The sequence below is a fragment of the Providencia sp. PROV150 genome, assembly GCF_028481025.1.
Taxonomy (GTDB): Bacteria; Pseudomonadota; Gammaproteobacteria; order Enterobacterales; family Enterobacteriaceae; genus Providencia; species Providencia hangzhouensis.
Genome location: NZ_JAMPPJ010000032.1, coordinates 1 through 53,789 on the forward strand (window position 1 = coordinate 1; position 53,789 = coordinate 53,789).

General features: G+C 40.6%; 47 protein-coding genes and 1 tRNA gene. 30 read left to right on the plus strand and 18 right to left on the minus strand.

Features of this window, described 5'->3' with window-relative positions:
* The 4 genes from PSE83_RS18950 to PSE83_RS18965 form a co-directional block, all read left to right on the plus strand.
* On the plus strand, window positions 1-706 hold a 706-nt coding region (locus tag PSE83_RS18950; protein ID WP_272661026.1), incomplete at its 5' end, for a VENN motif pre-toxin domain-containing protein.
* The gene (locus PSE83_RS18955; RefSeq protein WP_272661027.1) at window positions 703-1,080 is read left to right on the plus strand and encodes a contact-dependent growth inhibition system immunity protein; all 378 of its coding nucleotides are present in this window, start codon (window positions 703-705) and stop codon (window positions 1,078-1,080) included. The genes PSE83_RS18950 and PSE83_RS18955, both read left to right, overlap by 4 nt.
* A 102-nt stretch (window positions 1,081-1,182) precedes the next feature.
* On the plus strand, window positions 1,183-2,046 hold the full coding sequence (locus tag PSE83_RS18960) for a hypothetical protein (RefSeq protein WP_272661028.1): 864 nt from the start codon (window positions 1,183-1,185) through the stop codon (window positions 2,044-2,046).
* Entirely contained in the window at window positions 2,046-2,495 is a 450-nt protein-coding gene (locus tag PSE83_RS18965) for a hypothetical protein (RefSeq protein ID WP_272661029.1), read from the plus strand. Before PSE83_RS18960 ends, PSE83_RS18965 begins: the two co-directional genes overlap by 1 nt.
* Before the next feature lie 42 nt (window positions 2,496-2,537).
* Here PSE83_RS18965 and PSE83_RS20440 read toward each other — a convergent pair whose 3' ends face one another.
* Window positions 2,538-2,618: a hypothetical protein gene (locus tag PSE83_RS20440; protein ID WP_336431864.1), complete on the minus strand. Its 81-nt coding sequence runs from the start codon at window positions 2,616-2,618 to the stop codon at window positions 2,538-2,540.
* A gap of 578 nt (window positions 2,619-3,196) precedes the next feature.
* On the opposite strand from PSE83_RS20440, the gene PSE83_RS18970 reads away from it, so the two are divergent.
* From PSE83_RS18970 to PSE83_RS18985, 5 genes are read left to right on the plus strand one after another with little or no spacing between them, the layout of a single operon-like run.
* Entirely contained in the window at window positions 3,197-4,468 is a 1,272-nt protein-coding gene (locus PSE83_RS18970; protein ID WP_336298223.1) for a class I SAM-dependent DNA methyltransferase, read from the plus strand.
* 21 nt (window positions 4,469-4,489) lie between these two features.
* Entirely contained in the window at window positions 4,490-4,735 is a 246-nt protein-coding gene (locus PSE83_RS20385; RefSeq protein WP_336298224.1) for a hypothetical protein, read from the plus strand.
* Window positions 4,732-6,369 (plus strand): restriction endonuclease subunit S, encoded by a 1,638-nt coding sequence (locus PSE83_RS18975; RefSeq protein ID WP_172766716.1) that lies wholly within the window; start codon window positions 4,732-4,734, stop codon window positions 6,367-6,369. The genes PSE83_RS20385 and PSE83_RS18975 overlap by 4 nt, the downstream gene beginning before the upstream one ends.
* 9 nt (window positions 6,370-6,378) lie before the next feature.
* A complete protein-coding gene (locus PSE83_RS18980; protein WP_272661030.1) occupies window positions 6,379-8,025 on the plus strand; it encodes an AAA family ATPase in 1,647 nt (548 codons plus the stop codon).
* Complete coding sequence (locus PSE83_RS18985; RefSeq protein WP_172766714.1) at window positions 8,022-8,864, plus strand: hypothetical protein; 843 nt, start codon at window positions 8,022-8,024, stop codon at window positions 8,862-8,864. Before PSE83_RS18980 ends, PSE83_RS18985 begins: the two co-directional genes overlap by 4 nt.
* A 199-nt stretch (window positions 8,865-9,063) precedes the next feature.
* On the opposite strand, the gene PSE83_RS18990 is transcribed toward PSE83_RS18985, so the two are convergent.
* Window positions 9,064-10,269, minus strand: a complete 1,206-nt coding sequence (locus PSE83_RS18990; protein ID WP_172766713.1) for a tyrosine-type recombinase/integrase — start codon at window positions 10,267-10,269, stop codon at window positions 9,064-9,066.
* Between the two features lie 209 nt (window positions 10,270-10,478).
* Window positions 10,479-10,573 (minus strand) — tRNA-Sec (locus tag PSE83_RS18995).
* A 309-nt stretch (window positions 10,574-10,882) separates the two neighbouring features.
* On the opposite strand from PSE83_RS18995, the gene prlC reads away from it, so the two are divergent.
* Both prlC and rsmJ read left to right on the plus strand, forming a co-directional pair.
* Window positions 10,883-12,925 (plus strand): oligopeptidase A, encoded by a 2,043-nt coding sequence (gene prlC / locus PSE83_RS19000; RefSeq protein WP_004263141.1) that lies wholly within the window; start codon window positions 10,883-10,885, stop codon window positions 12,923-12,925.
* Window positions 12,918-13,688 (plus strand): 16S rRNA (guanine(1516)-N(2))-methyltransferase RsmJ, encoded by a 771-nt coding sequence (rsmJ, locus tag PSE83_RS19005; protein ID WP_094962881.1) that lies wholly within the window; start codon window positions 12,918-12,920, stop codon window positions 13,686-13,688. The genes prlC and rsmJ overlap by 8 nt, the downstream gene beginning before the upstream one ends.
* A gap of 83 nt (window positions 13,689-13,771) precedes the next feature.
* Here rsmJ and gdhA read toward each other — a convergent pair whose 3' ends face one another.
* A complete protein-coding gene (gene gdhA, locus PSE83_RS19010) occupies window positions 13,772-15,106 on the minus strand; it encodes an NADP-specific glutamate dehydrogenase (protein ID WP_004263145.1) in 1,335 nt (444 codons plus the stop codon).
* 266 nt (window positions 15,107-15,372) lie between these two features.
* Window positions 15,373-15,807 (minus strand): universal stress protein UspA, encoded by a 435-nt coding sequence (gene uspA / locus PSE83_RS19015; RefSeq protein ID WP_004263149.1) that lies wholly within the window; start codon window positions 15,805-15,807, stop codon window positions 15,373-15,375.
* 450 nt (window positions 15,808-16,257) lie between these two features.
* On the opposite strand from uspA, the gene uspB reads away from it, so the two are divergent.
* Complete coding sequence (gene uspB, locus PSE83_RS19020) at window positions 16,258-16,593, plus strand: universal stress protein UspB (protein ID WP_004263154.1); 336 nt, start codon at window positions 16,258-16,260, stop codon at window positions 16,591-16,593.
* A gap of 132 nt (window positions 16,594-16,725) precedes the next feature.
* Here the strand turns inward: uspB and pitA are convergent, their stop codons facing one another.
* Window positions 16,726-18,216: an inorganic phosphate transporter PitA gene (gene pitA, locus PSE83_RS19025; protein ID WP_004263157.1), complete on the minus strand. Its 1,491-nt coding sequence runs from the start codon at window positions 18,214-18,216 to the stop codon at window positions 16,726-16,728.
* A gap of 375 nt (window positions 18,217-18,591) precedes the next feature.
* Here pitA and PSE83_RS19030 point away from each other — a divergent pair, with 375 nt between their 5' ends.
* Window positions 18,592-19,800, plus strand: coding sequence for an NAD(P)/FAD-dependent oxidoreductase (locus tag PSE83_RS19030; RefSeq protein WP_004263160.1), 1,209 nt, complete (start codon window positions 18,592-18,594; stop codon window positions 19,798-19,800).
* 478 nt (window positions 19,801-20,278) lie between these two features.
* Window positions 20,279-20,977 (plus strand): pirin family protein, encoded by a 699-nt coding sequence (locus PSE83_RS19035; protein ID WP_165880629.1) that lies wholly within the window; start codon window positions 20,279-20,281, stop codon window positions 20,975-20,977.
* A 67-nt stretch (window positions 20,978-21,044) separates the two neighbouring features.
* On the opposite strand, the gene pckA is transcribed toward PSE83_RS19035, so the two are convergent.
* The 4 genes from pckA to PSE83_RS19055 form a co-directional block, all read right to left on the minus strand.
* A complete protein-coding gene (gene pckA, locus PSE83_RS19040) occupies window positions 21,045-22,664 on the minus strand; it encodes a phosphoenolpyruvate carboxykinase (ATP) (protein WP_004263163.1) in 1,620 nt (539 codons plus the stop codon).
* Window positions 22,665-22,867: 203 nt separating this feature from the next.
* Complete coding sequence (hslO, locus tag PSE83_RS19045) at window positions 22,868-23,740, minus strand: Hsp33 family molecular chaperone HslO (RefSeq protein ID WP_004263166.1); 873 nt, start codon at window positions 23,738-23,740, stop codon at window positions 22,868-22,870.
* Window positions 23,741-23,779: 39 nt separating this feature from the next.
* Window positions 23,780-24,190: a ribosome-associated heat shock protein Hsp15 gene (gene hslR, locus PSE83_RS19050; protein WP_004263168.1), complete on the minus strand. Its 411-nt coding sequence runs from the start codon at window positions 24,188-24,190 to the stop codon at window positions 23,780-23,782.
* A 65-nt stretch (window positions 24,191-24,255) separates the two neighbouring features.
* Window positions 24,256-26,349, minus strand: coding sequence for an IgaA/UmoB family intracellular growth attenuator (locus PSE83_RS19055; RefSeq protein ID WP_004263171.1), 2,094 nt, complete (start codon window positions 26,347-26,349; stop codon window positions 24,256-24,258).
* Window positions 26,350-26,674: 325 nt separating this feature from the next.
* On the opposite strand from PSE83_RS19055, the gene nudE reads away from it, so the two are divergent.
* Window positions 26,675-27,226: an ADP compounds hydrolase NudE gene (nudE, locus tag PSE83_RS19060; RefSeq protein ID WP_004263174.1), complete on the plus strand. Its 552-nt coding sequence runs from the start codon at window positions 26,675-26,677 to the stop codon at window positions 27,224-27,226.
* Window positions 27,227-27,382: 156 nt separating this feature from the next.
* Here the strand turns inward: nudE and mrcA are convergent, their stop codons facing one another.
* Entirely contained in the window at window positions 27,383-29,899 is a 2,517-nt protein-coding gene (gene mrcA, locus PSE83_RS19065) for a peptidoglycan glycosyltransferase/peptidoglycan DD-transpeptidase MrcA (RefSeq protein WP_036958619.1), read from the minus strand.
* Window positions 29,900-30,015: 116 nt separating this feature from the next.
* On the opposite strand from mrcA, the gene PSE83_RS19070 reads away from it, so the two are divergent.
* From PSE83_RS19070 to trpS, 11 genes are all read left to right on the plus strand, one after another.
* Window positions 30,016-30,846 (plus strand): hypothetical protein, encoded by an 831-nt coding sequence (locus tag PSE83_RS19070; protein WP_036958620.1) that lies wholly within the window; start codon window positions 30,016-30,018, stop codon window positions 30,844-30,846.
* Between the two features lie 3 nt (window positions 30,847-30,849).
* Window positions 30,850-31,395: a PilN domain-containing protein gene (locus PSE83_RS19075; protein ID WP_004263186.1), complete on the plus strand. Its 546-nt coding sequence runs from the start codon at window positions 30,850-30,852 to the stop codon at window positions 31,393-31,395.
* Window positions 31,388-31,936 (plus strand): hypothetical protein, encoded by a 549-nt coding sequence (locus PSE83_RS19080; protein ID WP_196724696.1) that lies wholly within the window; start codon window positions 31,388-31,390, stop codon window positions 31,934-31,936. The genes PSE83_RS19075 and PSE83_RS19080 overlap by 8 nt, the downstream gene beginning before the upstream one ends.
* Window positions 31,929-32,993 carry a transporter gene (locus PSE83_RS19085; RefSeq protein ID WP_226617283.1) on the plus strand — a complete coding sequence of 355 codons (1,065 nt, stop codon included), beginning with the start codon at window positions 31,929-31,931 and terminating at the stop codon, window positions 32,991-32,993. The genes PSE83_RS19080 and PSE83_RS19085 overlap by 8 nt, the downstream gene beginning before the upstream one ends.
* 507 nt (window positions 32,994-33,500) lie before the next feature.
* A complete protein-coding gene (gene aroK / locus PSE83_RS19090; protein ID WP_004263200.1) occupies window positions 33,501-34,022 on the plus strand; it encodes a shikimate kinase AroK in 522 nt (173 codons plus the stop codon).
* 45 nt (window positions 34,023-34,067) lie between these two features.
* Window positions 34,068-35,156: a 3-dehydroquinate synthase gene (gene aroB, locus PSE83_RS19095; protein WP_004263201.1), complete on the plus strand. Its 1,089-nt coding sequence runs from the start codon at window positions 34,068-34,070 to the stop codon at window positions 35,154-35,156.
* Window positions 35,157-35,417: 261 nt separating this feature from the next.
* Window positions 35,418-36,323, plus strand: coding sequence for an SPOR domain-containing protein (locus tag PSE83_RS19100; RefSeq protein ID WP_004263203.1), 906 nt, complete (start codon window positions 35,418-35,420; stop codon window positions 36,321-36,323).
* 82 nt (window positions 36,324-36,405) lie between these two features.
* Window positions 36,406-37,308 carry an adenine-specific DNA-methyltransferase gene (gene dam / locus PSE83_RS19105; protein WP_004263205.1) on the plus strand — a complete coding sequence of 301 codons (903 nt, stop codon included), beginning with the start codon at window positions 36,406-36,408 and terminating at the stop codon, window positions 37,306-37,308.
* 15 nt (window positions 37,309-37,323) lie between these two features.
* A complete protein-coding gene (gene rpe / locus PSE83_RS19110; RefSeq protein ID WP_004263207.1) occupies window positions 37,324-37,998 on the plus strand; it encodes a ribulose-phosphate 3-epimerase in 675 nt (224 codons plus the stop codon).
* Entirely contained in the window at window positions 37,995-38,687 is a 693-nt protein-coding gene (locus PSE83_RS19115) for a phosphoglycolate phosphatase (protein WP_272574800.1), read from the plus strand. The genes rpe and PSE83_RS19115 overlap by 4 nt, the downstream gene beginning before the upstream one ends.
* A gap of 16 nt (window positions 38,688-38,703) precedes the next feature.
* A complete protein-coding gene (gene trpS, locus PSE83_RS19120) occupies window positions 38,704-39,744 on the plus strand; it encodes a tryptophan--tRNA ligase (protein WP_206277631.1) in 1,041 nt (346 codons plus the stop codon).
* A gap of 95 nt (window positions 39,745-39,839) precedes the next feature.
* On the opposite strand, the gene PSE83_RS19125 is transcribed toward trpS, so the two are convergent.
* Window positions 39,840-40,517 carry a hydrolase gene (locus PSE83_RS19125; protein ID WP_004906617.1) on the minus strand — a complete coding sequence of 226 codons (678 nt, stop codon included), beginning with the start codon at window positions 40,515-40,517 and terminating at the stop codon, window positions 39,840-39,842.
* Between the two features lie 270 nt (window positions 40,518-40,787).
* Here PSE83_RS19125 and PSE83_RS19130 point away from each other — a divergent pair, with 270 nt between their 5' ends.
* The gene (locus PSE83_RS19130; protein ID WP_136135277.1) at window positions 40,788-41,663 is read left to right on the plus strand and encodes a pirin family protein; all 876 of its coding nucleotides are present in this window, start codon (window positions 40,788-40,790) and stop codon (window positions 41,661-41,663) included.
* Between the two features lie 44 nt (window positions 41,664-41,707).
* Here PSE83_RS19130 and PSE83_RS19135 read toward each other — a convergent pair whose 3' ends face one another.
* From PSE83_RS19135 to sodA, 5 genes are all read right to left on the minus strand, one after another.
* Window positions 41,708-42,613, minus strand: coding sequence for a LysR substrate-binding domain-containing protein (locus PSE83_RS19135; RefSeq protein ID WP_004263222.1), 906 nt, complete (start codon window positions 42,611-42,613; stop codon window positions 41,708-41,710).
* A gap of 284 nt (window positions 42,614-42,897) precedes the next feature.
* The gene (gene yiiM / locus PSE83_RS19140; RefSeq protein WP_004263226.1) at window positions 42,898-43,575 is read right to left on the minus strand and encodes a 6-hydroxyaminopurine reductase; all 678 of its coding nucleotides are present in this window, start codon (window positions 43,573-43,575) and stop codon (window positions 42,898-42,900) included.
* Between the two features lie 55 nt (window positions 43,576-43,630).
* The gene (locus PSE83_RS19145) at window positions 43,631-45,049 is read right to left on the minus strand and encodes a J domain-containing protein (RefSeq protein WP_096863474.1); all 1,419 of its coding nucleotides are present in this window, start codon (window positions 45,047-45,049) and stop codon (window positions 43,631-43,633) included.
* Window positions 45,049-46,755: an Hsp70 family protein gene (locus PSE83_RS19150; RefSeq protein WP_272661031.1), complete on the minus strand. Its 1,707-nt coding sequence runs from the start codon at window positions 46,753-46,755 to the stop codon at window positions 45,049-45,051. The genes PSE83_RS19145 and PSE83_RS19150 overlap by 1 nt, the downstream gene beginning before the upstream one ends.
* A 194-nt stretch (window positions 46,756-46,949) precedes the next feature.
* The gene (gene sodA, locus PSE83_RS19155; RefSeq protein WP_004906628.1) at window positions 46,950-47,576 is read right to left on the minus strand and encodes a superoxide dismutase [Mn]; all 627 of its coding nucleotides are present in this window, start codon (window positions 47,574-47,576) and stop codon (window positions 46,950-46,952) included.
* Window positions 47,577-47,993: 417 nt separating this feature from the next.
* Here sodA and acs point away from each other — a divergent pair, with 417 nt between their 5' ends.
* From acs to actP, 3 genes are all read left to right on the plus strand, one after another.
* Window positions 47,994-49,949 carry an acetate--CoA ligase gene (acs, locus tag PSE83_RS19160; protein ID WP_004263242.1) on the plus strand — a complete coding sequence of 652 codons (1,956 nt, stop codon included), beginning with the start codon at window positions 47,994-47,996 and terminating at the stop codon, window positions 49,947-49,949.
* A gap of 195 nt (window positions 49,950-50,144) precedes the next feature.
* The gene (locus tag PSE83_RS19165) at window positions 50,145-50,456 is read left to right on the plus strand and encodes a DUF485 domain-containing protein (protein WP_004263244.1); all 312 of its coding nucleotides are present in this window, start codon (window positions 50,145-50,147) and stop codon (window positions 50,454-50,456) included.
* A complete protein-coding gene (gene actP / locus PSE83_RS19170; RefSeq protein WP_004263246.1) occupies window positions 50,453-52,102 on the plus strand; it encodes a cation/acetate symporter ActP in 1,650 nt (549 codons plus the stop codon). The genes PSE83_RS19165 and actP overlap by 4 nt, the downstream gene beginning before the upstream one ends.
* A 264-nt stretch (window positions 52,103-52,366) precedes the next feature.
* On the opposite strand, the gene PSE83_RS19175 is transcribed toward actP, so the two are convergent.
* Window positions 52,367-52,795 (minus strand): hypothetical protein, encoded by a 429-nt coding sequence (locus PSE83_RS19175; RefSeq protein WP_036958622.1) that lies wholly within the window; start codon window positions 52,793-52,795, stop codon window positions 52,367-52,369.
* Window positions 52,796-53,789 lie beyond the last annotated feature (994 nt).

Here is a 53,789-nt window from a genome sequence, read left to right on the forward strand (position 1 = left end):
TTCAGGATTAGCGGGTGGTCTTACTACCGGCGATGTGGCGGGTGCGATTACTGGCTCGCAAGCAGCGAAGAATGCAGTAGATAATAACTTTGTTATTCCTGCACCTGTTGTACCGCCAGCCGTAGGCGGCACAACTAATGATGTCAAAGCTGAAGCCGATAAGAATATTGCTAAAGGCGTTGAAGATGGTTTAAGTAGCATTGGTGATGGACTCGGTGGAATATTTGATTGTTCTTTTGGGATGAGTTGCTCAAATGATATCGATCAGGCAGGTAAAGATCCTAATGTCGGAAAAAATTTAACGTCGGAAGAGAAAGAATCACTTGGTGGCAGTGTAAGCGGTGCATCGAATGGTTTTGAGCCAGACGATGAAAATAAGTCAAAAGAACCTCAAAAAAATACGCAAGTACAAAAACTTAATCAGAAGCAAGAAAGTGCTGTCCGTAAAATTGATAATGCAATAGAAAAAGCGATGAAAGACCATGACATTATGGGAACGCTTAAAGATATGGATGGAAATCCAGTAGCTAAACCAAATGGTGGATATTGGGATCATATGCAAGAAATGAATAATACACTTAGAGGGCTGCGTAATAACGCTGAGACTCTGAAAAATATTAATAATCCTGAAGCTCAAGCCGCATATAATAGAGCTATACAGGCAATAGATAAGATAGAGTCATCTATTAAGGGCTATGGTATATGATTACGTTTAGAAAACTACTTGCAAATTCAATAGATAAAAGTGAAAAGCATACATCACCTTTAGATGATTGGTTTTATCGAGTTCTTGATATACCAATATCTAATCTATCAACTGAAGATATCTGTCGAGCAATTAGGCAAAAATTATTTTTAGAAACAATTTTGCCTAATGCACGCAATATATTAAAAAGCGCTCCACTTGCTGGTGAGTACTATGACGGTGAATTAATAGCAGCTATCGCATCACTCTCATCTACAGATATTGCTCAACACATAGAAATTATTAAAGAAATTAAAAAAATTTTAACGTCATTAGATATTTCTGAGCTATCAAAAGATTTACAGCAAGATGTTCTAAAAATAATGGGCTATTAACCATTAATGCTTAAATAATTTTACTCCTCAGCCAACCGGATAATCAACTGTCCGGCTTGGCGAGTGAGGGTAAAGTGGTTTCCTATTGTTGAGAATAACTCAATGGCACTTGGTGGAAACCTTGGGTTCTTATTTGCTGATATCCCAGATTGTGATGCGAGCTGTAAAGCAGACATAACTAAAGGCATTAATAATGGTAATTTAGTTGTGTCTGGAGCATCGATGGGCGTCGTTGCAGCTGGCTACTCATTAGTTATAGCACCAGAAATGATAGCAACTGTTCGAGCTGCTTTAACAGGCTGTCAAGCAGCACCTGTAATATGCTTAAATGAAGTGGGTATATTTACAGCAGAGGTAGTAACACCGGGAGGAACTGGTGCCGGCGGTGCATTGATTATTGGTAAAACAGCACAAGAAGTCTCGACAGTTAAACAAGTAATACAGTCAGAAGCCAAGGCTGGTAAGATTAACTTGAATCAGTTGACGAGTGCGGAGTCAACAGTAATAAACTCAGGTAAAGATATCCTTAAATTACCTAATGGAAAACAAGGGATAGTCATACAGAATGCATTAGAACCTCATGAATACCAGCAAGCATTAGATATTGTTAAATATAAGGGCGGTAATTTTAAAGGAGTTGAAAAAGAAAATTTCCAAGGAATAGATGGATGGCTAGATGGTGTTCCGGTCCAATTAAAATTAGTAGAAGGGCAGAGCATCAACGCTGTTAGGCGCAATATTGTGAGTGGTGCCAAAGATATGCAAAAAGCTGGCTATCAAGGGGATCTATATGTGGATGCATCTAAAACAGGTGTAAGCATGAAAGAAATGATTGACCACTTTAAATCTGGCTCTCCAGTTAGCAATATCACAAAAGAAGGCACGGTAAATAATATTTACATTAAAACCCAAGATGGCTGGCTTAATGTTACAAGTGGCTCAATTAGTACCAATGGAGGAAAATAATGTCTAACGAAATTTTATTTCCAATTAAAAAGCTTCCTCAATTTGAAGATATCCTCAATAGTATCGTCGATGGGTTTAATGACTTTTCTTTGTCTACAAAACAATTAACTATAGGTATATCAGCTAAAAAAGGACTAAATTTACTTGATAAGTTTATCTATATACACGACCACCAATATGATTATTTTTGTTGGATAAGTTTTAACTTTATTGAAGAAAATCTACGTGATATAGATGATATAGAGTACCCATACATGGTAAGTGTCTCCACAAGAGGTGAGAGCAACTTAAAGTTTTCAGTTTTAATTTTGTATATAATATCTAGCTCATTGAATTCAAGAGTAATTTATGATGATGCTTATTTAATCCAACCTAAAGAGCCTTATCCATCTTCTGAATTAAAACTATTTGTTGAGCGTTACATTCAAGATCTTTACTCTATTAATTAATGAGACGATCCCAGTTATCTGCTGGGATCGTCCTTAAATATCTTACTCGTTCTCAACCAGCTGGATAATCAACTGTCCGGCTTGGTGGGAGAGGTTGTAGTGACTCCCCACCTCAAATCCCATCTCTTTCAGCCACTTATCGCTTAAAGTGAGTTGTAGCTGGGGTTGGGTTTACCGTGGTTAGGGGCGTAACCCACTGTATATTGTCTGGTTTTACCCCCCCTTCTTCTTTAGTTGTCTAGCTTTTTGCCTTACAACTGCGCACTAATGCCAATCGTCGAAAAGCAAAAGGCGGCTTTGATGTCAATGTCAAAGAGCACACTCAGCTTGATGGTGCGGTGATCCTGCATCACACCCAATACCAGATAGGCTCATTGACAAGCTAATAGCTAGATACCAAGAAGTAAAAAATGATCCTAATGCAGATTTTTATCATCTAACTGAATCATTTGAAAATTTCTCTCGAGCTTATGAGGTTTAACTGTTGAGAATGACTCATTGTCTCAAGCAGGGAAAGTGGCTTGGTGGTTAGTTCGCCCAAGCACTATTGGGACTCCAGTTACGACTATGGTGTCCACTTCCCCTAAAATGAGACAGCAACCCAGAAAGCGGCAATAGTCTGTTTAATGAGTATCTTTTTATAGTGTGTTTGGCGTAAAATTACCAATATTAGAACATATTTAAACCTGAGTTAACGAAAAATGAAGCAAGAGACAATTATTCAAAAAATTTGGAGTTTATGTAACATATTGAGAGGTGATGGAATCACCTATTACCAGTATGTATCTGAACTTAGCTATCTGTTGTTTCTTAAAATCGCTCAGGAAAATGGTTCAGAAAAACTGATACCTAAAGGCTATCGATGGGTTGATCTAGAATCTCATACAGAGGAAGGATTATTAGGTTTTTACCAGGAAATGCTCACACACTTGGGTGCGCATGTTGAAAATGAAGTCATAAGAGAAATTTACGCCTTTCCTACAACAGTGTTCTCCCATTCCGAAAATTTAAAAGCTGTTGTAGAAGGTATTTCAAAAATAGAATGGCACCAAGTAGGAAAAGATGGATTTGGTGACCTCTACAGCGGCCTCATTGATAAAAGCGCTCAGGATACTCGTTCGGCGGCTGGACAATACTTTACGCCACGCTCTTTAGTTAACACAATAGTGAGATTAATACAGCCTAATCTTGGAGATTTAATTCAAGACCCCGCGACAGGAAGTGGTGGATTCTTAGTTTCTGCTGATAGCTATATTCGCACCAAGTATTCACGAGAAAAATATCAAGTTAATCCTCCTCAGTATCAAGGGGTAGAAATAGAGAAAAATACTCGCCGAATTTGCTTAATGAATATCTTTTTGCATAATTTGGATGCAAACATTATTTATGGTGATGCGCTTACTGATGATGTAACAGGATTGGACGAAGCGGATGTAATCTTGGCTAACCCTCCTTTTGGCAATAAGGCTGGAGGGCAACGTCCTTTGCGTAATGATATTCCATACCCCAATACAAATAAGCAACTCGCTTTCTTGCAGCATATTTATTTGGGGCTTAAGGCTGGCGGTCGGGCTGCTGTAGTGTTGCCAGATAACGTATTGTTTGAGTCTGGTATCGGTACGGATGTACGCCGTGACTTAATGAATAAATGTAATCTACATACTATTTTGCGCCTACCTTCCGGTATCTTTTACGCTCCGGGTGTTAAAACTAACGTATTATTCTTAACCAAAGGCTCCACCAAAGACAAACATCAGCAAGAGAACTGTACTAAGAACATCTGGGTATATGATCTTCGCACCAATATGCCTAATTTTGGTAAGCGCACGCCCTTTGGTAATTCCGAGATTGGCTTTTCACCAGAAGATTTTGGTACAGATCCGCACCTTGGCGCATTCGAGAAAGTGTTTGGTGAAAAACCTGATGGAACCAGTAAACGTACTGAAGGTGAATACAGCTTTGGTGCGCAATAGATTGAAATAGATAAAGAGGCAGTGGAAGAAAATCAGGATATTGATGAACAGCTTGCCCATTCTCGCTGGCGCTGCTTTAGCCGAGAATGGATTGCAAACACCAAAGGCGACTCACTGAATATCTCGTGGCTGAAAGACAATAACAGCATCGATACGACTGATTTGCCTGAGCCAGATGTACTGGCACGCGAAGCAAAAAGTGAATTAGAAGCCGCGTTGTGTGAACTGGACGAACTATTAGCTGTGTTGGAAGGGGTAATTAAGTGACTTCAACTAATACATGCAATTGGATAGAGTTAAGAATTGGAGATATCGCAGATGTTATTTCAGGAGGGACCCCAAAGACTAGTAATCCGGAAAACTTTAAAGAATCCGGTACAGGGATTGCTTGGCTAACACCCGCGGATCTTAGCGGTTACACTGAAAAATATATTAGTTTTGGTGCTAGAGATCTAAGTAGACAAGGGTATAACTCGTGTTCTGCAAAAATATTACCTAAAGGGAGCTTGTTGTTTAGTAGCCGAGCACCGATTGGATATGTAGCTATCGCACAACATGAGATCTCAACCAATCAAGGGTTTAAGAATTTCGTTTTTCCCTATGGAGTTAATTCAGATTATGCCTACCACTACCTTAAGAGTATCAAAGATATCGCTGAAAGCATGGGCACAGGTACAACCTTTAAGGAAATTTCAGGCGCTATTGCAAAAAGGTTACCCTTCGTACTTCCTCCTTTAGCAGAACAAAAAATCATTGCTGACAAACTCGACATACTGATTGCACAAGTTGACGCCATCAAAGCCCGCCTCGAGCGCATCCCCGAAATCCTAAAAACATTTCGCCAATTAGTCCTCACTACCGCCGTAAGTGGAAAATTAACAGAAGATTGGAGAGGATTATATAAACAAAATATTGACATGTGGCAAAATGGGATCCTCGGTGATTTTGTTGAAAATCCGACTTATGGCTCATCAACTAAGTCTCAACCCGAAGGCCTCGTACCCGTTTTAAGGATGGGTAATTTACAAGATGGTTGTCTCGATTGGACAAACTTGGCATATACTTCTGACCCAAAAGAGATTGAAAAGTATAAGCTTTCAGCTGGTGATGTACTTTTCAATCGTACAAATAGCCCAGAGTTAGTTGGTAAAACCTCAATTTTTCGAGGTGAAAGGGAAGCTATATATGCTGGCTATTTAATCAGAATTAAATGCAAAGAAAATTTAAACCCTGAGTTTTTGAATTACCTATTAAATAGTCCGGCTGCAAAGGAATATTATTATCGAGTCAAATCTGACGGCGTAAGTCAGTCAAATATCAACGCTCAAAAACTAAAAGCATATGCAATCAGAGTTCCAACAATGATAGAACAAAGCGAAATCGTCCGCCGTATCGAAGAGCTCTTCGCGTTTTCAGATATCATCAAACAAAAAGCCAATATCGCATTAGATCGAGTAAAGAACCTCACTCCATCCATTATGTCCAAAGCCTTTAGCGGAGAGTTGACTGCAGACTGGAGGACTGCCAATCCAGAGTTACTAACTGGTGATAATAGCGCCGAAGCCCTATTGAGAAAAATTAACTCAGAACGAGAGACTATCAAACAGCAGCCTAAGACAAAATTTACCACCGTAAAAAAAAATACAGGTAGCCGTATGAGCAAAAAAATAATCAAAGTAGTTGATGCGTTGAAAAAAGCCGGTAAGCCTCTTAGCGGACAGCAATTGTTAGAGGCTGCGGGCTACCCAAGCGACAGTAGCACCGATCAACTGGAATTGTTCTTTTTAGATGTTCGTAATGCTCTTATAATCGAAAAGTCTATCATAAAGCTTGAACGTGGTGACGACAGCCAAGATTGGTTCGACTTGGCTAAGCCACCAGTAAATAAAGCGGAGAATTAAGGACAGCCCATGAAAGTCGATAGATTGCATATTCGCTCACGCTTTAAAAATCTTGAAAACGTGAAAGTGGATTTTGATGAAAGTCACCTGATGACAGTGGTGGTAGGCCGTAATGGTTCTGGTAAATCAAACGTTCTTGAAGCTTTGGTAACTATATTTCGCAATCTTGATCTGGGCGAAGCACCACCTTTTTCTTACGAGCTGATTTATCGACTTGGTGAACGCCATAAGCCCAATCAGCTCAGTGAGCGATGGCTGGAAATAACCATTGATGCCGATCCAGAGCGTGGCACATTGGCAAAACAATATAAAGTATGTGTGCGCGATCTTTTAAGTGAAGACACACCAAGGGATGTGTTTAATGAACGGCCTTCAGGTATAGCCATTCCGTTTTCAAAAGTTAAGCGTGATAAAAGCGGTAAAGCACCATACCTACCTAATTATGTTTTTGCATATTACTCAGGTCCCAGTGATCGTCTTGAAGACCATTTTAAAAAACACCGTACGGATTTCTATCGTAAGTTACTAGAAGATAAATTGGATCTAAAAGGTGATATTCGGCCATTATTCTACGCTAAACCTCACCACAGCCAATTCGTATTACTTGCCTTTTTCTTATCAGAACATGACAGCGCAGAAAAAATATTTTTGCGAGAGCACTTAGGTATTGAAGGATTAGACAGTATTCATTTTGTAATGCGCCAACCTGGGTGGGCTAAACAGAAAGGAGAATTGTTTTGGGGAGCACGCGGCGTTGTTCGTCGCTTTCTGGATGAACTGATACAACACACATTATCACCGATAAAAGTGAGTCGCCCAGAAGATACCTCGTTAACCGGCAATAGTATTCGAAATGAGTTCTTCCATCTATTTTTACCTGATGTAAAAGCACTGCGTGAATTCGCCAAAGCTCTCAGTGCCGACGAATTGTTTAAAATGCTCGAAAGTACCCTACTATCAGAAATTATCTCTGAAGTCAGCATACGGGTGAAAGTATCCAGCAGCATAGAACCTCTCACTTTCCGAGAACTCAGTGAAGGTGAACAACAACTACTGACTGTATTGGGTCTGCTCAAATTTACTGGCGGTAAAGATTCCTTGTTTTTGCTCGACGAACCTGACACTCACCTTAATCCCTCTTGGGCCATTAAATATCTTAAATTTCTACGTGAATTTGTACCTAATCACGATACTAGTCACTTGCTGATGGTCACACACCATCCTTTAGCTATTGCCGAGCTGAAGAAACAGCAAGTACAAGTCATGTGGCGTGATGATGAACATAATGTCCACTCGCAAGAGCCTTACATAGATCCTCGTGGTGCAGGCTTTATGTCTACACTTACTGAAGTTTTTGGTCTAAATACAACCCTGGATCTCGAGACCCAAAAATTATTGGATGATCGGAACGAACTATCTCACATCGAAAATCGAACGAAAGCTCAGAACAACCAACTAGATCTTCTAAATGATGAGTTAAATAGACTTGGGTTTTCATTTGAAAACAGGGATCCATTATACAGTGATTTTCTCTTAGCATGGCAAGACCTAAAATACAGTGATAGACCACCATTAACGCCTGATAAAGCAGCTCAGAGACGAGCAGCTATGAAAAAAGTAATTGAGGTGCTTCAAGCTAAGAAGGTTAGCGAATGATTTTTATCAAACGAGACGCCACGCTTATTCCAGCAAAGGTATTTGACGTTGCTCAACGCGCGCAAAATGCTCTAGAACAATTACCCGTGGAACAGCGGAAAGACTTCCTCAAAAAAAAGTCTCATATATGGAGAGGCTTTTCAAAATATCTTGCTAAAATGTCTTATGGAAAGTGCTGGTACTCTGAAGCTAAAGATGCAGGTGCAAATTTCGATGTAGATCATTTCAGGCCTAAATCAGAGGCAAGAAGAACAGAAAATTTAGTCGATACAGAAGGTTATACATGGTTAGCATTTGATTGGAAAAATTTCAGACTTTCCGCTCAGAATTGTAACCGTTTGAACACGGATGAATCTGGTTACACCGTTGGCAAAGGCAGTTGGTTTCCTCTATTAGATGGTAGCCCTAAAGCAAACTGGGGGAATCGTTGTATCGATGATGAAAGAGTAACTCTGCTAGACCCCACTGTCCAAGCAGATCTCACCTATATAGATTATGACGATAACGGTAGATTTACTTCGAGCAGACACTGTGTTGGACAAGCCGCATTAAGAATTCAGCAGTCTGGTATTATTTATGGTCTTAATTTTGAGAAAATGCGTGAAGCACGATTTCAAGTGATGAAAGAAGCAAAAGAACTTCTCGAAACTATCCAGCAAAGTGTTGAAGACTTAGATCCATTGGGTGATGAAGCACCAATGAGAACAATCGAACGCCAAATAGAACAACTCAAAACTAAAACACGAGCCGATGCACCATTCAGCCGTGCAGTGAGATCACAGCTTATAAAACTTGGTGCAGAGGATTACTTAATTGACCGAAGTTTGGATACGGTTTGAGTATCTTTCTGAGCTGAGCATTTAGAGCCCTAACTGATATAGAAACTGTAATAATAGTGACATATCAGGAAGCGTAGTAGTAAAAGTGCCTAGAAGAGAGAAGCCCATTCCGTAATTATTTATATAGAAAGTATCTGATTTAGAAAATTTATGGTGACATGAATAATAGCCACTTAGGCGTAAACATGGCCAAATATCACTAAAAATTCACACTCACCACATTCCCCAAACTCCCCTCCAACTCATCTATATAATCCGCATACCACTGCATCATTTCCCTGCGTCCATCCATATACTGAGCATGGTTATACGTACCACGGATCGCGTTCTTATCGATATGCGCGAGCTGGGTTTCAATCCATGCTGAATTAAATCCTTTCTCATGCAGAATTGTGCTCATCGTGTGGCGGAAGCCATGTCCTGTTAGCCTGCCTTTATATCCCAATAACTCAATAACCTGATTTACGCTTTCCTTACTGATTGGCTTTCTATGGTCATTACGGCCTATAAAAACGAGCTCATAATGCCCTGATAGTGGCTTGAGTGAATTAAACAGCTCGATCACCTGCTTTGATAATGGCACTACATGCGGTCGCTTCATTTTCATTACTTCAGCAGGTATCTCCCAAATTCCTTTTTCTAAATCAAGATCCTGCCAACGAGCAAAACGGAGCTCTTGTGTTCTAACCGCTGTTAGCAAAATAATTTTAGTCGCTGTTTTGGTTATCACACTGCCCGTATAACCTGCTAAATCTTTTAGAAAATAAGGCAGCTCTTCAGCAGTTAAAAACGGAAAGTGTTGTTTCTTCGGAGGAGTTAATGCAGATGCAAGATCGGGGGCGGGGTTATATTCCGCTCGACCGGTAATAATTGCATAGCGAAAGACCTCACCGCAGCGCTGGCGGACTTTACGCATCTTCTCTAAGGCTCCGCGCTTCTCCATCTTACGCAAGGTTTCAAGTAGTTCTAAGGGCTTAATCTCTGCTATCGGACGCTTACCAATATAAGAAAAGATATCCTTTTCAAAGGTATCAATAATTTCATCACGATAACGTAGTGACCAGCGATCCGCTTTAGAGGCATGCCATTCACGAGCGACTGCTTCAAAGGTACTTTCTGAAGCTAAGTGCTTTTCTAATCGCGCTAATTGCTTTTGTTCACTTGGATCTTTATTTTGAGCTAACAATTTCTTCGCATCATCACGTTGGTTTCTTGCTTCAGCTAATGTCACTTGAGGGTAGACACCAATGGAAAGCATTTTTTCTTTGCCTGCAAAGCGATACTTCATTCTCCAATATTTAGAACCATTGCGATTAACGATCAGATATAACCCACCTGAATCAGAAAGTTTGTAGGGCTTATCTAGCGGCTTTGCCGTTTTAATTTTTATATCACTCAGAGCCATAACAAAACCTCCGTAAGCCCTATCTGTTACAAAGAAAATGAGAATTTGGGGGTGCAAGATATACCATACCTAAATGCACCCCCGATTAACACCCCCAACTGGGGGTTGATGTGGAGTAACTCCAGTTGAACTGAGTTGACTATAAATTGCTTTTATATATTGAATTTAAAGGATTTAATTGACTTCAGTGGAGGTGCATTGAACTTGAGTGGCGGAAGATCACAGGAGTCGAACCTGCCCGGGACTGCTGGCAGCCCCAACTGGATTTGAAATCCAGCCGCCTCACCGGAGACGACGATCTTCCTCTATAGATTGGAAAGTGATTATAGACTGAATTCATTATTTTCCAAAGCATTGAAACTACAACTATTGCCTTTATTGATAAAAACCAACAAAAACCCCATTTATTGATAAGCGTTAATAAGAAAAAACGTTAGATTGATATTGAGGTTTGTACATCTGCCCCCATATACTTTCTTATATTCGCAATGGCGTGCTGGTTCTATCACCCATAACATTTATCCTATTTGGGTATAAGTTCGCCATTTAACTTTTATTGTCAACACAGTAAGCCTTGGCCTACGAGCACAAGCCTGCAATCACAGGATGTTTTATGACAAATTCATTATTAGCCGATTCCGCACTACCCCGTTTTTCTACTATAGAGCCTGCGGATATTTTTCCCGCGGTCCAACACGTACTCAATGAATATCGCCAAACAGTAGAAAACCTGTTGAGTGCAACAGATCAATACACTTGGGACAACCTGTGCCAACCTTTAGAAGAAGCCAGTGATAAGCTGTCTCGTGTTTGGTCGCCAGTGAGTCATTTACACTCCGTGAAAAACAGCCCAGAACTGCGCGAAGAGTATGAAAAATGTTTACCATTACTGTCTGAATTCAGTACCTGGATGGGGCAGCATGAGCCTTTGTATCAAGCATATAAATCATTAAAAGAAGGGGCTGAATTTAATTCCCTTAGCCAAGCTCAACGTAAGTCTATCGAAAATACCTTACGCGATTTTGAGTTATCCGGCATTGGCTTACCTGCTGAAAAACAGCAACGTTATGGTGAAATTGTGGCACGTTTGTCGGAGATAGCGTCTAAATTTAGCAATAACGTGCTTGATGCAACTATGGGTTGGACCAAACTGATTAAAGATGAAAAAGAATTAGCGGGTATGCCAGAAAGCGCTATTGCTGCAGCAAAAGCCATGGCTGAATCAAAAGGTGAAGAAGGCTACTTACTCACTCTCGATATGCCAAGCTATTTACCTGTTATGACCTATGCTGATAACGCAGAATTACGTCGTGAGATGAGCCATGCATATAGCACCCGTGCGTCTGACCAAGGCCCAAATGCGGGTAAATGGGATAACAGCGAATTAATCGATGAACTGATGGCTTTACGCCACGAGCTAGCGCAATTATTAGGTTTTAAAAACTACGCAGAAAAATCCCTAGCGACCAAAATGGCCGAATCGCCAGAACAAGTGCTGAATTTCCTCAATGATTTAGCTGACCGTGCTCATCAGCAAGGGGAAAATGAACTGGCTGAACTGACGGCTTTTGCTAAAGAACATTATGGTGTCGATACGCTTGAATCTTGGGATTTAGCCTATTACAGCGAAAAACAAAAACAGCATAAATTCTCATTAAATGATGAACAATTGCGCCCATATTTCCCTGAACAACGCGTCCTGAATGGCTTGTTCGAAGTTGTTCATCGCATTTATGGTTTAACTGCCAAAGAACGCAATGATGTAGAAACATGGCATAAAGATGTGCGTTTCTTTGAACTCTATGATGAAACCAATACCTTACGCGGCAGCTTCTACCTAGACCTCTATGCTCGCGAACATAAACGCGGTGGAGCTTGGATGGACGATTGTGTTGGCCGTATGGTGCATAAAGACGGCTCATTACAAAATCCTGTAGCCTATTTAACCTGTAACTTCAATAAACCACTTGGCGATAAACCCGCACTGTTTACTCATAATGAAGTCACTACCTTATTCCACGAATTTGGTCACGGCTTACATCATATGTTAACGCAAATTGATGTTGCAGATGTCGCAGGGATTAACGGTGTACCATGGGATGCTGTCGAGTTACCAAGTCAGTTTATGGAAAACTGGTGCTGGGAGCCTGAAGCCCTCGAATTTATTTCCGGCCATTATGAGACAGGCGAGCCATTACCAACAGAAATGCTCAATAGTATGTTAGCGGCGAAGAACTACCAATCAGCTATGTTTGTTCTACGCCAGTTAGAGTTTGGCCTGTTTGATTTCACCTTACATGCTGAGTATGACCCAGCCAAAGGTGCGCAAGTCATGCCAACGCTATATGCGATTAAAGATAAAGTCGCTGTGGTTCCTTCACCAAAATGGTCGCGCTTTCCACATGCTTTTAGCCATATTTTCGCAGGTGGCTATGCAGCTGGCTATTACAGCTACTTATGGGCAGATGTGCTTGCGGCAGATGCATACTCACGTTTCAGTGAAGAAGGCATCTTTAACCGTCAAACAGGTCAGTCTTTCCTCGACAATATCTTAAGTCGTGGTGGCTCAGAAGAGCCAATGGCGCTGTTTGAACGCTTCCGTGGTCGCAAACCAGAATTAGATGCCATGTTGAAGAGCTATGGTATTCATGGCTAATCGTATTGAGATCCAATTGATCTGCGAAGAGGGTGCCGATCCCGGCACTCTTTCTCAACTTTCTGAAAAATGGCAACTTTCTCATACCCCTGATGCCATTATGGCGGTTGTACTTACGCCTGAAAACTTACAACTGCGCAAACTAGATGAGCCTAAATTAGGTGGGATTTTTGTTGATTTCGTCTCTGGGGCGATGGCCCATCGTCGCAAATTTGGTGGAGGTCGCGGTGAAGCTGTTGCCAAAGCCGTCGGGATCAAAAAAGATTATCTTCCCGATGTCATTGATGCCACTGCTGGCCTAGGGCGTGATGCCTTTGTTCTAGCCGCTCTCGGTTGCCATGTCCGTATGTTGGAGCGCCACCCTGTGGTTGCTGCTCTATTGGATGATGGTTTACAACGAGGCTACCAAGATGCAGAAATTGGCCCATGGTTACAAGAGCGAATGTCATTGATTCATGCATCCAGTATTACAGCACTGAGTGAGATAACCCATGCCCCTGATGTTATCTATCTTGATCCGATGTACCCTCATCGGCAAAAAAGTGCTTTAGTGAAGAAAGAAATGCGAGTATTTCAGTCATTAGTGGGAGCAGATGATGATGCAGATTCATTATTAGCCCCTGCGATTGCTTTGGCTAAACGTAGAGTGGTTGTTAAGCGCCCTGACTACGCGGAGCCCCTTGCGGGACAAAAAGCGCCATCAGCAGTTACCACTAAAAACCATCGGTTTGATATCTATCCATGCATTAAAAATAGCGAATAAACGTAACGGCGAAGGGCGTATGTACAGGTGAATTTATCAGTATGATACAGCCGCCCTTTCGCGTACGTTTTGAGGTCAGAAGATTACAACACACCCTGCCCAAGCATTGCATCTGCGACTTTTACGAAGCCCGCGATGTTAGCGCCTTGAACATAGTTAGTTTGTTTCTCTTCACCACCGAACTCCACACAGTGCTGGTGAATATCCAACATGATGTGATGCAGACGGGCGTCAACTTTCTCTGCTTTCCAACCTAGACGAGCCGCATTTTGAGCCATCTCAAGACCTGAGGTTGCCACACCACCTGCGTTAGCCGCTTTACCTGGCGCAAACAGCACTCCTGCTTCAAGGAACAGCTCAGTTGCAGGAATAGTCGTTGGCATATTAGCCCCTTCAGCGACCGCTTTAACGCCATTTTTGATTAACACTTTTGCTGCATCAACATCCAGCTCATTTTGTGTTGCACATGGCAGAGCGATATCGACAGGAACATTCCATGGTTGCTGACCCGCTAAGTAAGTTAAGCCAAACTCTTTTGCATATTCTTCAATACGACCATAGTTGTTTTTGATTTCTTCCAAACGTGCGAGTTTTTCTGTTGTAAAGCCGTCTTCATCAACTACAGTACCGCTTGAATCGGAAGCTGTAACCACTTTGGCACCTAGCTCCATGCATTTTTCAATGGTGTACTGCGCAACGTTACCAGAACCAGAAACCGCGACACGCATCCCTTCAAAGCCTAGGCCATGACGTTTTAGCATCGCATTTGTGAAGTAAACCAAACCGTAACCAGTTGCTTCAGGGCGAATTAAACTACCACCAAAAGATAAGCCTTTACCGGTAAATACACAAGAAGTGTCATTAGACAGCTTTTTCATCATACCTGTCATAAAGCCCACTTCACGGCCACCAACACCAATATCTCCTGCTGGGACGTCAGTATTTGAACCAATATGGCGATAGAGTTCTGTCATCAATGCTTGGCAGAAACGCATCACTTCACCATGACTTTTACCTTTAGGATCAAAGTCAGAACCACCTTTACCACCACCCATAGGCAATGTGGTCAAAGCATTTTTCAGTGTTTGTTCGAAGCCTAAGAATTTCAGGATAGATAAATTCACAGATGGGTGAAAACGCATACCACCTTTGAATGGGCCGATTGCAGAGCTAAATTGCACACGCCATGCACGGTTAACTTGAACTTTACCTTGGTCATCTACCCAACACACTCGAAATTGAATTACACGCTCAGGTTCAACAAAACGTTCAAGTAATGCTTGGTCACGATACTTAGCATTTTGCTCTAAAAACGGCCAAAGGGAAGTGAATACTTCACGCACGGCTTGTAGAAATTCAGGTTGAGAAGGGTCTCTTTTTTGGACAGACTCCAAGAACGAAGATAGTGATTGTGTCATCTATGTCTTCCTTTTTAACATGTAGTTGTTGTGATGTGCCTCACTCTTTCTTATCATTATTTTTAGGAAATGTGAGGTTGATTTGTGTTTGCCTATTGAATATATCATTAGTTTGTATTCTAAATTCAAGGTTTTTTTTCACTCTATAGCAAAATAAATTGCTTGACCTGCCAATAACTCCCTCAAAATACATATTTTGAAACAAAAAAAACGCCTGCATAAGCAAGCGTTTTCAGTGAATAATATTTCAAATTAAGTGATATGGATTATTCTTCATCGTCATTTAGTGGCACAATCAACATATCCACATGAACAGTATTGATTAACTGGCGAGCAGATGACATCAGCTTGCTCCAGAAATCTTGGTGATGCCCACAGACCACTAAATCCATATTGTATTTCTTAATCGCGTCCACAAGTACTTGGCCTAGGTCGCCACTACCACTGAGCGTTTCTTGGATTTCATAACCTGCGCCCGCAGACAAATCCTTCAGAGCATTACGTGTTTCATCAGTAATACGTTGCTGCATGTCACCAAGATTGACATCAATAAGACCGGTATAGAGGTCTGAATAGTTAACATCAACATGGATCATAGATACTTTGGCCCCGTAAGGTTTTGCCATAGAGACAGCCTTATCCAGTAATACTTTACTTTCAGGTGATAAATCTACCGCAACGAGAATATGTTTGTAAGCCATAAGTAAACTCCTTCCGAATGCTGATTATCTGGTGGTTATGCCTTCACCACATCTTTATGAATACTATACCTGCTAATTGTGATTATTAAGTGTTGCTTTGATCACATCTAAGCAGATTAACCTTAAAATCATCACTTCATATAACATTTTATAAAACAATAACATCATTCATTCAATATTAATATATTGCCCTAAAAAATTCGAGTTATGGCGACTCTTTAGTTTAGAAATGCAACAAAGTTGCACAGCAAACTGTGATAATAAAGTTCAGTAACTCAGATTTATTTTCTTCAATAGAAACAAGAGGTCATCACAAATTTGCGCTAACTGCACTTTTTTTAAACAGTAATTTATCCTACAATAAAATAACTGAGTATAAGTACAATTTTTCTGCTGTATTTCCTTTGCGACAATTGCTGTGAGCTTGAGCTAGGTTCTAAGGAGAGGATTATGTTCAGTATGATTGCATTGTTTTGGGCATTATGCATTTTGTGCATCTTAAATATGATGCGGTACTTTTCTTCCGTTCGTGTTTTATTGTCTATTCTAAGGGATTCAGATCCCCTGCTTTATCAATCCGTTGATGGTAATGGTTTTTTTACTACACACGGCCAACTGAACAAACAACTGCGGTTAGTTCGATACATAAATAATAAACAATATCTGGAACATTACGACCCAGAAGTTATTTTGCGTTGTGAGCGGATCCGTAAGCAATTCATGATGATAAGCAGACTCAGTATTCTTGTTGTCGTGAGCTTAGCCTATTTATTGATAACCGGTTAATTGTGATTAGTAACTTGCTAGCGAGAAAATAGTGATGACCTTCCGATCATCACTATTTTATATATGTAGATTACTGTGTTCATGTAACTGTTAAAGGCTCCATACTCATGTATGAAGCCAAAATTAGTGCGACTAGATAAACAACAGCGATAGCCAGTACAAACCGCCCGATAACACAATGGACACCGGTAAAGTCAATAACCATGCTAATGCAATGCTTTTAATGGTTTTTGTTTGTACACCACCACCATCGACAACCATCGTCCCCGCAACCGCAGAAGATAAAACCTGCGTTGTTGAAACTGGCATACCAGTATAACTTGCCACGCCGATAGAAACTGCTGCAGTCACCTGGGCAGATACACCTTGCGCATAAGTCATGCCTTTCTTACCAATTTTCTCACCAATGGTCACAGCAACACGCTGCCAACCAAACATGGTGCCTAATGATAATGCTAAAGCAACCGCAATAATGATCCACAGTGGCGCATATTCAACGGTATACAGTAAATCATTACTGAGCTTTTTCAGTAAGCTGGCATCTTTCGAACTGGTTTCTGGCAATTTCGCAACCGCATTCGCAGTATCAGAGATACACATCAGCAAACGGCGTGCGTGGTTACGTTGGTCTGGCGTCAGCTCTTCATAGCTTTGAATGCCATCAAGCATCTTTTGCGCTTGATTTAAAATAGCGCTAGTACGCGTGCTATCACAATGGAATTCACCGCCAGGCTCATCACTACTTTCTGCAACGGCCGGGGCATTTTCTATTGCATGGTTTAACGCTGGTTTATGTGTTTCATAGTATTGTTGCAGGTGGACAACCGCATCATGTGTTTTTGCGATGTCATAACCGTTAGAATTCATATTCATAACGAAACCTGCTGGAGCAACACCAATTAACACCAGCATGATAAGACCGATGCCTTTCTGGCCATCGTTCGCACCATGGGAGAAACTCACCCCAACTGCTGACAAAATCAATGCAGTACGGGTCCAGAATGGTGGCTTACGCTTACCATCTTTTTTCTCACGTTCCGCTGGTGTTAAGTGAATACGACGACGTTTCTTTGTGCCACTCCAATAACGGCGCAAAAAGAAAATCATCAAACCGGCAATCACGAAACCGATAGCGGGAGACAAAATTAATGACATGAAAATACTGATCATTTTCGGTATATTCAAGGCATCAACAACAGACGAATCAGTCACAATCGCGTTGGTTAAACCCACCCCGATTATTGCCCCGATCAGTGTGTGTGAACTGGAAGCTGGGATACCGAAGTACCAAGTTCCAAGGTTCCAAATAATTGCAGCCAAGAGCAATGAAAAAACCATTGCAAGGCCGTGAGCTGAGCTCACATTAAGCAAGAGGTCTGTTGGTAAGAGATGGACAATGGCATATGCAACGCTCAACCCTCCCAGCAAGACACCAAAAAAGTTAAAAACCCCTGCCATGACAACTGCGAACTGAGCCCGCATTGCTCTGGTATAAATAACCGTTGCTACCGCGTTAGCGGTGTCATGGAAGCCATTTATAGCCTCATAGATCAGCACAAATAACAGTGCCAGAACTAATAATAGACCTGTATGAAATTCTAAACCTGTAAAAAGATGTAGCATAGACGTTAAGCCATTATATGTTGGACATGAACGCGGCGCATTATCAGTGACAAACGCTGGCGGTGGAAGCAAAATCTAACCTTTTTTTGATTTAACTACCCATCAAAAAAGCACCTCATAGCAATTACCCCATATTTTTCAATACATTAAAGCAATCAAACTTATTCTGAATTTTTGAAACTTTTTAACGATATTTCCAGAAAATAATCGTTGTTTGCTTTTTTTAGACGAATTTTTCTAATTATAATACGTCCTGTATAGTTTTCATCAGTTCTTCCTCAAAGCTTTACATTACAATCCCGGTGAGATGACGTAAAATATCCCGGTTATCAATGTAATTACGCTTAAAATCAAACATATATAGAGACACTTATTGTGAAAAATTTCGACGTTATTATTTTAGGTGCTGGTGCAGCGGGTTTATTCTGTGCCTCACACTCTGGCAAACGCGGTTTGAAGACGCTAGTGGTTGATAACGGGAAAAAATTAGGCAGAAAAATATTGATGTCCGGTGGCGGGCGCTGCAATTTCACTAATATGTATGCAGAACACAGCAATTACATTTCAACAAACCCACACTTTTGTAAGTCAGCACTTGCTCGCTATACACAGTGGGATTTTATTGCCTTAGTGGCCAAATATAATATTCCCTATCATGAAAAAACCTTAGGGCAGCTTTTTTGTGATAATAGTGCACAAGATATCGTCAATATGCTGCAAAGTGAGTGTAATCTACCGAATATCACTATCAAGTTACGCAGTGAGGTGACTGCCGTTGACAAAGCAGATGATGGTTTTTTAGTCACGATCAACGGCTCTCAAGTAAGTACCCTCTCACTTGTCATTGCAACAGGCGGCCTATCTATGCCAGGTTTAGGTGCGACCCCTTTTGGCTATCGTCTTGCGGAACAGTTTGGGCATACTATTATTCCAACACGAGCAGCACTGGTGCCCTTCACCTTACATAAACCCCTTTTAGAAACCTTACAGGTACTTTCAGGTATCTCTGTCCCTGCAACGGTAACAGCGGCAAGCGGCACCGTATTTAAAGAAAATATTTTATTTACCCATCGAGGGCTTTCTGGTCCAGCTATTTTACAAATATCCAGCTACTGGAACCCTGGCGAGTACGTGAGTATTAACTTACTTCCAGATATCTCCATCAATGATTTTATCGTTTCAGAGAGACAACAGCACCCAAATCAATCATTGAAAAATACCTTAGCTAAATTATTACCAAAACGGCTAATTGAGGTATTACAAGCCCAAGGACAAATCCCTGAGTGTGCTCTAAAACAGCTTAATCATCCTCAAATTGAAGCGTTACACACCACCTTACACCAATGGCGGGTGCAACCTAATGGAACGGAAGGTTACCGTACCGCCGAAGTGACATTGGGTGGCGTTGATACTCACGAAATATCATCTAAAACCATGCAATCACTTAAAGTACCAGACCTGTATTTTATTGGTGAAGTGATGGATGTGACCGGCTGGCTCGGAGGTTACAATTTCCAATGGGCATGGAGCTCCGCGGCTGCATGCGCGGAAAGCTTACCTCTCCCTTTTGTAAAAAACGACTAAAAAGCACTCGGCCTTAACCAGACTCTTAACAGGATTGCTCTGTTAAAGTTATCGGCCTTTATTTATGACCAAATAATCTTAATCCATTGAAAAATAATGGTTAATATTTAATTTCATATAAATCATATAATTGCAGTTTTAATTATAAGATATATTATTTTGGTTAAAAATAATGCTTTACAAACGATAGTGATAACTATTATCATTATCATCACTTCCTTAACAGGGTTACTTAGTCACCCTTTGCAGGGAGTACGACATTGCTCACATTGCTTCCAGTGTTTACTTTAGCCAGCCTTGCGCTGGCTATTTTTTTATTCACACCACATTCTCTGCAATCACCTTGTATCTTATTCAAATTTTTTGGATCCTATGGTTAATGGGAGCTACTTTTCTCTGTGTATAAATTGGTTAAACTGTCATCAATACATTTAGAGCGAGTTCAACCAAGGTTGAAATCCGTACAGGAGAGAACACGATGATCTATTTACGCAAAGCGAACGAACGTGGTCATGCAAACCATGGATGGCTCGACAGTTGGCATACTTTTTCATTCTCTAGCTACTATGATGAGCAATTTATGGGCTTTTCTGCGCTGAGAGTGATTAACGAAGACTTTATTGCTTCTGGCCAAGGGTTTGGAACACATCCCCATAAAGATATGGAAATATTAACCTACGTGCTCAATGGTACTGTGGAACATAAAGACAGCATGGGCAATATGGAGCAAATCCCTGCGGGTGAATTTCAAATAATGAGTGCGGGTACGGGTATTCGTCACTCTGAGTACAACCCAAGTAATGAAGAAGAGCTACATCTGTACCAAATTTGGATCATTCCTGAAAGAACAGGCATTGAGCCACGTTATGAGCAAAAACGATTCGACTCCAAAGACGGCAAGCAATTGGTGCTATCACCGGATGCACGTGATGGCTCATTAAAAATTTATCAAGATATGGAACTGTGGCGCTGGGCATTACCTGCTAATGAAACACACACCCATGCTATCGCTGATAAACGTGTCGTGTGGATCCAGATCGTTAAAGGGAATGTTGAAGTGAATGGCCAAAAAGCAACCACCAGCGATGGTTTAGCCATTTGGCAAGAAACAGCGCTCACCATCAAAGCAAGTGAAGATAGTGAAATCCTGTTGTTTGACTTACCATCAGCAGAATAATCATTTTCACAACAAAAAAGGCTCTACTTTGGTAGAGCCTTTATTATTTATTGATTCACAAAACCAATTACAGTTTTGGCCCTGCTTTCACCAGTGCAGCGCCTGCTGGGGTGTCCGTGTACTTATCAAAGTTGTTCACGAAACGTTCCGCTAAGTCTTGCGCTTTTTCATCCCACTGTGCTTTGTCTGCATAAGTATTACGTGGGTCAAGGATATTGGTATCCACACCCGGTAATGCTGTTGGGATTTCTAAATCGAACACTGGCAGTTTAATCATGTCTGCTTTTTCGATGTCACCACTTAAAATAGCGTCAATGATGGCACGTGTATCTTTGATGGAAATACGTTTACCTGTACCGTTCCAGCCTGTATTCACTAAGTAAGCTTTCGCGCCCGCTGCTTCCATACGTTTAACTAATACTTCAGCGTATTGTGTTGGATGCAGTGATAAGAATGCCGCACCAAAGCAAGCGGAGAAGGTTGGAGTTGGTTCCGTGACACCACGCTCTGTACCTGCTAATTTCGCGGTAAAACCTGATAGGAAGTGGTACTGCGTTTGCTCAGGCGTTAAACGAGAAACAGGAGGTAACACACCAAATGCATCTGCGGTTAAGAAGATAACTTTTGTTGCATGACCCGCTTTAGAAACAGGTTTTACAATATTTTCAATGTGGTAGATTGGGTAAGAAACACGGGTGTTTTCTGTTTTTGAACCATCATTGAAGTCAACTGAACCATCTGCCAACACCATCACGTTTTCCAATAACGCATCACGTTTGATAGCGCCATAGATGTCTGGCTCAGCTTCTTTAGATAAGTTGATAGTTTTTGCGTAGCAACCACCTTCAAAGTTGAATACGCCGTCATCATCCCAACCGTGTTCATCGTCACCAATTAACTTACGTTTTGGATCGGTAGAGAGTGTGGTTTTACCTGTTCCAGATAAACCAAAGAAAATGGCTACATCACCTTTTTCGCCGACGTTAGCAGAACAGTGCATAGATGCAATGCCTTTTAATGGCAGCAGGTAGTTCATCATAGAGAACATACCTTTCTTCATTTCGCCGCCATACCAAGAGCCGCCGATCAGTTGCATGCGTTCGGTTAAGTTGAACGCAACAAAGTTTTCTGAATTCAAACCTTGTGCTTTCCAATTCGGGTTAGTACATTTTGCGCCATTCATGACGATGAAATCAGGTTCGAAACCCACTAATTCTTCATCAGATGGGCGAATGAACATGTTTTTAACGAAATGCGCCTGCCATGCAACTTCGGTGATAAAACGTACTTTTAGACGAGTGTCAGCGTTCGCACCACAGAATGCATCAATGATAAACAAACGTTTACCTGACAGTTGTTCAGTCACTAAATGTTTGAGATCCGCCCAAACTTCTTGTGACATAGGTTTGTTGTCATTTTTACCTTTACCTTGGTCTGCCCACCAAACTGTATCGCGAGTCACGTCATCACGTACAATATATTTATCTTTTGGTGAACGACCAGTAAAGATACCTGTATCAACCGCAACAGCTCCTAAAGTGGTTACTGTTCCACGCTCATAACCTTCAAGTCCAGGCTTAGTTTCTTCCGTGAATAATAGCTCGTAACTTGGGTTATAAACCACTTCAGTTACATCATGAATACCGTACTTTTCAAGTTCCTTCAGGGTAATGCTTTTAGCGCTCATTATATTGCTCCTGGTAAACATAACTAATCTGCGGATGATCATAATTCTTTACGACTAATTAACAGCGATTGCTATCAAAGAATTGAAAATGTATGATTTTTTTTAATTCATAATGAGACTTAGAGCACGTAATAATGCTTTAAAATTATAAGAAAAAGGTGCAGAATTGCACCCTTGTCACATAATTAGGTTGCTAAATCGTATCAGTGAAGTTGCTGATTTAGCTCATTATTTAACCCCTGAAGATCGGATTCAATAAATACATAATGTGAGCCACAAAATTCACATTCCATATCAATTTTCCCATCTTTGTGCAAAATATCGATAACATCTTCCTTAGGTAAGGTGGCTAACGTACTTTCGCAACGCTCCCTTGAACAAGTACAACGAAACTCGACAGATTGAGGGTCATATAAAGTGACATCTTCTTCATGATAAAGACGATGTAAAACCTCTTTCACATCCAATGTGCTCAGCTCTTGGCCTTTAATCGTGGCAGTCAGTTGCACTAAGTGGTCAAAAAAGTCATGGCTTGTTTCATTTGCTGCTGGCAAAACTTGCAATAACATACCACCTGCACTTGGTTTCCCATCTACTTCACCCACACGAATAAATAAACGGGTTGGTAATTGCTCTGATTGGCGGAAATAGGCATCAATGCTTTCTTCGATAGAATCCCCTTCGATCGCCACAATCCCTTGATAACGTTCACCTTGGTTCGGTGTGATGGTAATAACCATAAAACCGTTACCAATCATTTGCTTGAGAGTGCTACCCGCCACAACTGGGCCATCGACACGTGCAACACCACGCATCTGTTGTAAATTATTACCGTTGATAACCGCCAAATTAACAGGCCCATCACCTTGAATTTGCACAGTAATATCACCATCGAACTTCAACGTTGCCGTCAATAAACTGGTAGCAACAAGTAACTCACCCAACAACCCTTTTACCGCTGTTGGGTAGTCATGGTTTTCTAAAATATGTTCAAAGGTTTCATCAACACTGATCATTTCTCCACGAACAGAATGTTGTTCAAATAAAAAACGGTGGAGTAAGTCTTGGTTTGCCATAATATCTCTCTATTGCTCGGGCTGTTGCTCAGGCCGTCATTAAGACGACTCATGAGAATTTGTTTGTTTAAACTTTAACAGGGTACGCCGTTCTTTCTTATCCGGGCGTCGCTCTGGATGTGGCATCGTCAGTGCATTCATCTTACGCGCTTGTGCCATTTTCTCGCGTTGATTAATACTTTCTATCGTTTCACAGTACAGCAACTGAGCTTCCGGTGCACCTTTGCGCTGGCTACTGATTTGCATGATTTCAACCGTTCGTTCATCATTACCTTGCCGAAGCTTAACGATTCCATGCAGCTCAACAATTTTCCCTGGCTTAGTTCTTTGCCCATTGTAATGGACTTTACCGCCTTCAATCATTTCACGGGCGACCGCACGCGTTTTATAAAATCGCGCAGCCCACAGCCACTTATCAAGGCGAACAGGTTCTATAATGGATTGATTCATGGGGCCTCCTCAACATAAGTCTGAATCAAACTAAAGAAGAGGCTCCCTCTACTTCCGGGATGATGCTATCGACGATAGGAAGGGGGATTAGCCTCAAAGCATTTATCATAATATTCTGTGATATTACGCAAACGCTTCTTATTATTCAAAACACGTAGCACAATCAACGAACCATTTAACAACGCACACACCAACAAAAATAGGATAAAAAGCGCACTACATATATACTGAGATACCACTTTTTCATTGGGTTCTTCATGCAACACAATTTGCAATGTCCCATTGGCATCTACTGATAAATCCGTAATTACACCTTCAATATTGAACGGTGTATTGATCAGAAGATTTGATAACCTTTGCAACTCTTGCCAACGCTGTAATGGCGATAGCTCATTAAAAGAAGCTCCCTGTATCGAATCAACTAAAGGCTTGTTTTCATCACTAATTAATAAAACACCACCAGGAGGCGGACTATTAATTTTGCGCACTTCTCTATCTATTTCTGTCCTGATAAAATCATATATGGTGTCTTCCACGATGTTTTCCAAGGCCTCAGCGCTACCAGCACGCAATAAAACATGAGCCCCTTTTAGTTTTCCCGTAGACGCTTTCTTTACTAAAGAAGGCCAATCATCTGTACTCCCTAGGTTAGTCAGTGCATTTTTTAATTTTAGGCAGTTATCAGAATTATGGCACAGTTGTTCTGTCCCCATGATGATAGCCGAAAAATCAAAGATAATATTCATCCCTGATTTCATAATATCCCGCTGTAATCTTGGGTTAACTCCTGTCGAGTTTTTATCTGGATGCAATTGGCTTTTGACGGTATCAAGCAATGATATTGAGTGTTCAACAACCTCTGATTGAGGTTCAGTCTGTAAACTAACATCATTCCAATAAATACCAGAGCAATCAAACGGCACAAATTGAGCTTGGTTTTCTTTATTCAAATTCGGTGAGCGGTAACACATCCCTTTTCCTTGGGCAACTAATGTATCCCCAACTTTGAGCTGACGGGAAGCGAGCTCATTAGGACTCTCAGCCTTGATTTTCTCTGTTCCACCTAGCCACGCAAAACCCAGTTTTATTGGCAAATCTATCGGTTGATATGCAAATATCAGGGCCATCGTTAATAAAGCCCCAACTAACATCAATACATTCTTTTTGAACCGTTTGTACGGGTAATAGCGCTCTTCTTCATGCAAAGAAAGATACTTACCGTGCCTGACCACCTCACCCGTCGTATAAAAATCAATATTTACAGCTTGGTTTTCTTCGTATTTTAAATAATTCGTCCAATGATTAGGGTAGTGCAAGTCAATACCAGCAATAGACGTATTGGTGGAATATTTTTTATCCAGTTCGCCATAGAGTTCCCAGCGCTTTGGTTGGCCATGAATACATTGAATATCTTGATATTGTCGGGGGAACATCCTAGAGCGAAAGAGAATAAGTAACCCAATAATAAACGTAATCGTTGTGATCACTAATCCCGATTCCTGTAATAAAGGAATCGAAACAAGGGTTAAATAACCAAATAAAAAACTCAGGCAGATAATCGCAGCACCAAGCCAACCTGTAGAATGGTGTAACCGATGTTCTTCATTCGTCTCTTTACGAACTTTCAATCGCTCAATACTATGCTGGCCACGTTCTTGAATTGCCGCATCAGGCCATGTTGAATCGATAGGCATACCCGTTTGCCATTCACTACTGAAATCTTTCAGAGAATGGCTATTCATTGAAATAATTAACGGCAAGTGGTCTGTTTCCACTATTTCCATAACATTTTGGCGTTGCAAAAAAGGCTCAAGCTGTGAAGGGAGCTGAACCTCAATTGTATCAATAAAATAGCGCCAACTATTTCCTTGCTCTTGGCGTAAGTTAAAACGTGTCAATGAATGGCAAACTGTCGCTATGATTGAGTTTTTTTTGATTTGCCATGGATGCTGAGATGTATTTGTTGATATAGCAGCGCAATAATTTAAATACTGGGAGATGGTTTGGTAATCTGAATCAATCATTTTCCTAAATGATGGTGATGCTACAGAAGGTATTTGATAGACGCCAGAATGCCGCCCCCGCCTAAAATATAGGAAGGAAGCCATTATAGTCAGGCTAATAACAATTATAGCCGTTATAATGACATGGTTCAGCATTGTTTCCCCAATGAAAAATGAATAAGAAAAGCATATCAGCCCTCACACTTCCTAAAAATAAGCCGATTCCTATTCTATTTGTAGTTTTTATTTTAAATTACAACACCTTGTAAAAAATGTTTTATTTTTTTACCCGTATTATTTGTTTGAGTCAATTATACTAACAGCATTTTATCTACTCGATAATATCTATCATTTTATTTTGATATAGGTCATAGTTGTATGATGATTTCAAAATACGGGCAGTGCTAGGTAAAACGCGTCTCGTAAATCAATGAAATATGCTTTTAGCAATAGATTTCACTCATCCTGTTCGGAAATCGTTATGACAGAGTTAAAAAAACCTAAAATCTTGAATATTCAAGATGTTGCTCAATCAAAATTATTCAGCATTCAATCAGTTGACCTCGAATTTAGTAATGGTGAAAAACGAGTCTATGAAAGAATGCGGCCCGCAAAACGCGAAGCGGTTCTTATTGTTCCTATCATGGGTGATAACCTCATCCTCATTCGCGAATACGCTGTCGGGATTGAAAGCTATGAATTAGGCTTTCCCAAAGGTGCTATCGACCCCGGTGAAATTGCCATTGAAGCAGCCCAGCGTGAACTCAAAGAAGAAATTGGTTATGGCGCTAATCACATGGTTCAGCTCGCCAAACTGACGATGTCGCCATCATACTTTTCAAGTAAAATGAATATTCTTATCGCTCAAGACCTATACAGGGAAAAACTCAAAGGAGATGAGCCTGAACCCCTACAACAAGAGCTATGGCCAATATCTCGAATGATGGAATTACTGGAACACCCTGATTTCAACGAAGCTCGGAATATTAGCGCACTTTTCTATCTAGAACGTTACCTAAAAAGTGTTAAGTAATAACACTTAACATTACATCTGCTGTATGTAATTTCCATAACTAATCATTAATGTGGGTATATAACCTACTGATATATTAAACGTCTCTATAGAAAACACCCCATGTTTTAAACCAACAATGGGGTGCTAATTATAGGTATTTAACCAACAATAATTTTAAAATAGCTCTTGGCTGGCTCCGCCTTCCGTAGAAATTGTCGTACCTACCTCTTGTACCGCATGTTCTTTCGGTTCAGTTCCTTCAATAAAATACTCACGGCGGGAGGAACCTAATTTACCTGTTCTGCTATCAATGGAGACCGAAATAACACCTTTAGGCGGTTTCATTGTTTTCACTGGTACCCCTGCCAAAATAGACTTCATAAAGTCGTTCCACATGGGTTGTGCACTTTTGGCCCCTGCTTCACCACGACCTAATGTTCGCCTATTATCATCGAAACCAATCCATGCAGAAGCAACAACATCTGGGCCATAGCCAGAGAACCAAGCATCCTTAGAGCTGTTAGTTGTCCCTGTTTTCCCACCAATATCACGGCGACCACCTAAGTCTCTCGCTGCACGCCAACCTGTACCTGACCAACCAGGCTCGCCATAAATATTGGTCATCATCGCATCCCTAATTAAGAATGCAAGTGGGGTATTAATTACATGAGGTGCATATTGGTCACCAGAGTTCCCGTCTAAGTTAGCTGCCGTCGTTAATTCCATTGTTGGCTCTTTTATGACGGTATTATCGCCTGATTGTGTCACTTCTTCGGTAGACTCATCATCAATACCTTTGCTCACAATAGTGCGTTCCGTATCACCATAAATTACCGGAATATTCGTGCAATCAGGGCATGCTATTTTAGGGTTGGCTTCGAAAATAACCTCATCATTATGATTTTCGATCTTCGAAATGTAGTATGGGTCAATCAAATACCCACCATTGGACATGACTGCATATCCACGAACCATTTGCATTGGTGTAAATGATGGAGCACCTAACGCTAATGCTTCAGTACGGTTAATATTTTCCGCTGGAAAACCAAAGCGAGTCAGATAATCAGCCGCATAATCCACCCCCATGGCTCTCATCGCACGAACCATCACAACGTTTTTTGATTGGCCTAAACCTTGACGTAAACGAATAGGCCCATCATAGCGAGGCGGTGAATTCTTAGGACGCCAATCAGAACCTGCACCTGCATCCCAACGGCTAATTGGTACATCATTAAGTAATGATGATAATGTTAGGCCTTTATCCATTGCCGCTGTATATAGGAAAGGTTTAATATTCGAACCAACTTGGCGTAATGATTGGGTGACTCGGTTAAACTCACTCATATTGAAGTCAAACCCACCAACTAGCGCAATAATCGCCCCATCATTTGGATTTAAAGCAACAAATGCCGCATTCGCATCAGGTACTTGCCCTAACCACCAGTTATCTTTAACTTTTCGAACCCAAATTTGCTCACCCACTTGCATGACTGCATTTACAGCTCTTGGCGCGGCACCTTGTTGAGTATCTGAAATAAATTTACGCGCCCAACGCACACCGGTCATTGTAATAGGAATTTGCGAACCATCAGCTAACATCACTTGCGCTTCTGAAGCTGTTGCAGATGTCACAACAGCAGGCATTAAAGGCCCATAAACTGGCATTTTTTTCAATTTTTCGACAATCTGCTCTGCTGTCCAAGCCGTTTCATTCTGTTTCCATAAAACCTCGGCAGGGCCGCGATAACCATGGCGAGTATCGTAGTCGATCAAATTATTACGGACTGCGGTTGTTGCAGCTTCCTGATCTTTACGGATCACCGTAGTGTAGACTTTATACCCATCGGTATACGCATCTTCACCATATTTATCAAACAAGGTTTGACGCGCCATTTCGGCTAAATACGGCGCAGAAAAATCAATTTTCGGCGCATGATACGAAGCAACTATTTTTTCATTTTTTGCTTGTTCATACTGGTCTTGAGTAATGTATTTCTCCTCAAACATGCGAGAAAGAACCACATTACGACGACTTACCGCACGGTCATAAGAGTACAGAGGGTTAAATGTAGAAGGTGCTTTTGGTAAACCTGCAATCATCGCAATTTCACTAAGCGTCAACTCATCCACTGTCTTACCAAAATAAACGTACGCAGCTGCTCCGACGCCATAAGCACGGTTACCTAAATAAATTTTATTCAGGTACAGCTCCATAATTTCATCTTTAGTAAAAAGCTGCTCAATGCGAATAGCCAAAAATGCCTCTTTAGCTTTACGCATCAGGGTTTTTTCAGGGCTTAAATAAAAATTTCTCGCGAGCTGCTGAGTGATTGTACTGGCCCCTTGAGATGCATGGCCAGAAGACGCCATTACGGTAACCGCACGGAAAATACCAATAGGGTCAATCCCATGGTGCTCATAAAAACGGCTATCTTCAGTGGCGATAAACGCTTTGATCATTAAAGGAGGAATTTCTGCCAGAGGTAAAGGAATACGACGCTTTTCCCCATATTGGGCAATCAATTCGTTATCCGCACTGTATACCTGCATTGGAATTTGCAGACGAATGTCTTTCATTGTTGCTACATCAGGTAACTCACCTTCCACATATTTATACATGCCATAAATCGAGGCGGTTCCCAAAAAAATGCAACAGAAAACAAGAATAAAAAAATATTTTACGAACTTCACCGGAAAATTCCCATGCTCGGCTAACAAGAGGGTTTAGATATCACTAACACACAGTATAAAGCTTATACAGCACAATAGAAATCGTAATTTATTTGTTAATGATAAGGAAATTAACTATGTATACATCAAAATGGAACATTGGGATCGACCTCTATCGAGATAGAATACAGCTAGTCGCTGCAAAGCGGCGCAGACAATACTGGCATTTATGTGAATGTTGGCAACAACAATTACCATTCGAGCTAACTGATAATTCTAGCCATGAACAATATCAAATTTTACTGAATATTTTATTACAATGGCGTCAGAAATTACCTAAAAAGTGTTCCGTATCCTTCGCATTACCCGCTGTCCGTACAATAAAACAACAAATTTCATTACCCAGTGAAATCAAATTGCCACAACCAGAATTAGGGTGGTATTTACAATCTCAAGCTGAAAAACGTTTTTCTATGCACGCCCAAGAGTTGGTTATCGACTATCGCGTCATCAAACAACAGGTTTATTTTAATGGGGCCCGCCAGTCAGATATTACTTTTTGGCAAAATCTATTTACAGAAAGCGGGTTCAATCTGCTTGCTATTGATGTCGCCCCCATAGCTTTACGTTATGTGGCAAGAAACGCGGGTTTACCCGATGAATGCTGGGTTATTCATTATCGACAAGGTGAATGGCTTTGGTCAGGGCCAATTAGCCAACCAGCTAATTATAACCATTTACAAGATACCGATATACCGACACTTTCCCACTTGCTGCCCTTTATTGATCAAGAAAAAGCCTCACCTATTTACCTCATTACAGATCATGAACAGATTTCTCGTACTGATGAGGTAGCTCACCACTGGGAATTACGCCAAGCTTTTCAACAGCATAATATTAAATTACCACAGTTACTGGGGGATTTTGTGATTGCTGCCGGTCTTGCTTTACGTCATGGAGATATTTAATTGATGGAAATATACCAAGTTAACTTTCTCCCTTGGCGCCAACAGCAAATAAAAAAGAAGATACGAGAGTTTTTACTCTTTTGTTCTGTGGTTTGCTGCTCAGTGATTATAGCGTGTGTTTTTTTATTTATTTTTCAACAAATTGAAATGAAAGACCTAAAAAATAGAAAGCACAATAACCAACTACAATATGAACAGATACAACAATTAGTATTGCAAATCGCGACTCAACAAACACAGATTAATAGCTTAATGAGCAAAAAAAGAAAGATAGATAGCATCATAGTAAATAACCAATTTTTACTTAAGTTACTACAAAACCTTCCAACTCTAACTCCACCCAAAAGTTGGCTAACAAATCTACAGTTAATGAATAACAAAATAGAGATCAAAGCTAACAGTTATGATTTTCAAGATATCAATTCGCTTGGCTTACAGCTTAAAAATCACCCAGGTTTGAGTGATATTCAATTGAAAAAAATCAGCCGAGTGAATCAATTAAACCGTTTACACCTCACAGCCAAATATCAAGGAGTGCTCGATGAATGAGTCCATACATTCTTTTTGGTATCGCCCATTTTGGCAACAAACCCTACCTGTTTGGTTCTTAATTGTGCTTTGTATCACTGCGGGGTATTTTTTATACTGGAAAAAAAATCAAAATCAGATCATGGAATTAACCATTGAGAACCTGAATTTAATTGAAGCAATTACAAGAGAAAAGAAAGCTCTCTATCACTCACCTTCGTTACAACAACTTGAAAAACAAGCTCAATCACTAAAGCAATCCGTTGATATTAAAGAAGCGCCTCTTGAATTACTGACACAGTTAAATACCTTGCTCTCACATTCATCTGTGACACTTAATCAATTGCAACCAACAGATACCAATACCTATTTTATGGAGTTCCAAGGTCACTTCATTCCTATTTATCACGTTATAGAACAGCTTCTTACCCTTCCTCAAACCCAGAGATGGCATTTTCATGACATAAAAATATATTTAAAACAAGGAATTATCATCACCTCCATCTCATTTTCATTGTTCAACGACACTCTCGCTATCAAGGATGAAAACCACAATGAATAGCTCACGAACTAACATCCTCATGCTGATTGCTGGGGGACTCTTCTTTTTATCTTCATTTTTAATCTCTGCCGAAGAGGTTAGAGATCCCTTTGCACCACTGATACCTCCCTTAGTAACAGAAAACCAGCCTACCCCGGAAACAGCAGTAGCGCAGGTAACGCCAAGTAAAACATCATTAACCCAAAAAATATTTAAATTAATCTCAACCAATGTCCAAGAGGTTCGTCATCTATTAGAACATCCAGATACTTCGTTATTATCAAAAAATGCCTCTATCCATCACGATATCACGACAAACAGCCTCATTATTAAAGAGGATCCAGATCGATTAGCACTGATTGATGAATGGATAAAACATCAAGATAAGCCAAATAAACAAGTACAGATCACTGCACATATCATTAGTAGCAGCCGAACTGCATTACAGGAGTTGGGCTTAGAATGGGGAATGATGGCAGGTGGAAATCTAAACGCTAATCACTTATATCGCTACAATCGTTACTCTTCAATATCAGGACAATTTGCCTTCAATGTTCTTAGTCTTGGTGATGGTTTACTTGAAATGAAACTGAAAGCATTAGAAAAAGAAAATCTGCTTTCTATTATTGCGAGTCCTCGTTTAGTTGCTTCGCATCAACAACCCGCAAGTATTCAGCAAGGTACAGAGATCCCCTATGTCACCAGTAATGACAAGAAAACACACGTACAATTTAAAGATGCCGTTCTGGGTATGGATGTTACCCCCTCGATTGTGCGTGATGAAAAAATTGAGTTAAACCTTAAAATTAGTCATAACTCACCCGATACTGCACTCACTAGCAGCCAACATCATCACTTAGCCATCAATAAACAAGAAATCGCAACTAACGTAACCATCAAAAATAATGAAACCCTTATCCTTGGGGGAATTTTTCAGCAAAAACAAGAAAAAACAGAGATGGGCTTACCCTTTTTATCTCATATCCCTTTTCTAGGTACATTATTCACAAATACGGCAGAGCATACAGATAAGCGTGTCCTTATTGTTTTTATAACACCAAAACTTATCAATATTTAACATGGAAAAAATAACGCATATACTTCAAATAGTTGAATACACAATAAGTCAAAGATGACAAAAAAAAATATTTTTTATGGCATAAACCTACCGGATAAATTTGACGCTGGCGTCGTTTTAGCATACAAGGTTATCCATTGAGTGTTCTAACTATCCGTAGATTAAAGAACAAGCTGTCAGTCGCTTATAAAACAGCCACAATTAATGTTGCTCTATTCTTAACAGAAATAACTTGCTGATACCAATAGCTAGAAACTGTTAAAAAGCATGATAAACAAGGCATTAGACAACATAGACGGCTCAAGTATCGAAACCTGTAATTTTAAATATGGCACTTTGCTTGCTTAGTGCCATATTTATATAGTTGCAATTCAGGTTGATGTATTGAGATAATTTTCTTATCTGATCTCACATCATCACTTATGAGGTTTCAGTTTAGGTCCCGCCGCTAATCTGATTGGCGGGGCGGGTAATCATTAACGAATAATCGTAGTAATACCAAAAAACATGGCAGAGAAACGCAATATCTTTCTGGTTGGACCAATGGGTGCTGGCAAAAGTACTATTGGCCGTCAGTTGGCTCAACAGCTTAATATGGAGTTTTTCGACTCTGATCACGAGATAGAAAAACGCACTGGCGCAGATGTAGGCTGGGTATTCGACCTTGAAGGTGAAGAAGGCTTTCGCGATCGCGAAGAAAAAATCATCAATGAGCTTACAGAGAAACAAGGCATTGTATTAGCAACAGGTGGTGGCTCTGTTAAGTCTAAAGAGACCCGTAATCGCCTATCCGCTCGCGGTGTCGTTGTTTATCTTGAGACCACCATTGAGAAACAATTATCTCGTACACAACGTGACAAAAAACGTCCACTGCTACAAGTTGACGAACCCGCACGTGAGGTTCTTGAGAAACTGGCTGACGAACGTAATCCTATGTATGAAGAAATTGCTGATATTACCATTCATACTGATGAGCAAAGTGCAAAAGTTGTTGCCAACCAAATCATTGAACTATTAGAAAAAAACTAATTGTTCATGGTGTTATTTTCAAAAATGAACTCAAGGTAAAGCAAGATGGAAAAAGTCACCGTCACTCTAGGCGAACGTAGTTATCCAATCAATATTGCACCCGGCTTATATCAACAAACGGGGGCATTTGAGCCATTAACTGCGGGTCAACGAGCAATGATCGTGACAAATGAAACTCTTGCCCCTATTTATCTCGATAAGATAAAGAATGCCCTTGAAACTTCAGGCGTAAAAGTTGATACCATCATTCTACCGGATGGTGAACAATACAAATCATTATTCATTATGAATGATGTATTTACCGCATTACTTGAAAAACACCATAACCGTGACACCACCCTCATCGCTCTTGGTGGGGGCGTCATTGGTGACCTAACAGGTTTCGCAGCAGCAAGCTATCAGCGTGGAGTACGTTTTATTCAAGTACCTACGACCTTATTATCTCAAGTGGACTCTTCTGTCGGTGGTAAAACCGCCGTCAATCACCCACTAGGGAAAAATATGATCGGCGCATTTTATCAGCCCGCTTCTGTTGTGGTTGATCTCAACTGCTTAAAAACTCTCCCACCAAGAGAACTTGCCTCCGGCTTAGCAGAAGTCATTAAATATGGCATTATCCTCGATAGTGAGTTTTTTAGCTGGCTAGAAGAGAATATCGATGCCCTCGTCTCTCTTGATGACCAAGCGATGGCTTACTGTATTCGCCGTTGTTGTGAACTAAAAGCACAAGTGGTTGCAGCGGATGAAAAAGAAACCAGTGGGTTACGCGCATTATTGAACTTAGGCCATACCTTTGGTCATGCTATCGAAGCGCATATGGGCTATGGCGTCTGGTTACATGGTGAAGCTGTCGCGGCTGGCATGGTTATGGCAGCAAAAACAGCAGAATTACTTGGTCAATTTACTCCTGAACAAACTCAGCGGGTGGTCACACTTTTAGAGCGTGCATCACTTCCCGTCAAAGGCCCTTCACAAATGAAGCCCGATGATTATCTCCCACATATGATGCGAGATAAAAAAGTGATGGGTGGAAAACTGCATTTAATTTTGCCTACCACTATCGGCCATTCGGAAATGCGTTCAGATGTTGATACGCAGACTGTCATTGCGGCAATATCATCCTGTATGTCATAAAACGAAGAAAAAGCTGAATTTTTACTGGCGTTTTAAAATGTTACTGGTAGATGTTCACTAAAGTCGTTAAATTATACGGTGTGCCTACGCCTATATACGAAACTCTGAAAAAGCGTATTATCAATACCACTTTGGCTAGCGTGGTATTACGAAAGGATATATGCTTTAAATAAGCAGCGATGTCCTGCTTGGTCGTTAGAGGTTGTACTGATAAGAGACATTTTATCTCTACTATAGGCAAATTTTATTCGGGAGAGGAAAATGGACGAATTTAAACCAGATAACCAGCCTCAAGGTCAAAATGATCTTAGGCCTGATACATCAGATAGACCGACAGGGCGCTCACGCCAATCATCATCTGCTGCAAAACCTAAAATTGCACTTTCACGTCAACATATTATGATTGGTGTGGGTGTACTGGTCTTATTGCTGCTCATTATTGCTATCAGCTCAGCGCTGAAAGCCCCTACAGAGCATGAAAAGCAACAAACAACGGGTGCCAATAATTCACAGAATATCGATTTATCGGGTTCCTCATCGTTGACAAATTCACAAGGTCAAACGCTATCAGGGCAACCGCAAGAAATCACTGGTTCACAAATTACGCCAACGCCAACCCAAGGCGAACCTCAAACTCAACCAAATGGTCTGGGTGAGCGAATCGAAATACCTGGCGATGTAGTTGATGCCTTAAACCAAGGCCAAGTTTCTGTGCCAGGCACTAGCCAGCCACAAAATACGACACCGTTAACGCCACCAACCGTTAAACCTGTGGAACAACAACCCGTAGTCAAACCAGTAACGCCAGAAAAAACACCTGTAAAACCCGTTGAGCCAAAACACCCTGTGCAAACTAAACAGCCAGCAAAATCAACGGCAAGTAGCCAAGGTAGCAATATCATGTCTGCACCAGCAGGTAGCTACACATTGCAACTCAGCAGTGCAAGCCGCTCTGATACACTGGAAGCTTTCGCAAAAGAAAACAAATTGGCCAATTACAAAGTTTATAAAACCATACGTAATGGGCAAACTTGGTATGTTCTTATTCACGGAAATTATAGTTCAGTGACCGACGCAAAAAATGCAATAGGGACCTTACCTGCTGCAGTACAAGCGAAAAAACCGTGGGTTAGAAATATGAAACAAGTCAAACAGGATCAAAAATAACAACGTTTTTCCCCGGGCGCATTATGTTGTCCTGACAGAGTATAAATGCAGTTACTCTAAACGATTGTAATAATAAGACGGCATGAAAAAAAAACGCGCTTTTTTAAAATGGGCTGGGGGTAAATACCCCCTTGTGGAAGAAATCAAAAAACACCTTCCACAAGGTGATTGCTTAATTGAGCCTTTTGTTGGTGCTGGGTCAGTGTTTTTAAACACCAGTTATGATTCATACATACTGGCAGATATCAACAGTGACCTCATCAACCTCTACAATACGGTTAAAGACCGCGCTGATGCTTTTATCGAAGAAGCCCAGCAAATCTTCACACCTGAATATAATACTTCCGAACAATATTATTTAATGCGTGAAGCCTTTAACCAATCTACCGATACTGAGAAACGCAGTGTCCTTTTTTTATACTTAAACCGCCACTGCTATAATGGGTTATGCCGCTATAATTCTCGTGGTGAATTTAACGTTCCTTTTGGCCGCTATAAAAAACCCTATTTTCCTAAAGAAGAATTACTGTGGTTTGCTGAAAAATCACAAAATGCCACGTTTATGACTCAGCATTATGGTGAAACTTTGCTCAACGCAAAAGAGGGATCTGTTGTCTACTGTGACCCACCATATGCACCTTTATCAGATACAGCTAACTTCACGGCGTATCACACGAATGCATTTAATTCGCTCGAACAACAAAACTTAGCTATTTTGGCTCAAAAGTTATCAACAGAAAGTAAAATTCCTGTCTTGATCTCAAATCATGATACCCCGATGACGAGAGAGTGGTATTATCAAGCTCAATTGCATATTGTAAAAGTACGTCGCACCATTAGTAGAAATATATTAAACCGGACAAAAGTCAATGAGTTACTGGCATTATATCCGGGTATACCTAATAGCCTTTCTCCTAGAAAAACGGATAAGAAAAAAACGCAGCGCCTTGTACCTAGCGATGAATGGCTCTCAGATAACGATTAATAATCGGAGACAATAATGAAAAACTTTCTCATTGCCCCATCTATTTTATCTGCTGACTTTGCACGTTTAGGCGAAGATACCGCCAATGTTCTTGCAGCTGGTGCCGATATTGTGCATTTTGACGTTATGGACAACCACTACGTACCCAACTTAACGTTTGGCGCACCTATATGTAAAGCACTGCGAGACTACGGAATTACTGCACCTATCGATGTTCATTTAATGGTGAAGCCAGTTGACCGTATTATCCCAGATTTTGCTAAGGCCGGTGCAACTCATATTAGTTTCCATCCTGAAGCCAGCGAACATGTTGACCGCTCACTACAGTTAATTCGCGAACATGGCTGTACCGCGGGGTTAGTATTTAACCCAGCAACACCACTTAGCTACCTTGATTACGTCATGGATAAAGTTGATATGATCCTACTCATGTCTGTGAACCCAGGGTTTGGAGGCCAATCGTTTATCCCACAAACACTCAATAAATTGCGCCAAGTCCGTAAATTAATTGATGAAAGTGGCTATGATATTCGTTTGGAAGTCGACGGCGGTGTCAAAGTGAATAATATCGCAGAGATTGCAGCGGCAGGTGCCGATACCTTCGTTGCGGGTTCTGCTATTTTCGACCAACCGGACTATAAAACCGTCATCGACGCGATGCGTAACGAATTACAAAAGGTATCTCAATGACTGAAGTGGTATTAGAGAATATCAAAGCGATCGCTTTCGATTTAGACGGCACACTCGTAGACAGTGCAGCTGGCTTAGCTGAAGCCATCGACAACATGCTCAAAGAATTTAATTTTACCCCTGCAGGTAAAGAACGCGTTTCTATTTGGGTAGGCAATGGTGTTGATGTGTTAGTTGAACGCGCACTTTCATGGGCAGGTGCCGAAATCACACCTGAGCGACAAAAAAAAGCTCGAGCCAGTTTTGATAAATTCTATGCAACGTCCGTCACAACAGGCAGCCAACTGTTTCCTGGAGTAAAAGACACTTTAGAGCAATTAGCAAAACATGGCTTACCTATGGGGATTGTTACTAATAAAGCGACCCCATTTATTGCGCCATTATTAAAGAAATTAGGTATTGAACACTACTTTTCTCTAGTCTTGGGTAGCGATGACGTCAAAGCTTTAAAACCGCATCCTGCTCCCCTCTACCTAACGATGGGAACATTCGGTTTACGTAAAGAAGAATTGCTTTTTGTCGGCGATTCTCGTAATGATATTATTGCAGCGAAAAGCGCTGAATGCCCGTGTGTCGGTCTGACCTACGGTTATAACTATGGTGAATCTATTGCACTGAGTGAACCGAACTGTGTATTAACACATTTTTCTGATTTATTACCTGCAATCGGGTTATCTGAAATAAAATAAGCAAGGACATAACTAAATGAGCACTCCCACTGAAAAATTAAAGCAACCCCAAAAACCAATCGTATTCAGCGGCGCACAGCCTTCCGGTGAATTAACCATCGGTAACTACATGGGTGCATTACGTCAGTGGGTACAAATGCAAGATGACTACGACTGCATTTACTGTATCGTTGACCAGCACGCCATCACCGTTCGCCAAGACCCTGTTGAACTGCGTAAAAGAACCCTCGATACACTTGCGCTCTATTTAGCATGTGGTATTGACCCGAAAAAAAGCACCATTTTTGTGCAGTCACACGTACCACAACACGCTCAACTGAGCTGGGCGCTTAACTGCTACACCTATTTCGGTGAGTTGAGCCGTATGACTCAGTTTAAAGATAAATCTGCCCGTCACGCAGAAAATATCAATGCGGGACTCTTTGATTACCCAGTACTAATGGCAGCAGATATTTTGATTTATCAAACGAATCAAGTACCTGTTGGTATTGACCAGAAACAACACCTTGAATTGAGCCGTGATATTGCTCAACGCTTCAATGCCATTTATGGTGATATTTTCACTGTACCCGATCCATTCATTCCGACTGGTGGTGGTGCCCGTGTTATGGCTCTGCAAGATCCAACCAAGAAAATGTCTAAGTCCGATGATAACCGTAACAACGTTATCGCCTTATTAGAAGACCCGAAATCTGTCGTGAAAAAAATCAAACGTGCAATGACTGACTCTGAAGAGCCACCGCGTATTCGTTATGATTTAGAAAATAAGCCGGGTGTTTCTAATTTATTAGATATTATGTCAGGCGTAACTGGCAAAAAAATTGCAGAACTTGAAACCGAATTTGAAGGGCAAATGTACGGTCATCTTAAAGGCGCTGTGGCTGAAGCCGTTTCCGGTATGTTAACCACACTTCAAACTCGTTATCATGAATTCCGTAATAACGAAGCGCTGCTCAACCAAATTATGGATGAAGGCGCAACCAAAGCCGCTGCTCGCGCACAAGAAACGTTAGATAAAGTTTACGAAGCTATTGGTTTTGTTAAACGCCCTCAGTAACAATCATTGTATTAACTCAGTAAAAATGGGGTTTTTCCCCATTTTTACTCTAATCAATTTTCACCAATTAATTCATTGATGCTGTTTATTTCACCTTAACGCTCTGAATCTAATTGTTCATTATTTTTCAGAACATCTTGCGCCTTGCTGTAGCTTTCAATTAATAATTGATAGGCAGGGAAAATTTGCGTGTAAGCCATTGCCCACTCCGCAGCATCTTCGCGGTTCCAAGTCCCTTGCAATTCTGAAGCAACAGCAGCAGTATCCATTGGAACGACACCCGCTTGAACGACACGCGCTAAGGTAATTTCTTGCGCCATTTTGCTGTAAGTGCCTGAGGCGTCAATCACCACAAATACTTGGTAGCCATCCATCACCGCACTAATTGCAGGGAACGCCATACAAACACTGGTAATAGTTCCAGCAATAATCAGTTGCTTTTTACCTGTTGCTTTCACGGCCGCCACAAACTCTGGGTTATCCCATGCATTAATTTCACCGCGGCGTGCAATATATTGTGCATGTGGTGCATTTTGATGAATTTCTGGTATCAACGGGCCATTTGGGCCTTGAGGTACAGAAGCAGTTGTTATTACTGGAATTTTAGCTAGGGAAGCCATTTTAGCCAGAACAGCGGCGCGAGCACGTAATTCCGTCATTGGCATATCACCTACAGTTTGAAATAAACCACTCTGGTGATCGATTAATAACATCACCGCATCTTCTGGGTTAATAGCAGGACGTTGACCATTAAAATTAGCTGGGCTACTCATGATGAAACCTCTCAATCGATAAAATATGAAACCTATTTTTTTTTGATTTAAAAATAGAACGATATCCGCTCCGTTTTCGTGTTATTTAGATTAATTCATCGATTTAAAGCTGAGTAGTCCAGTTTTTGATAAACACTGTTCTATAAATAGAATAATTAGACTTTATTTTATTGTTCTATCACTGCAACAATGAAACCTATTTTTGCCACTACTGCCAAATGATTTGCTCCTTTATTATTCAGTCATCAAAACAATTTTAGGAGCAAAACCATGAAAAAAATTATTGGTATCTATCAATCTCCTCGTAGCCATTGGGTTGGAGACGGCTTCCCTGTCCGTTCAATGTTTAGCTATAACGATCATGGGAAATACCTCAACCCATTCCTTTTGCTCGACAGAGCGGGGCCTTTTGATTTCCCAAGCTCAAATTCAGCAAACAGAGGCGTTGGAGAGCACCCACACCGTGGGTTTGAAACAGTCACGATTGTGTATGATGGCGAAGTCGCCCACCATGACTCTACGGGTGAAGGTGGTGTGATAGGCCCAGGTGATGTTCAGTGGATGACTGCAGCATCGGGTATTTTGCATCAAGAGTATCAGTCTGATGCCTTCATGAAAAAAGGTGGCACACTTGATATGGTGCAACTGTGGGTCAATTTGCCAGCAAAAGACAAATCAGCGGCCCCCGGCTACCAGCTGCTAGAAAGCCAAAGCATGCCAAAAGTCGCATTACCCAATGATGCAGGTACATTGCGAGTGATTGCCGGTGACTATTTGGGCAATAAGGGTGCAGCACAAACCTTTAGTCCATTGGATGTATGGGATTTACAGCTTAACAAAGGTAAAACTGTGGGTATCCCAACTAAAACGGGACGCCATGTCGGTTTAGTCATGCTACGTGGTTCAATATTTGTTGATGGCCGTTCTGCTTTAAACGAAGGTGAACTGATGATCCTCGACGATACAGACAGCAATATTCTGTTAGAAGCCACAGAAGATGCCTTAGTGCTGTTACTCAGTGGTGATCCCATTAATGAGCCAGTTGTTGGCTACGGCCCCTTTGTGATGAATACTGTTCAAGAAATCAATGAAGCCATAAATGATTTCAACAGTGGGAAATTTGGCCGCATTCCTGAAACACAATAAATGACGAATATTTCCCTGATAGCCTAATGCGCTATCGGGGAAATTTATTTCACTGACGGCGAAATATTATCTGCTAAATAATTTAACAGTAATTGGATTGACGGCAACAACCCTTTACGTGATGGATATACTGCATGAATGATATCTTCAGGAAACTGCCATTGCGGTAATACCTCTATCAAATTCCCTGATTCAATGTCTTTTTCTACCACACCATAAGGTAGCCTTGCGATCCCGACACCTTTTAGTGCCGCGCGGTATAACGTTAAGATATCTGTTGTCGCTAACTTAGGGGTAAAATGCTGCGTAAAGCTAAGGTCGTCACTGTTTTTGAGGGTTAACGTGTAATTTTGTGAATGCTCTGTATTCGCTAACATCGGGTAATCCACCAGCTTTTCTGGTTCTATGAGTTCACCCTGCTCTGCGAATAATTGTGGGCTAGCCACTAATATACGCCGTGAATACCCTAGCACTTTCATCATTAAGCCTGAATCATCTAAGGGCAATGAACGTACACGAATAGCTAAATCTAACCCTTCACTAATGACATCAACAGGGCGGTTAACCGCTAAGATTTGGATATCGATATCAGGATATTTCATCATAAAATCTACAAGTAATTCATTGAGATATACTTGTAATAGTGCAACTGGACACGATAGTTTGATCGTTCCTTTCGGGTGTGACTGAACGGAACAAATCAATTCGTGAGCAACTTCAGCTTCATCAACTACATTTTTACACTGCTGATAAAAAACTTGTCCCACTTCCGTGACATGAAACTGGCGGGTAGAACGGTAAATCAATGAAACATTAAGTTTTTTTTCTAAATCTGCAATGCGACGACTTAATTTAGATTTAGGGATCCCTAGAGCCAAACCCGCTTGTGAAAACCCACCATATTCGACAACTTTCACAAAATAGTAGAGATCATTTAAATCATATTGCATCTCATCCTCCCAACATTCCCAATCGCAATATCACCATCTTACTAAAAACCCTAAAAAAGCGCTTTAAAAATGAATACTGCCACTTAAGGCCTGCAAACAAAACAAGACCATGTTGTGTATATGGAGAAAGGAAAAATTATTGCTCAGGGAACACATATCGAATTAATGGCGAATATACCGCGGTACCAACAGTTTATACAACAAATGCCTAAGACTTAGGCGTTATATTGCTAGCAAGTGCTTATGGCCAAATACTCTCTTTGCCATAAGCACATCGCTTTATATTAACGCTTACCAAACAACCGGTGCTTAAACTCTTCAATCCGGTGGTTATCTAAACGGTTCTGCATGGTTAAGCTCCAACTTGCGGATAGCCCTGCAGCACTTAAAAGCCGCTGATACAGCTCTTCATCATAAGGGGCGTGAAATGCAATCATAATGGCTTCTTGTACTGAAATATCACTATTGCGGCTTAATAAGGTTAATGGCGTATTTTCACTAACATTGCCTGTTTTAATGACACGGTACAGCCAACCACAGCGCCCATTGTCTTGCATCATTTGTGCAAAATTTTCAATTCCCGTTAACCCATTGAGCTTATAACAAGGGGAACGAGGCTGAGTGACCTGAATACGCGCATCACCCCATGCAAAAATATCCCCAATAAATACGTTTTCTTCACTCATACCCAATGTTGATATATTTTCCCCAAATGCAGAGGCAACAAATAAATCGGCTAAATCAGGATACGCATTTACCCAGAAATCATAATGTTCACGAGGATAATGGCAAAGTGCTCTATCAGGCCCGCCATGGAAGCGTTTTTCAGCTTGTTCATCGCCATCAAGTCCCAATTGCCCTAACATCAATAACCCGTCGGCAGCTTGCTTGTGAATAGCGCTGTGCCCACAAGACTGGGTTGCTTGGACTTTACCGATAAAAACTTGGGGAGATACTTTCATGCAAGATCACACCTTAATACTCACATAGGATGAAATAACTGTTACTGTGTTCAAGTTACCATAACCCATGGTTAATAACCTCACTAATTTTTAGCAGGGCTCCTATCAATGTCAGCTCTAAAATAATATATATCAATAGCCCCCAAGTGAGCGTAATCCACCAAGAATTAAACCACTTTAAAAATATCCATGGAAACCCAAAAATACGCGATACGGTTATCCCTGGTAACCTCAATTTTGGTATCCCTTTTGTCTTTGGTACTATTTGCCAGATGATAATTAACAAGAACATACCGCTAAACATGATAGTTCCCACCTGATTATCACCACCTTTAATTGTAATATTCACTACGTCAGCAATGACAGACATAATGAATACATATATCCCTGTTAGCACCATTATCGAAAATAGAAAATCTACCAATAAAAATATAGCGCCAAAAGTGTCTTTATTTTTATTTAAAAAGAAAAATAATAACGCATCACTAAGATATAAATAGAAAATAAAAATCATCGCAACTACGATAATAACCCGATTATCGATATCCGGAGACGGCGCCGCAATACAAAATATACTTCCCCAAAACATAAGAAGAAATAAATGAGAAAGAGAAAAACATACTCTAGGTTGACTGAAAAAAGCGGCCACTGCTGGATTAACTCGATCTGCAAGCTCTGGGTAATTTTGTATCAACTGCTGATATTGCTTCATCAACAAATCCAGCACCCCAGGTACTAACCGCATCCACCCAGTCACTTCTGCCTGCTTTCCAATTAAAAATTGCATTGTAAATGCTGAGATCGAGTACTTATGTGATGCTTCAATTTCGCAATCTTGCCATGCACGTTCAACAGCAGTTTTACGTAATTGATTTTGAATACCTTCTTGAATAAACATTGGAACCACACTGTCTGAATTATAATCATTTAACTGCCAATTCAATAATTCAGAAGCACAATCTACGGTCGATTCCATTAAGCCCTGCTGTTGTGATAATGCTTTGGCAAAATCCTTATGAAACTGAGCAAAAATGTGTAAATTGCCTTTTTCCATCACATGAGCCCAAAGAAAAGATAGCGCGGCCTTCCCTTTGCTTTCATTTTCCACAATCAGGCTCGCGACAGTATCAATTTCATCTTGAGTATAAACAGTTTCAGCCACTGCTATAGCAGGTAAAGGCTCATCTGCTACAAATGTATTTGATAACCAATCAGAAAAATAAATATCTTGATACCCGGTGTGGTCATTTAATAATACGGCTTCACCATAACTTTCGTCTTCAGAAGCAACTTCAGGCTGAGAACTCACTTGATAAGAGGATACGTTTTTTGCATTTTCAAATGCTTCTCTTAGCTGCTGATACTCTTTTGGATGAGTATCGGGTCGATATTTTTTGAGTTGCTTTGCATAAGCCCTACGGATTTCTTTTTCATCATGAGTGAACGGAATTCCCAATATTTGCCACATATCCATTAATGCAAATCCCTTTCATATCGTTTCAAAAATTGAACAACTTGCTGGCGAAATGTTGCGATCAAGCGTAAATCTTGGCTATTTAATGCTATCTCAAACTCAGTTGTTATCTTATCGACCCAAAGTCTGTCATCACCGAGCAAGAATTCATATAATTGAGAACAACGGGCTAACAATTCTCTATTTTCAGGCATATCCCTTGGATGCTGCTTTAACCCTGCAATTTTTGCCAAGCTGGCTGAAATTTGTGTCTCACTCATTTGGCCAGGTACCTTTTCAATCAATAACCGATAAACCTTAGGGCTACCTTGATAATGACACTCAACTTCAAGTAAACCATCAACCGTGTAAGTAAACCTAACTTCAATCGTCACTTCCCCGGCTGGTCGTGGAGGAATATCTATCTTTAATTCCCCAAGGAAAACATTATCTTTGACTAGGCGAGCTTCACCTTGATATACCTTGAGTAAAATATGCTCTTGGTTATCTACAATTGTACTTAGCTCCTGCATTTTACTGATAGGCAAGAAATTATTGCGTTCGATAATAGGAAGATAGTAACCAAATTCAAAACGCTCACCATGCTGTTTCGTGGTATCAACCCCCAATGAAAATGGCATGACATCGGTTAAAACGATATCATCCAAAGCGCAATCTGCCATTACCATACCTGCTTGGACACCAGCCCCTAAAGCAACTGCCTCATCAGGATTTAAATCATGCCGTGGAAATCGCCCGAAAAGACGAGCTACGGTTTGTCTAACGAGAGGCATACGTGTCGCCCCTCCCACTAGCAATATATCGTCAAGATCATTAAGCGAAAAACGGGAGTCATGCAATGCCTGTAAAATAGGTTGTTGAAGGCGAGCTAATAAAGGCTGACAACAAGTAGCTAGCTCTTGTTCTGTCATTTTCCATTCAAAATCTGACTCATTCCAATGCATAGAAACATAGCATTCTGGTGCTTGGCTCAAGGCTAACTTGAGATGTTCCGCCAATTTCAATAATTCAGGCCGTATCAGAAACTGATCTTTGTGTAATTCGGGGTACTTTTTCAACATCCACTGATAAATCACTTCACGAAAATCATCACCGCCTAAGCGTACATCACCACTACTAGCACAAACTTCGATAACGCCTTCAAACATATCGATGATCGATACGTCAAACGTGCCCCCTCCTAGGTCAAATGTGAGGTATTTATGTTCTTTATTTTCGAGTAACCCAAAAGCAAGTGAAGCAGCTGTTGGCTCATTTAATAACCTTACAACATTCAACCCAGCAAGCTGCCCCGCTGTTTTAACTGCGCGGCGCTGGACGTCATTAAAATAAGCAGGAACTGTAATTATGGCGTCTTTGACGGCATAACCTAACCATGCTTCAACATCATCTTTAAGTTGACATAACAACAAAGCGGAGACTTCTTCAGCACGAAATACAAGCTTACCTAGTGTTATAGTGGCATCGGTTCCCATATAACGTTTGAAACTCGCTTTAGTTATATTAGGATGACTTTGTAAACGTTCATGAGCAGCTTGTCCTACGATAATCTGGCCTTCATCGTCTAAACCAACCACAGAAGGCGTTAGAACGTTTCCTTGTAGATTAGGAATTAGGACTGATTTGCCATCTAACCACAAACTTACCGCACTGTTACTTGTCCCAAGGTCAATCCCCATTACTAAGTGTGTTGCCAAACAATCCATTTTGATTTATTCCTTATTTATCAAAAAATTAAATCCATATCATTATTGAAATAAATTAATAACCAACATTTTAAATGATAATGAGTTTTATTTAATAATAAAAAGTAAAGTTTTGGAATCGATATCAAATTGTAGGCATAAAAAAAGCGCAGCATTAACGCTGCGCTTATAGCAAATTACGTTATCTTATAAGATTATTTAGCTTTCGCTGCAAAACGTGCTGCTGCTTCATCCCAGTTCACAACTGACCAGAATGCTTTAATATAATCAGGACGGCGGTTTTGGAATTTCAGATAATAAGCGTGTTCCCATACGTCTAAACCGATGATTGGGTAACCAGATACGCCTGAAATAGCCTCACCCATTAATGGGCTGTCTTGGTTCGCTGTTGAAACTACAGCTAATTTACCGTCATCTTTCAGAACCAGCCATGCCCAACCAGAACCGAAACGAGTTGCAGCTGCTTTTTCAAACAGTTCTTTGAATGCATCAACGCTACCGAAATCACGCTCAATCGCAGCTTTTAATTCGCCTTTTAATTCAGTACCTAATTTCAAACCTTTCCAGAACAGACTATGGTTTGAGTGGCCACCTGCGTTGTTACGAACAAACGTACGTTGATCAGCAGGAATTTGGTCTAATTTTTGAATCAGAACATCGATATCTAAACCTGCTAATTCAGGTAGTTTTTCTAACGCTGTATTGGTGTTAGTCACATAGGTTTGATGGTGCTTAGTATGGTGGATTTCCATGGTTTGCTTGTCAAAATGTGGTTCCAACGCATCATAAGCATAAGGTAAAGCAGGTAATGTATAACTCATATTATTGTCTCCAGTGACGTAAATACCGCTATGTTTCTCATTTTTACCACAAGGCTCATAGGGTAAACACTTGCGTAACTTCGCACCTTGTGAATAACTATCTATTATAGTTATTTTACTGTTAATGAAAATCATTATCAAACCCATGAGAAATGTATGGATATTTATATTCGCTATGAGAACTTGTTTATTCAGTAACTAATACCAACAACCCCGCCATTTATTTTTCTTTAAATCTACCTTTTATTATATTTTTAGATTTATATATCAATTTGACATTTAGCATCAAATGATAATCCTGCAAATCTCATTACAATTAATACGTGATCTTCCGCGCAAAAGAAAAACAAATTTAAAAATCGTGCTTTAGTTAACCATTTTTTGACATAGTATTAACATCTGCAAGGAGATAATAATATGACTCAAATAACTAAACATCCCGTTCCTGCTGAAATTGCAAAAAATGCCCTGATAAACGAACAACAGTATAACGATGAGTACCAACGCTCGATTCAAGACCCTGAAGGATTTTGGGGCGAAAAAGGAAAAATCGTTGATTGGATTAAACCGTACACTCGAGTTAAAAACACCTCTTTTGACCCCGGGCACATCGACATCCGCTGGTTTGAAGATGGTACATTAAATTTAAGTGCTAACTGTTTGGATCGCCATCTGGCTGAAAAAGGCGACCAAACTGCGATTATTTGGGAAGGCGATGACCCTTCATCGTCAAAAAATGTCACTTACCGCGAACTGCACCATGATGTTTGTCAGTTTGCGAATGTCCTAAAACAACAAGGGATCCGTAAAGGCGATGTTGTCGCCATTTACATGCCGATGGTTGTCGAAGCCGCTGTCGCGATGCTAGCTTGTGCTCGTATTGGTGCTATACATACGGTCATTTTTGCTGGTTTCTCCCCTGAGGCGGTCTCTGGTCGCGTTATTGACTGTAAAGCAACGCTAATCATCACTGCAGATGAAGGCTTACGTGCTGGCCGTGCAATTCCATTAAAGAAAAATGTGGATGACGCACTCGCTAACCCGCAAGTCACTACGGTTTCTAATGTGATTGTTTACCAACGTACAGGCAATGCACCGAGCTGGGTCGAAGGCCGTGATCTCTGGTGGCACGACGTCATCAAAGGCGTCAGTGCAGATTGCCCTCCAGAAGAAATCAACGCAGAAGACCCACTGTTCATCCTATATACCTCTGGCTCTACAGGTAAACCGAAAGGCGTTCTGCATACCACTGGCGGTTATTTAGTCTATGCCACACTGACATTTAAATACACCTTCGACTACCATCCAGGTGAAGTCTATTGGTGTACTGCAGATGTAGGCTGGGTAACAGGCCATAGCTATTTGTTATATGGGCCATTATCCAATGGCGCTAAAACATTAATGTTCGAAGGGGTACCTAATTACCCAGCAGTTAACCGAATGAGCCAAGTGGTTGATAAACACCAAGTCAATATCCTTTATACTGCCCCAACGGCTATCCGCGCATTAATGGCCGAAGGCGATAAAGCCATTGAAGGTACAGATCGCAGCTCATTACGAATTCTCGGCTCCGTGGGGGAACCCATTAACCCTGAAGCTTGGGAATGGTTCTATAAAAAAATTGGTAACAGCCGCTGCCCTGTTGTCGATACATGGTGGCAAACCGAAACAGGTGGTTTCATGATCACACCACTTCCAGGGGCAACCATGTTAAAGCCAGGGTCTGCAACATTGCCATTCTTTGGTGTTCGCCCTGCATTAGTCGATAACCTTGGTGAACCTATCGAAGGCGCCACAGAAGGTAACTTAGTGATTGTTGATTCATGGCCGGGCCAAGCCCGAACCTTATTCGGCGATCACGAACGCTTCGAGCAAACCTATTTCTCAACCTTTAAAGGCATGTACTTTAGTGGTGATGGTGCTCGTCGTGATGAAGATGGTTATTACTGGATCACTGGCCGTGTTGACGATGTACTGAATATTTCGGGCCACCGTTTAGGTACCGCAGAAATAGAATCAGCGCTCGTTGCACATCCGAAAGTGGCTGAAGCTGCCGTGGTCGGTATTCCTCATAATATTAAAGGCCAAGCAATCTATGCTTATGTCACATTAATATCTGGGGTTGAGCCATCACCAGAGCTATACACCGAAGTTCGCAACTGGGTTCGTAAGGAAATCGGCCCTATTGCCACCCCGGATGTACTTCACTGGACGGATTCACTACCCAAAACCCGTTCCGGTAAAATCATGCGTCGCATCCTACGAAAAATTGCATCAGGAGACACCAGTAATTTCGGAGATACCTCCACTCTGGCTGATCCAGGTGTTGTCGAAAAACTACTCGAAGAAAAACAGTCTATGAGTATGTCATAACGCCAAAAGGCCAACTCATAGAGGCGGCCTTACATACATCCCAACAAGATGGTTTACTCTAAATAATTCGAGGTGCAGCTAGGCGACAAGCGAACGAAACACGAGGAGCATACATAAGTATGTGACTCGTGTGAGTGAGTGCAGTCAACAAAGCTGCAACTTGAAGTATGACGAGTATAACAGAGGAGAACTCTGATGAATGCTACTGCTTACGAAAAGGTAGAGGATAACCCTCGCTTTCAAGAACTGGTTAGGAAACGTAGTCGCTTTTCATGGTTGTTATCTGCAATAACGCTCGTGCTGTATGTGGGTTTTATTTTTCTTATCGCTTTTGACCCAAGCTGGCTTGGAACACCAATATCCGAAGGTTCATACATAACAAGAGGGATCCCTGTTGGTGTAGGGCTAATCGTCATTTCGTTTGTACTCACTGGGCTTTACGTCATCCGAGCCAACGGTGAATATGACCGCTTAACGGCAGAAATTTTAAAAGAGGTAGAAAAATGAAAATATTGCTCTCACTCATTCTCTTTTTTACCTCATCAATGGCGTTTTCTGATGCATTGACAGGGGATGTTGAACGCCAGCCTGTAAATATTCAGGCGATTGTGATGTTCTTACTGTTTGTCGGCTTCACTTTATATATTACCTACTGGGCGTCAAAAAGAACGCGTTCTCGCTCTGATTACTACACTGCGGGCGGGAAAATTACCGGTTTCCAAAACGGGATGGCTATCGCGGGTGACTTTATGTCTGCTGCCTCCTTCTTAGGGATCTCTGCTCTGGTTTATACCTCTGGCTATGATGGCTTAATCTACTCGATTGGCTTCTTAATTGGCTGGCCGATCATTCTATTCTTAATTGCCGAGCGCTTACGTAATTTAGGTCGCTATACCTTCGCTGATGTTGCTTCTTATCGATTAAAACAAAGACCAATTCGTATTCTATCTGCGGTTGGCTCTCTGGTTGTTGTTGCACTGTATCTTATTGCTCAAATGGTTGGTGCGGGTAAATTAATTGAATTGTTATTTGGTCTCAATTACCACGTCGCGGTTGTTATTGTGGGTATATTGATGGTGCTATATGTCCTATTTGGTGGAATGTTAGCCACAACTTGGGTGCAAATTATTAAAGCCATCTTGTTATTAGCGGGTGCAACATTCATGGCCGTTATGGTTATGAAGCATGTTGGCTTTAACTTTAATACCTTATTTAAAGAAGCCGTTGAAGTTCATAAAAATGGTATTGCCATTATGAGCCCAGGAGGACTGGTTTCCGACCCAATATCCGCCTTATCCCTTGGTCTTGCATTGATGTTTGGTACCGCTGGCCTCCCTCACATTATTATGCGATTCTTCACCGTTAGTGACGCTAAAGAAGCTCGTAAAAGTGTGTTCTATGCCACTGGATTTATCGGTTACTTTTACATACTAACCTTTATTATTGGTTTTGGTGCCATCGTTCTAGTCAGTTCCAATCCTGCATTTAAAGATGCTACTGGAGCACTTATCGGTGGAACAAACATGGCTGCTGTTCACCTTGCAGATGCCGTCGGTGGCAATTTCTTCTTAGGCTTTATTTCTGCAGTTGCATTCGCCACTATCCTTGCTGTTGTTGCTGGTTTAACCTTAGCAGGCGCCTCCGCGGTTTCTCATGACCTATATGCGATGGCAATGAAAAATGGTAAAGCGGATGAAAAAGATGAATTACGTGTCTCTAAAATTACCGTTGTTATCTTAGGTTTTGTTGCAATTGGCCTCGGTATTTTGTTTGAAAAACAAAACATTGCCTTCATGGTCGGCTTAGCATTCTCTATTGCGGCTAGTTGTAACTTCCCAATCATTTTACTGTCGATGTACTGGCGTAAGCTGACAACTCGCGGTGCATTGGCTGGCGGTTGGTTAGGGCTAATTACTGCTGTTGTTTTAATGATTTTAGGACCAACCATCTGGGTCAGTATTCTTCACCATGAAAAACCAATCTATCCATATGAGTACCCAGCCTTCTTCTCCATGATTGTTGCATTTGTTGCTTCATGGCTATTCTCTGTAACAGATAATTCAGAACAAGGAAAAATGGAAAGAGAGCGCTTTAAAGAGCAATTTGTTCGTTCACAAATTGGACTCGGTATTGAGCAGGGTAAATCACACTAAACCTAACTTTATTGCCACACCAAACGGCTCAGTGTATCGAGCCGTTTTTTATTAATAGTTTATTTAAACCTCTTTTAGTTTCATCATTATTTCTCTTGAGATTACCCTATAAATCAATAGGATAAATCAAATCACATAAAGAAGTTGATAGTATATTTAACTCTTTTTATCAGAAGTTTTATATAAAAAATCCTTCTTTCTACGTAGAGAAAAGAAGGATATTAATAACATTGAAGAACTTATTTTTGTTTTCGTTATTCGATACTATCTTGCATAGTGTTGTCTTTCTACATCAGCCCAATTTTCTACTAATGAATAAAACTCTGCTGAACTTGTTTTTCTTTCTTCTTGTAATTTTTTAAATTCTTGCTTGTTTTTCGGCGTATAACGAGAAAGTAACTGGTCTAATACAATATTTTTATCTGCGAATCGGGAACCTAGTTTTAATTTTTTATACAGCACTACTGTAATCAACCCACTGATAGCGAGCATTCCAATGACAGTGACAAAGCTATAGTCAATGCCAAGGGTATTTCTCACTGTATTTAACAGTAAAAAAGGAACAAAAAACATCACTAATAAAGAAAGAATAGTTGCACCGTCTTGCCCATTATTAAATTCATTTTCTTTCTGTTTATTTACAGAAATAATTTGGTCGAAAATTCGATGATTAGCGCTTTTTGATTTATTCATCTGACCCACCTTTGCTATACAAATATTGTTTACACGAAATACCATTCATTAAAAGGTATAACTTGCTTAGCTGGCCTATCTTTCATATCTGGATGTAAGTTTCTTTCCTTTGAAAATTTCACTTATAAGCAAACTTCATCGGTAACGTGATAGCTGGATATACTATTAACTACCTAACACAGTATAAATGTAAGAAATTGAAACATCAATTTAACAATTTTTATATAAAAAAATAAATAATCGTGCGCTTATTCATTAAAAATATACAAACAAAATAGTTAATTTATTTATGAGTAAAATTGGTTATTTTATTTTTATCTATTGATATTAATGAATTTATTGTTCAAATAATGACTTACTTGGGTTACTTAATTAACACCATAAAAACCATTAAAACTATAAACATTATAGGGCAAGTTAAGAATAATCCTGTCAGATAATTTCGTTAAGTCATTATTATTTTTAATAGATCATAGATTATCTATCAACCAGAGAGTCAAATCACACAGCAATTGCACTCGGAGATATAAACTTATCTAACCTACCTCTACCACCTTTGCTGTAAAGCTGTTATTTACTATTTTGCCCCCTTCAATTACATTTACCATCTCAATATCCCAATACAATAATTACGAAACCTGAAATATAGTCATCACTAAATATATATTCTTTGTCATCACAATTTATGAGCTTTTACTTGCTACTTTATGTTTCTTAATCACATTTATCACTTAAATACAAGGAATTGAGTTTTCCTCCTACCCTCCTCGCCCATTCCCTATACGGCTAAAAAGAGAGGTGAGTTGTTACTTACTACTTTGCATTTAAAATATCCATTCAGCACACCAATACAACCGCTTCTCCCCCACTGCTTCTCCTACCCCTGTCATCCCACCATCGCCAACAGCCACCGCCCTTTCAACAAGTGAGTTGTTACTGACTACTTTGACTCAAGCGGTATCATTCATCACCGTGATGGGGAAACACCCAATCT

Excerpts from the sequence above, each read along its gene's own strand:
- sodA (WP_004906628.1), bottom strand. The coding sequence starts at position 47,576 with ATGAGTTATACATTACCTGCTTTACCTTATGCTTATGATGCGTTGGAA.
- PSE83_RS18990 (WP_172766713.1), bottom strand. The coding sequence starts at position 10,269 with ATGGCTCTGAGTGATATAAAAATTAAAACGGCAAAGCCGCTAGATAAG.
- prlC (WP_004263141.1), top strand. The coding sequence starts at position 10,883 with ATGACAAATTCATTATTAGCCGATTCCGCACTACCCCGTTTTTCTACT.
- PSE83_RS19055 (WP_004263171.1), bottom strand. The coding sequence starts at position 26,349 with ATGCTGAACCATGTCATTATAACGGCTATAATTGTTATTAGCCTGACT.
- PSE83_RS19085 (WP_226617283.1), top strand. The coding sequence starts at position 31,929 with ATGAATAGCTCACGAACTAACATCCTCATGCTGATTGCTGGGGGACTC.
- PSE83_RS19100 (WP_004263203.1), top strand. The coding sequence starts at position 35,418 with ATGGACGAATTTAAACCAGATAACCAGCCTCAAGGTCAAAATGATCTT.
- rsmJ (WP_094962881.1), top strand. The coding sequence starts at position 12,918 with ATGGCTAATCGTATTGAGATCCAATTGATCTGCGAAGAGGGTGCCGAT.
- pckA (WP_004263163.1), bottom strand. The coding sequence starts at position 22,664 with ATGAGCGCTAAAAGCATTACCCTGAAGGAACTTGAAAAGTACGGTATT.
- PSE83_RS19035 (WP_165880629.1), top strand. The coding sequence starts at position 20,279 with ATGATCTATTTACGCAAAGCGAACGAACGTGGTCATGCAAACCATGGA.
- acs (WP_004263242.1), top strand. The coding sequence starts at position 47,994 with ATGACTCAAATAACTAAACATCCCGTTCCTGCTGAAATTGCAAAAAAT.
- yiiM (WP_004263226.1), bottom strand. The coding sequence starts at position 43,575 with ATGAAAGTATCTCCCCAAGTTTTTATCGGTAAAGTCCAAGCAACCCAG.
- aroK (WP_004263200.1), top strand. The coding sequence starts at position 33,501 with ATGGCAGAGAAACGCAATATCTTTCTGGTTGGACCAATGGGTGCTGGC.
- PSE83_RS19175 (WP_036958622.1), bottom strand. The coding sequence starts at position 52,795 with ATGAATAAATCAAAAAGCGCTAATCATCGAATTTTCGACCAAATTATT.
- PSE83_RS19075 (WP_004263186.1), top strand. The coding sequence starts at position 30,850 with ATGGAAATATACCAAGTTAACTTTCTCCCTTGGCGCCAACAGCAAATA.
- pitA (WP_004263157.1), bottom strand. The coding sequence starts at position 18,216 with ATGCTACATCTTTTTACAGGTTTAGAATTTCATACAGGTCTATTATTA.
- PSE83_RS18985 (WP_172766714.1), top strand. The coding sequence starts at position 8,022 with ATGATTTTTATCAAACGAGACGCCACGCTTATTCCAGCAAAGGTATTT.
- dam (WP_004263205.1), top strand. The coding sequence starts at position 36,406 with ATGAAAAAAAAACGCGCTTTTTTAAAATGGGCTGGGGGTAAATACCCC.
- actP (WP_004263246.1), top strand. The coding sequence starts at position 50,453 with ATGAAAATATTGCTCTCACTCATTCTCTTTTTTACCTCATCAATGGCG.
- PSE83_RS18955 (WP_272661027.1), top strand. The coding sequence starts at position 703 with ATGATTACGTTTAGAAAACTACTTGCAAATTCAATAGATAAAAGTGAA.
- PSE83_RS19080 (WP_196724696.1), top strand. The coding sequence starts at position 31,388 with ATGAATGAGTCCATACATTCTTTTTGGTATCGCCCATTTTGGCAACAA.
- PSE83_RS19115 (WP_272574800.1), top strand. The coding sequence starts at position 37,995 with ATGACTGAAGTGGTATTAGAGAATATCAAAGCGATCGCTTTCGATTTA.
- uspA (WP_004263149.1), bottom strand. The coding sequence starts at position 15,807 with ATGGCTTACAAACATATTCTCGTTGCGGTAGATTTATCACCTGAAAGT.
- PSE83_RS20440 (WP_336431864.1), bottom strand. The coding sequence starts at position 2,618 with ATGGGATTTGAGGTGGGGAGTCACTACAACCTCTCCCACCAAGCCGGA.
- nudE (WP_004263174.1), top strand. The coding sequence starts at position 26,675 with ATGACAGAGTTAAAAAAACCTAAAATCTTGAATATTCAAGATGTTGCT.
- hslR (WP_004263168.1), bottom strand. The coding sequence starts at position 24,190 with ATGAATCAATCCATTATAGAACCTGTTCGCCTTGATAAGTGGCTGTGG.
- aroB (WP_004263201.1), top strand. The coding sequence starts at position 34,068 with ATGGAAAAAGTCACCGTCACTCTAGGCGAACGTAGTTATCCAATCAAT.
- uspB (WP_004263154.1), top strand. The coding sequence starts at position 16,258 with ATGTTCAGTATGATTGCATTGTTTTGGGCATTATGCATTTTGTGCATC.
- PSE83_RS19145 (WP_096863474.1), bottom strand. The coding sequence starts at position 45,049 with ATGGATATGTGGCAAATATTGGGAATTCCGTTCACTCATGATGAAAAA.
- PSE83_RS19165 (WP_004263244.1), top strand. The coding sequence starts at position 50,145 with ATGAATGCTACTGCTTACGAAAAGGTAGAGGATAACCCTCGCTTTCAA.
- PSE83_RS19130 (WP_136135277.1), top strand. The coding sequence starts at position 40,788 with ATGAAAAAAATTATTGGTATCTATCAATCTCCTCGTAGCCATTGGGTT.
- PSE83_RS19135 (WP_004263222.1), bottom strand. The coding sequence starts at position 42,613 with ATGCAATATGATTTAAATGATCTCTACTATTTTGTGAAAGTTGTCGAA.
- PSE83_RS19070 (WP_036958620.1), top strand. The coding sequence starts at position 30,016 with ATGTATACATCAAAATGGAACATTGGGATCGACCTCTATCGAGATAGA.
- PSE83_RS18980 (WP_272661030.1), top strand. The coding sequence starts at position 6,379 with ATGAAAGTCGATAGATTGCATATTCGCTCACGCTTTAAAAATCTTGAA.
- trpS (WP_206277631.1), top strand. The coding sequence starts at position 38,704 with ATGAGCACTCCCACTGAAAAATTAAAGCAACCCCAAAAACCAATCGTA.
- PSE83_RS19150 (WP_272661031.1), bottom strand. The coding sequence starts at position 46,755 with ATGGATTGTTTGGCAACACACTTAGTAATGGGGATTGACCTTGGGACA.
- rpe (WP_004263207.1), top strand. The coding sequence starts at position 37,324 with ATGAAAAACTTTCTCATTGCCCCATCTATTTTATCTGCTGACTTTGCA.
- PSE83_RS18970 (WP_336298223.1), top strand. The coding sequence starts at position 3,197 with ATGAAGCAAGAGACAATTATTCAAAAAATTTGGAGTTTATGTAACATA.
- PSE83_RS19125 (WP_004906617.1), bottom strand. The coding sequence starts at position 40,517 with ATGAGTAGCCCAGCTAATTTTAATGGTCAACGTCCTGCTATTAACCCA.
- hslO (WP_004263166.1), bottom strand. The coding sequence starts at position 23,740 with ATGGCAAACCAAGACTTACTCCACCGTTTTTTATTTGAACAACATTCT.
- PSE83_RS18960 (WP_272661028.1), top strand. The coding sequence starts at position 1,183 with ATGGCACTTGGTGGAAACCTTGGGTTCTTATTTGCTGATATCCCAGAT.
- gdhA (WP_004263145.1), bottom strand. The coding sequence starts at position 15,106 with ATGACACAATCACTATCTTCGTTCTTGGAGTCTGTCCAAAAAAGAGAC.
- PSE83_RS18965 (WP_272661029.1), top strand. The coding sequence starts at position 2,046 with ATGTCTAACGAAATTTTATTTCCAATTAAAAAGCTTCCTCAATTTGAA.